Raw genomic sequence first — 57,671 nt, forward strand, 5'->3', positions numbered from 1 at the left:
CGCGTTCGGGCTGCGCCGCCGGGGCGTGAAGTCCGTCAAGAAGCAGGTCGACGACATGCTGGAGCTGGTCCAGCTCGGCCAGTTCGCCCAGCGCAAGCCTCACCAGCTGTCCGGCGGCCAGCAGCAGCGCGTCGCCGTCGGCCGGGCCCTCATCAACCACCCCCAGGTCCTGCTGCTCGACGAGCCGCTCGGCGCACTGGACCTCAAGCTGCGCCGCCAGATGCAGTTGGAGCTCAAGCGCATCCAGACCGAGGTCGGCATCACCTTCGTCCACGTCACGCACGACCAGGAGGAGGCCATGACCATGGCCGACACGGTCGCCGTGATGAACGGCGGCCGCGTCGAGCAGTTGGGCGCCCCCGCCGAGCTCTACGAGAACCCGCGGACCACCTTCGTCGCCAACTTCCTCGGCACCTCCAACCTCATCGAGGCGGACGTGCTGGAGGCGGGCGCCGCGGACGTCACCGTCGGCTCGGCCGGCTCCCGCCTCAAGGTGCCCGCCGCACGATGTTCGACCACGCCCCGCGCGGGCGGAAAGCTCCTGGTCGGCGTACGCCCGGAGAAGATCTCCCTGGTCCACGCGGACGAGGCGCACACCATCGCCGCGGGCCGCAACACCGTCGCCGGCCGCATCGCGCACTCCTCCTTCATCGGCGTCTCCACCCAGTACGTCATCGACAGCCCCGTCTGCCCGGAGCTGGAGGTGTACGCGCAGAACATCGAACGCGACGCCCGCCTGGTCCCCGGCGCCGAGGTCGTCCTGCACTGGAACCCGGAACACACCTTCGGCCTGGACGCCGCTCAGTCCATGCTCGCCGGGACGACGGGCGACGCGGGCGTCGAGACCGTCGAGACCGTCGAGACCGTCGAGGAGAGCGCGTGAGCGCCACGACCGCGCCGCACCGGGCGCCCGCTCCGGCCGCGCCGGAACCGCCCGCGCACAAGCCCGCGCTGCGCAAGCGACTGGTCCCGTACTGGTTGCTGCTCCCCGGCATCCTGTGGCTGCTCGTCTTCTTCGTGCTGCCGATGGTCTACCAGGCCTCCACCTCGGTGCAGACCGGCTCCCTCGAAGAGGGCTTCAAGGTCACCTGGCACTTCAGCACCTACTGGGACGCCTTCACCGAGTACTACCCGCAGTTCCTGCGCTCCCTGCTCTACGCGGGCACCGCGACCGTGCTGTGCCTGCTGCTCGGGTACCCGCTGGCCTACCTGATCGCCTTCAAGGCCGGCCGCTGGCGCGGGCTCCTGCTGGTCCTGGTCATCGCCCCGTTCTTCACCAGCTTCCTGATCCGCACCCTGGCCTGGAAGACGATCCTGGCCGACGGCGGCCCGGTGGTCGCCGCCCTCAACGGCGTCGGCTTCCTCGACGTCACCAGCTGGCTCGGCATGACCGAGGGGGACCGGGTCCTCGCCACCCCGCTCGCGGTGGTCTGCGGTCTGACGTACAACTTCCTGCCGTTCATGATCCTGCCGCTCTACACCTCGCTGGAGCGCATCGACACCCGCCTCCACGAGGCGGCCGGCGACCTGTACGCCCGCCCGTCCACGGTGTTCCGCAAGGTGACCTTCCCGCTGTCGATGCCCGGCGTCGTCTCCGGCACCCTGCTGACCTTCATCCCGGCCAGCGGCGACTACGTGAACGCCGAACTGCTCGGCTCCACGGACACCCGGATGATCGGCAACGTCATCCAGTCGCAGTACCTGCGGATCCTCGACTACCCCACAGCGGCCGCGCTGTCCTTCATCCTCATGGCCATCGTGCTGATCATGGTCACCGTCTACATCCGCCGAGCGGGAACGGAGGACCTGGTCTGATGAACAAGCCCCTGGCCTGGCTGCGCCGTCATCTCGTCGTCATCGCGGGACTGTGCACGCTCTCCTACCTGATCCTGCCGAACCTCGTCGTCACGCTGTTCTCCTTCAACAACCCCACCGGCCGGTTCAACTACTCCTGGCAGGAGTTCTCGCTCGACGCCTGGAAGGACCCCTGCGGGGTCGCCGACCTGTGCGGCTCGCTGTCGCTGTCCCTCCAGATCGCCCTGTGGGCCACCATCGCCGCGACCGTCCTCGGCACCGCCATAGCCTTCGCGCTCGTGCGCTACCGGTTCCGGGCGCGCGGCGCGGTCAACTCGCTGATCTTCCTGCCGATGGCCATGCCGGAGATCGTGATGGCGGCCTCGCTGCTCGCGCTCTTCCTCAACATGGGCATCCGGCTGGGCTTCTGGACCATCCTGATCGCCCACGTCATGTTCTGCCTGAGCTTCGTCGTCGCCGCGGTCAAGGCGCGCGTGCTGTCCATGGACCCGCGCCTGGAGGAAGCCGCACGCGACCTCTACGCGGGCCCGGTGCAGACGTTCCTGCGGGTGACGCTGCCCATCGCGGCGCCCGGCATCGCGGCGGGAGCGCTGCTCTCCTTCGCGCTCTCCTTCGACGACTTCATCATCACCAACTTCAACTCGGGCAACACCGTCACCTTCCCCATGTTCGTCTGGGGATCGGCCCAGCGCGGTACGCCCGTGCAGATCAACGTCATCGGCACGGCGATGTTCGTCATCGCGGTGCTGGTGGTCCTCGCCGGCCAGATGGTCGGCAACCGCCGCAAGAAGGCGCAACCGAAGTAGACCCCTGTAGGGAGTTGGAAGACATGGCCCCAGTCGCCATGCGTAGTGTCGCGAATTCTCTTTCCGAAGCGAAGCCCGTCCCGTACTGGCTCGACGACCCCGGCAAGCCCGCCCCGCAGCCCGCCCTCACCACCGACGAGCGCTGCGACCTGCTCGTCATCGGCGGCGGCTACAGCGGCCTGTGGACCGCGCTGCTCGCCAAGGAGCGCGACCCGGGCCGGGACGTCGTCCTGATCGAGAGCAAGGAGGCGGGCTGGGCCGCCTCCGGGCGCAACGGGGGCTTCTGCGCCGCCTCCCTCACGCACGGCTTCGCCAACGGGCTGGCCCGCTGGCCCGAGGACCTCGCCACGCTGGAGGAGATGGGCGCCCGCAACCTCGACGCCATCGAGGAGGCCGTCGCCCGCTACGGCATCGACTGCGACTTCGAGCGCACCGGCGAGATCGACGTGGCGACCGAACCGCACCAGGTCGAGGAACTGCGCGAGCTGCACGAGGAGGCCCGCCGCCTCGGTTTCGGCGACGGCTCCACCTGGCTGGAAGGCGACGCCCTGCGGGCCGAGGTCGACTCGCCGACCTTCCTCGCCGGCCTCTGGGACCGCGAGGGCGTCGCCATGCTCAACCCGGCGAAGTTGGCCTGGGGCCTGAAGCGGGCCTGCCTGGACCTGGGCGTACGGATCTACGAGAACACCCCCGGCCTGAAGCTGGCCCCGGCCGGCGCCGCGATGACCGTACGCACCCCGTACGGGGTGATCCTCGCGCGCCGGGTCGCGCTCGGCACCAACATCTTCCCGTCGCTGGTCAAGCGGATCCGGCCGTTCACGGTCCCGGTGTACGACTACGCGCTGATGACCGAGCCCCTGACGCCGGAGCAGCTCGACGCCATCGGCTGGCGGAACCGGCAGGGCCTGGGGGACAGCGCCAACCAGTTCCACTACTTCCGGATCACCCCGGACCACCGGATCCTGTGGGGCGGCTACGACGCGATCTACCCCTACCGGGGCAAGCTCGACTCCGAGTACGACCACCGCCCCGAGACCTACCTCAAGCTCGCGGAGCACTTCTTCACGGCCTTCCCCCAGCTCGAAGGGGTGAAATTCAGCCACGCCTGGGGCGGCGCCATCGACACCTGCTCGCGGTTCTCCGCCTTCTTCGGCACCGCGCACTCCGGCAAGGTCGCCTACGCGGCCGGCTACACCGGGCTGGGCGTGGGCGCCACCCGCTTCGGCGCGGACGTGATGCTCGACCTGCTGGACGGCGTCCCCACCGAGCGCACCCGGCTGGAGATGGTGCGCTCCAAGCCGATGCCGTTCCCGCCCGAGCCGTTCGCCTGGACCGGGATCACCCTGACGAAGTGGTCGCTGGCCCGCGCGGACGCCAAGGGCGGTCGCCGCAACCTCTGGCTCAAGGCGATGGACCGGCTGGGACTCGGCTTCGACAGCTGACGCGCGGCGCGCCCGCCCCACCCCGCGCCCCCGGCGCGCCGGCCGTCCGGGTGCGGCGATCGACGGGCGGCGGATGATCAACGGATGAACCGACCGCCGTACGCCGGGCGCACGCACGATCACCGTGTGACCCGCTTCACCACCACGGAGTAACCCAACCCGCGTCATACCCGGGCCCGGCCCCGCTCTCTCCGGTTGAGACCCCCTCACCGCACGAGACGAACGGAGGCCGGGCGATGACGCTCGCGGGCATCAAGACGGCAGTGGAGTGGCTGGTATCGGTGGCGCCGGACCCCGACGCCTGCCGCTGGGAGTGGGAGCGCAACCCCCTCGGGGTCACCCTCCTCCCGGCCGGCCGGAGCTGGGACGTGCTCATCCTCCCGGGGGAGCTGGGGCGGGCCGCCCTGGACGTCCTGCGCCTGTTGTCCGGCCGGCCGGGGCCGGTGTTGGCCGACTTCGGGGACTCCCGGGTCGGCTTCTTCGTACCCCCGGGGACGGCCTCGCGCTGGCTCGGCACCGGCGTACGGGGAGCCGGGCCCGGCAGCTGGATCGTGGTCCCGTACCCCGGCCGGGCGACCGGCGGGGTCCGCTGGCTGGTGGTCCCGGACGGCAGCGGCACCCTCACCGACCCGGCCGTCCTCGAACTCGCCATGCACGAGGCGGCGGCGAACGCGGCGGCCGCCGTCACCGGCGGTCCGCGGGAGGGTGAGGGTCGGAAGCCTTGACAAGCGCATTGGTCTGGACCATCTTGGGCGCCGCTGACCCCCTCCATCCCCCCATGCCCCGGAGGCAGTTGTGCGCAGAGCCTGGTCCATCCTTACGGCCGCCGCCCTGGCGGCGGCCGGCCTCCTCGCCGCGGGCCCGCCGGCCGCGGCGGCCGACGCCGATCTCGTACGCAACGGCGGCTTCGAGGCGGGCTTCGACGGCTGGAGCTGCTCCGGCGGCAGCGGAGCCACCGTCACCACCCCCGTCCACGGCGGAACCTCGGCGCTCCGGGCCACCCCGGCCGGCCAGGACAACGCCCGCTGCTCCCAGACCGTCACCGTCAAGCCCGACTCGGCGTACACGCTCGGCGCCTGGGTCCAGGGCGCCCACGTCTACCTCGGCGCGACCGGGACCGGCACCACCGACCCCGCCGTCTGGACCCAGAGCGCCGGCGCCTGGAAGCAGCTCACCACCAGCTTCCGCACCGGCCCCGCCACCACCTCGGTGACCGTCTGGACCCACGGCTGGTACGGCCAGCCCGCCCACCACACCGACGGCGTCACCCTGATCGGCCCGGACCCCGGCGGCCCGGGCCAACCCCAGCTTCCGGCCGCCCCCACCGGCCTGAGCGCGACCGCCGGCTCCGCCGGATCGGTAACCCTCGGCTGGGCCCCGGTCCCCGGCGCCGCCTCCTACCGGATCCACCGCGCCGGCGTCGCCCCGCAGACCGCCACCGGCACCTCCGCCACGGTCACCGGCCTCGCCCCCGCCACCACGCACACCTTCCGGGTCAGCGCCGTCAACGCGGCCGGCGAATCCCCGCTCAGCGCCCCGGTCTCCGCCACCACGCCCCCCGACGGCGGTGGCCCGGGCGGTCCCGGCCTGCCCGCGCACGCCCTCGTCGGCTACCTCCACAGCAGCTTCGCCAACGGTTCCGGCTATGTACGGATGGCCGACGTCCCCGCCTCCTGGGACGTCATCAACCTCGCCTTCGGCGAACCGACCTCCGTCACCTCGGGCGACATCCGCTTCCAGCTGTGCCCCGTCGCCGAATGCCCGAACGTCGAGTCCCCGGCCGAGTTCAAGGCCGCGATCAAGGCCAAGCAGGCCGCGGGCAAGAAGGTCCTGATCTCCATCGGCGGCCAGAACGGCCAGGTCCAGCTCGCCACCGCCGCCGCCCGCGACGCCTTCGTCACCTCCGTCGGCAAGATCATCGACGAGTACGGGCTCGACGGCCTCGACATCGACTTCGAGGGCCACTCCCTCTCCCTCGCCACCGGCGACACCGACTTCCGCGCCCCGACCACCCCGGTGATCGTCAACCTGATCGCCGCCGTGAAGACCCTCAAGGCCAAGTACGGCCCCGACTTCGTCCTGACGATGGCCCCGGAGACGTTCTTCGTCCAGCTCGGTTACCAGTTCTACGGCTCCGGCCCCTGGGGCGGCCAGGACCCGCGCGCCGGCGCCTACCTCCCCGTCATCCACGCCCTGCGCGACGACCTGACCCTGCTCCACGTCCAGGACTACAACTCCGGACCGATCATGGGCCTGGACAACCAGTACCACTCCATGGGCGGCGCCGACTTCCACATCGCCATGAACGACATGCTGCTCACCGGTTTCCCCGTCGCCGGCAACACCGCCCGCGTCTTCCCGGCCCTGCGTCCCGACCAGATCGCCATCGGCCTCCCGGCGACCACGAACGCCGGCAACGGCCACACCTCCCCGGCCGAGGTGACCAAGGCGCTGGACTGCCTCACGAAGAAGCAGAACTGCGGCACCTACCAGACCCACGGCACCTGGCCGGCCCTGCGGGGCCTGATGACCTGGTCCATCAACTGGGACCGTTTCGGCGGTTGGGAGTTCAGCCGCAACTTCGACACCTACTTCGGCGGCTGACCCACCACATCCCCCACATCGGGCCGCGACCTTCCGGGGTCGCGGCCCCCGGCCGTTCCGGGCGGGGACGCCCGCGACCCGCGCAACGCCCTCAGTCCGGTTTGCGGGCTCCGGGGGAGGGGTGACGGTACGACACCGCCAAGTGGACGCCGGTGAGGAGGGGGGCGCAGAGGAGGAGGCTGGCCAGGACGTCCAGGGGCCAGTGGAAGCCGCGCAGGATCAGGCCCGTCGCGGTCAGGGCGGTCAGGGCGGCGGCGAGGGGCAGGGGGCGGGCACGGCGTGCGTACGGGGCGACGAGCAGGGCCGCGCCCACGTAGGCCGTCAGCGCGGTGGCCGTGTGGCCCGAGGGGAAGTAGCCGGCGGCCCAGGGCTCCAACGGGCCCGGCCGGGCGGTCCACTCCTTGAACGGGATGACGAGCGCCGGCACCAGGGCCATCGCCACGCCGGCCGCGAGCGGCCCGCGGCGGTCCCCGCGGCGCAGGGCGTACGCCATCGCGACCATTAGCACGGGCAGGGCGACGGGCACGTTGCCCAGATCCGCGAGGGCCTCGGTGACCCCGTCGGGGACCGTGCGCACCAGCGCGCGACTCAGGGCCCGATCGGACGTCAACAGCGGCCCGTCCACCAGGACCTGCCAGGTGATCAGGGCGAAGAGGAGGGGGCACAGGCCCACGAGGAGGAGAATGGCCGGCCGTCCCGGAACAGGGGGGATGGTTCCGGGACGGCCGCCCGGATCGGGTTGTCGCGCGCCCCGGGGGGTTTGGGGCGGGCGGTCGTCCGATCGGTGAGGAGTGTGCGCGAACGCATGCCCAGTACGGCGCTGGGGAAGCCCGGTACTGGTGTCGTCCTCGGTTTCCCGCGAACGGTCTGTCTCACTCATCTGCAGAAACCGTACGCCAACGGAAGGGGGGCCGACAGCGGGAACGCGCTCCCGCCATCGGCCCCGCACAGCTTCTTCACAGTGCCCGACCGTTACCGCCGGTAGGGTCGAAATCTTACGACCGGACGTTCCAGTCGTTCGATCAGATGCCCGTGGCCGGTTGGGCCGGGGCCGGCGGCCGGAGTGTGGATCAGGCGTGCTTCACGCGTGGATCACGCGTGGATCAGATGCCCGCGAACGCGGTCTCCAGGATGTCCAGGCCCTCGTTCAGCAGGTCCTCGCCGATGACGATCGGCGGGAGGAAGCGGAGCACGTTGCCGTAGGTGCCGCAGGTGAGGACGAGCAGGCCCTCGGCGTGGCAGGCCTTGGCGAGCGCGCCGGCCGCCTCCGGGTTCGGGGTCTTGGACGCGGGGTCCTTCACCAGCTCGATCGCGATCATGGCGCCGCGACCGCGGATGTCGCCGATGATGTCGTACTTCTCCTGCATGGCCGTCAGGCGGGACTTCATGAGGGACTCGATCTTCTTCGCCGCGGCGTTGAGGTCGAGCTCCTTCATGGTCTCGATGGAGCCGAGCGCACCCGCGCACGCCACCGGGTTGCCGCCGTAGGTGCCGCCCAGACCGCCGCCGTGGACGGAGTCCATCATCTCGGCGCGGCCCGTCACGGCGGCGAGCGGCAGGCCGCCCGCGATGCCCTTGGCGGTGGTGATCAGGTCGGGGACGATGCCCTCGTCCTCGCACGCGAACCACTGGCCGGTGCGGCAGAAGCCGGACTGGATCTCGTCGGCGACGAAGACGATGCCGTTGTCGTTGGCGAACTTCACGATCGCCGGGAGGAAGCCCTTGGCAGGCTCGATGAAGCCGCCCTCGCCGAGGACCGGCTCGATGATGATCGCAGCGACGTTCTCCGCGCCGATCTGCTTGCTGATCTGGTCGATCGCCTGGGCGGCGGCCTCGGGGCCGCAGTTCTCGGCGCCGGTGGGCCAGCGGTAGCCGTAGGCGACCGGGACGCGGTAGACCTCGGGGGCGAACGGACCGAAGCCCTGCTTGTACGGCATGTTCTTCGAGGTCAGCGCCATCGTCAGGTTCGTACGGCCGTGGTAGCCGTGGTCGAAGACGACGACCGCCTGGCGCTTGGTGTACGAACGGGCGATCTTGACGGCGTTCTCGACGGCCTCGGCGCCCGAGTTGAACAGCGCCGACTTCTTCGCGTGGTCACCCGGGGTCAGCTCGGCGAGGGCCTCGCAGACCTCGACGTAGCCCTCGTACGGCGTGACCATGAAACAGGTGTGCGTGAAGTCGGCGAGCTGCGCGGAGGCGCGGCGCACGACGGCCTCGGCGGAGGCACCGACCGAGGTCACGGCGATGCCGGAACCGAAGTCGATCAGGCGGTTGCCGTCGACGTCCTCGATGATCCCGCCGCCCGCGCGGGCCGTGAACACGGGCAGTACGGAGCCCACGCCGCCGGCCACCGTCGAAAGGCGGCGGGCCTGCAGCTCCTGCGACTTGGGGCCGGGGATCGCGGTGACGATGCGGCGCTCCTGCGGGACAGCGGTCATAGGGGGCTCCTGGGGGGTGTTTTCGGACGCACTTGTGTCTTTGTCCGCAGGTTAGGTCCGGGGGAGGGGGTAAGGCATGCGCCGTTCGGGAGTGGTGCCGGTGTGTCCTTGTCCGTGACGGCCATAGGAACGAATGCGGCGGTGTCCGGCGGATGTCTCGTGGATCATGCCCGGCTACGGGCCGAAGGGCGGGGCCGGGCACTAGATTGAGCGCCGCAGCGCAGCGCACGGCACGGGTACGGCACGGGTAGGGGGCAGGGGTTCATGGACACCGACGGTGCGTACGAGGGACGGGCGACCCGCGCGGGGCGGGTGCCGCGGCCGGCGGGGGAGGCGGGCGGGGTGCCGCCGATGCCGACGCGGCCTCCGGGTTCCGTGCGTGGGGCCGGTGCGGCTTCGCCCTTCGCGGACTGGCTCCGCACACCAAGGCCCACGGCGGAGCCGGGGGTGTGGCGGCGGGGCTATCAGCCCCGTGAGGGAGTCCAGGAAGAGCCCGCCGCTGATCGTGCGCTGTTGAGCGGTGCGGTCATTTCGTTCCTGGCGTGCGTGCTGATCTGGTCGCTGCTGAGCAACAACTACATCCCCTACACGGACCTGCCGCTGAAGCTCTTCACTCCCCGCGACTGGTGGGAGCTTCGAGGGGGCCCGGTGGATGGACGCGGCGTCGCCGCCCTGCAGACATACATGACACTGGTGACCGTGCTGCTGGTGGTGTGGTTCAGCCGCCTCGGGTCATGGCACTTGGCCTTCGACCGGTTGGTGGCGAGGCGCGGACGCCGGGCCCGGGTCGCCGGTGCGGCGGCGGGGGCCCTCTTCGTCCTGTTGCTCATCTGGACGAGGACGCTGCCGTTGCTCGGCCTCGTCGCTGATCATCTGCCCTACCAGGACATGAGCGCGGGCACGGTCACCCTGGTGGGCAACTTGTCCTACGTCGTGGTTTCCGCGCCTGTCATCGTGTACTTCCTCCGGCTCGCCCGGAGGTCCACGCCGCTCGGGACGGTCGCATCGGACGTCGCCGCCCCGGCGGCGGTGACCTCTCAGCCCGACCCCGTCGCATGGCCACAAGTTCGGCGGGAAGGGCTTGGGGACGTTGCCGATCGGCTTGAGGGGGAAGTGGTCGGCGGGCGGATGAACGATGTCGACTACGCGCGGATTCGGCGGGCCTGGGAGTCCGTGCGGGTGGATCCGTCGCGGCGGCAGGCGTTCGCCGAGGCCGTGCGGGACAACGGGGCCGGGGCCTGCGTGCACCCGTCCGGGGCGCGGGACCTGCCCGTGCGGGCCGCGCGGCACGACCTGCTGGTGGGGCAGGTGCTGCTCGGGACCGTCGAGGACGGCGAGCGCAACCCCTACGCGCGCCGCGGCACCGCCCTCGCCCTCGATCCCGGGGTGCTCGGGACCTCCCTGCTCGCCGTCGGTCCCTCCGGCAGCGGCAAGACCTCCCGGCTGGTGAGGCCGGTCGTGGAGAGCCTCGCCCTGCAGGCGCTGGCCGGGCAGGTCGCCGTCGTCGCCGTCGGCGCGGCCGGGGCCGAGCTCGGGCCCGACGCGGCGTACGACGTCGTCGTGCGCATCGGGGATCCCGGCTCCCTCTACGACCTCGACCTCTACGGCGGCGCCGCCGACCCCGACGAGGCCGCCACGCTCCTCGCCGAGGCCCTCGTCGGGGACGTTCCCGGTGTCGACGTGCGCCGCGCCGCCACCGCGCTCGCGCAGCTGCTGGGCCCGTTCCACGCCGCCCACGGCCGGTTCCCCGCCGTGCCCGAGCTGCGCGAGCTGCTCGACGGGCTGCCGCCCGCCCTCGCCGCGCTCCGCCGCGCGCTGGAGGACGCCGAGGGCGCCGGGCGGCCCGCCATGCTCCGCGAGCTCGACGCCCGGAGCCGTCAGCACGGCGCCCACGGCGACCCCGGCCCGGCCCTCGCCGACCGGCTCGCCCTGCTCGACCGGCCCGCCTTCGCCGGGTTCTTCGACACCAGTGGCCAGAGCCGGCCCTTCTCCATGCGCGCCCTGGAGCACCCGGTCCGGGTCCGCGTCGACCTGCCCGAACGCGGGCACGCCGATGCCTCGCGAATGCTGTCCCGGCTGCTCCTCGCCCAGTTCAACGCGGCCGCCGCGGCCCGCGCCGACCGCTCGCTCTTCGCCTTCCTCGCCCTCGACGACGCCTCGCACACCCTGACCCCAGAGACCGTGCGCGGCGTCCAGCGGCTGCGGTCCGCGAACGCCGGGGTGCTACTGACGCTGCGCACCCTGGACGACGTACCGGAGGCCCTGCGCACCCCGCTGCTCGGCGCCGTCGGCTGCCGGATGGCCTTCTCCGGGGTGACCACCTGGGACGGCAAGCGCTTCGCCGAGGCCTGGGGCACCGAGTGGGTCGAGACCCGCGACGTGACGCACCGGACGGTCTTCGCCGACCAGCCGCTGACCCGGGCCATCCACGCCTTCCGCAAGCTCGTCACCGGCAAGGCCGTCACCACGGACGCGGTGACCGTGCGCCAGGTGGAGCGCGAACGCTGGTCGGCCTCCGACCTCGCGCACGCCGTACCGCCCGGCTGTGCGGTGCTGTCCTTGACCTCCGTACGCGGGGAACGGGCCGCTCCGTTGCTGCTGCGGTTGGCCGGGAGGGGCTGAGCGGACCCGTACGAGGTGGCAGAATCGAGTGGGGTGCTTCATACGACACGGCGAAAAACCCCGATGCCCGCCCCACCCCGCGGGCCCCGCTCCTCCCCCCGATCCCGCCCCTCCCCCTCCCGCGTAAGGCACCTGGTACCCGATGCCGCTCACCCTCGCCTCGCTCGTCCAGCACTCGGCGCTCAAGCTCAGCGTCCGGGCCGGGGAGACCCGTCTCGACACGCCCGTGCGCTGGGCCCACGTCAGCGAGCTGGCCGACCCCGTCCCCTACATGGAGGGCGGCGAGCTGCTGCTGGTCACCGCCATGAAGCTGGACGCGGACGACCCCGAGGAGATGCGCCGCTACGTACGCCGCCTCGCGGCCGCAGGCGTCGTCGGCATCGGCTTCGCCGTCGGGGTGAACTACGACGCCGTCCCCGACGCGCTCGTCGAGGCCGCCCGGGAAGAGGACCTGCCGCTGCTGGAGGTGCCGCGCCGGACCCCGTTCCTGGCCATCAGCAAGGCCGTCTCCGCCGCCCTCGCCGCCGACCAGTACCGGGCCGTCACCGCCGGCTTCGAGGCGCAGCGCGAACTGACCCGGGCCGCCCTGTCCGCCGACGGGCCCGCCGAACTGTTGACGAAGCTAGCCGCGCACGTCCACGGCTGGGCCGCGCTGTACGACACCTCCGGCGCGGTCGTGGCCGCCGCCCCCGACTGGGCCGCGCGCCGCGCCGCCCGGCTGACCCCCGACGTGGAGCGGCTGCGCGAGCGGCCCGCGCCCGCGAGCGCGGTCGTGGGCGGCTCCGACGATCGGGTGGAACTGCAGTCCCTGGGCACCGGACGCCGGGCCCGGGGCGCGCTCGCCGTCGGTACGGGCGCCCCGCTGGGCACCGCCGAGCGGTACGCGGTGCACTCCGCGGTCGCCCTGCTGACCCTGACCACGGAACGCTCCCGCTCGCTGCACGACGCGGAGTCCCGACTCGGCGCGGCCGTGCTGCGGATGCTGCTGGAGGGGCAGGCCGAGCACGCCCGGGCCGTGGCGGGGGACCTGTACGGGGCGCTGCTGGAAGCGCCGTTCCGGATCGTCACCGCCGAGCCGGCGCTGCCCGGGACCGCCCAGCCCGAGGGGCTCGCGCTGCTCGCCGACGCCGTGGAGTCGGCGGCGGCCCGGACCGGTGAGACGCTGCTCGTCGTTCCGGGGGACGGCCGCCTCGTGGTGCTCGCGGCCGACGGCGGATCCGCCGTACAGGCGTGCGTCGACCACGCGGAGGCGCTGGAGGCCCGGCGCGGCCGGGACACGACCGGCCCCGAGCCGGACGAGCTGGTGGTGGGCCTGTCCGCGCCGGCGGCCGCCACGGGCGTGGCCGCCGCCGTCAAGCAGGCCGACCAAGCCCTCGCCGTGGCCCGTCGCCGGGGACGGCCGATGGTGGAGCACGAGGACCTCGCGGCGGGCTCGGTCCTGCCGCTGCTCGCGGACGACGCCGTACGGGCCTTCGCGGACGGCATGCTGCGGGCCCTGCGGGAGCACGACGCTACCGGTCGCGGCGACCTGGTGGCCTCGCTCCAGGCGTGGCTCTCCCGGCACGGCCAGTGGGACGCCGCCGCGGCCGACCTGGGGGTGCACCGGCACACGCTGCGGTACCGGATGAAGCGGGTCGAGGAGATCCTCGGGCGCTCCCTGGACGACCCGGACGTCCGGATGGAACTCTGGCTCGCCCTGAAGGCGGCCACCCCGGCCGCCTGAGCCCGACCGACCTGCCCGACGACGGATCCCGCGCGCACGGGTCCGTCCGATCCGCGACACTGACAAACCGGCGAAGCCGGACAGGTCGCCGCTCCACGCCGGATAAACAACGAAACCCCGACGGCGTCCTACCGTGGTGGGGACAGGACCCGCCTCCGGCTGCCGCTGCGAGGTACCCCCCGCACAACCGAAGGGCCGGGATTCGCATGACCTCCACCCACGCCTTCTGGCTCGCCGGCCGCGAGGCCTCCGGCGAGGACAGCTTCGACGTCCACAACCCGTGGGACGGCCGGCTCGTCGGTACCGTCAGCGTGCCGACCGACGCCCAGGTCGAAGAGGCCGTGGCCGCGGCGCACGCCGTGACGGCGGAGTTCTCCGCCACCCCCGCCCACGTTCGCGCGGCGGCCCTGGACCACGTGTCGCGCCGGCTCGCCGAGCGCACCGAGGAGATCGCCCAGCTGATCTCCGCCGAGAACGGCAAGCCGGTCAAGTGGGCCCGCGGCGAGGTCGGCCGTGCGGTGTCCGTATTCCGCTTCGCGGCCGAGGAAGCCCGTCGCTTCAACGGCGGAGAGGCCCAGCGCCTGGACACCGACGCCGGTGGCGTCGGCCGGCTGGCCCTGACCCGTCGCTTCGTCAAGGGTCCCGTCCTCGGCATCGCGCCGTTCAACTTCCCGCTGAACCTGTGCGCCCACAAGGTGGCCCCGGCCATCGCCGTCGGCGCGCCGATCATCCTGAAGCCGGCCCCGGCCACCCCGCTCTCCGGTCTGATCCTCGGCGAGCTGCTCGCCGAGACCGACCTGCCGGCCGGCTCCTGGTCGGTCCTGCCGGTCGCCAACGAGAAGATGCCGGCCCTGGTCAAGGACGAGCGGCTGCCCGTCATCTCCTTCACCGGTTCCGACACCGTCGGCTACGCCATCCAGCAGTCGGTGCCGCACAAGCACTGCACCCTGGAGCTCGGCGGCAACGCCGCGGCCGTCGTCCTCGCCGACTGGTCCTCCGAAGCCGACCTCGACTGGGCCGCGACCCGCATCGCGACCTTCTCGAACTACCAGGCCGGCCAGTCCTGCATCTCCGTGCAGCGCGTGATCGCCGACGCCTCCGTCTACGACCGCCTCGCCGAGAAGGTCGTCGCCAAGGTCCGCGAGCAGGTCACCGGTGACCCCTCCGACTCCGCCACCGACGTCGGCCCGCTGGTCTCCGAGGACGCCGCCAAGCGCGTCGAGACCTGGGTCGACGAGGCCGTCGCCGCCGGCGCGAAGCTGCTCACGGGCGGCAAGCGCGACGGCGCCACCGTCGAGCCGACCGTCATCGCGGACGTCCCGGCCGGCGTGAAGCTCGCCACCGAAGAGGTCTTCGGCCCCGTCCTGACCCTGCTGCGCGTCGAGAACACCGACGAGGCCTTCGCCGCCGTCAACGACTCGAAGTTCGGTCTCCAGACCGGCGTCTTCACCCGCGACATCCAGGTCGCCTTCCGCGCCCACCGCGAGCTGGAGGTCGGCGGCGTGATCATCGGCGACGCCCCCTCCTACCGGGCCGACCAGATGCCGTACGGCGGCGTCAAGCAGTCCGGCGTGGGCCGCGAGGGCGTCCGCTACGCGATGGACGACTACACCTACGAGCGCGTCCTGGTCCTCACCGGCCTCGACATCTGATCTCGTACGGTCCCAGACCGACGGCCGGAGCCTACTGTGCGGGGGCTCCGGCCGTCCCCTTTCTCCCGGGCGGCCCGCGCGGACGCCCGGACGGCCCACGCGGCCTTTTCCCCGGGCCCGGAACCGGGTACGACTCACAGGTAGCACCGATCGGTAGTGTCCCGATGCGGCGAGGTGAGTACCCGGATGTCCGCAACACAGCCCGTACAGCCCGTACAACCCGTACAGCCCAAGGTGACCGAGCGCGAGGCGCGGCGGGTCGCGGAAGCGGCCCGAGAGCAGGACTGGCGCAAGCCCAGTTTCGCCAAGGAGCTCTTCCTCGGCCGGTTCCGGATCGACCTGATCCACCCCCATCCGCTCCCCGCCGACGAGGACGTCCGGCGCGGCGAGGCCTTCCTGGCCCGGATGCGGGAGTTCTGCGAGGCGATGCTCGCCGACGGGACCGCCGCCCGCATCGAACGGGAGGCGCGGATCCCCGACGAGACGGTCCGCGGGCTCAAGGAGCTCGGCGCCCTCGGCATGAAGATCGACCCCCAGTACGGCGGCCTCGGCCTCACCCAGGTCTACTACAACAAGGCGCTCGCCCTCGTCGGTTCGGTCAGCCCGGCCATCGGGGCCCTGCTCTCCGCCCACCAGTCGATCGGCGTGCCCCAGCCGCTGAAGATGTTCGGGACGCGGGAGCAGAAGGACGCCTACCTGCCGCGCTGCGCCACCACCGCCATCAGCGCCTTCCTGCTCACCGAGCCCGACGTCGGCTCCGACCCGGCGCGCCTGGCCACCACGGCCGTCCCGGACGGGGAGGACGTGTACGTCCTCGACGGGGTGAAGCTGTGGACCACCAACGGGGTCGTCGCCGACCTGCTCGTGGTGATGGCCCGCGTCCCGAAGAGCGAGAACCACCGCGGCGGGATCACCGCCTTCGTCGTCGAGGCCGACTCGCCGGGCATCACCGTCGAGCACCGCAACGCCTTCATGGGCCTGCGCGGCTTGGAGAACGGCGTCACCCGGTTCCACGGCGTCCGGGTCCCGGCCGCCCAGCGGATCGGCGCCGAGGGCGCCGGCCTCAAGATCGCGCTGACCACCCTGAACACCGGCCGGCTGTCGCTGCCGGCGATGTGCGTCGGCGCCGGCAAGTGGTGCCTGAAGATCGCCCGGGAGTGGTCCGGGGTCCGCGAGCAGTGGGGCCGCCCGGTCGCCCGGCACGAGGCCGTCGGCGCCAAGATCTCCTTCATCGCCGCCACCACCTTCGCCCTCGAAGCGGTCGTCGACCTGGCCTCCCAAATGGCCGACGAGGACCGCAACGACATCCGCATCGAAGCGGCCCTCGCCAAGCTGTACGGATCCGAGATGGCCTGCCTGATGGCCGACGAACTCGTCCAGATCCGCGGCGGCCGCGGCTTCGAGACCGCCGAGTCGCTCGCCGCGCGCGGCGAACGCGCCGTCCCCGCCGAGCAGATGCTCCGCGACCTGCGGATCAACCGGATCTTCGAGGGCTCCACCGAGATCATGCACCTGCTCATCGCCCGTGAGGCCGTCGACGCCCACCTCGCCGTCGCGGGCGACATCATCGACCCCGAGAAGGACCTCGGCGACAAGGCCAGGGCGGGCGCCCGCGCGGCCGGCTTCTACGCCCGCTGGCTGCCCCAGCTGGCCACCGGCGCCGGTCAACTCCCGGGCACCTACCGCGCGTTCCATCCGCCCGGCCATCCCGACCTGGCGACCCACCTGCGGTACGTCGAACGCTGCTCCCGCAAACTCGCCCGCTCCACGTTCTGGGCGATGTCCCGCTGGCAGGGCCGCATGGAGACCAAGCAGAACTTCCTCGGCCGGATCGTCGACATCGGCGCCGAACTCTTCGCGATGAGCGCGGCCTGTGTGCGCGCCGAACACCTCAGGGCGGCCGACGAGCACGGCCGCGAGGCCTACCAGCTCGCCGACGCCTTCTGCCGGCAGTCCCGGATCCGCGTCGAGGAGCTCTTCGGCCGGCTCTGGTCCAACACCGACGACCTCGACCGCAAGGTCGTGGAGGGGGTCCTCGGCGGCGCCTACACCTGGCTGGAGGAGGGCGTCCTCGACCCCTCCGGCGACGGACCCTGGATCGCGGACGCCGCACCGGGCCCGTCGGTGCACGAAAACGTCCACCGCCCCCTACGCTGACCTGCCATCATCGGCAGTAGCCCGGACTGATGTGCGACCCCGGGCGCGGGTACGAGCGCGAGGCGGGCGAGGACGATGCCGACGGCCGAGGAGGACCGGGTCAGCAGACGGCTGGCCTGGTGCGTGGCGCACCTGGTGCGCCACGCACCGCAACAGGTGGTGGGCGAGCTGCTCGACCGGCTCGACGAACCCACGCGCAAGTACCTGTGCCGCGACCAGTGGCTGCCCGCCTCGGCCGTCACCCTGCTGTTGCGCGGGGGAGCCGAGGCGGACCGGCACTACATCGCCCGCAACCCCCACGTCGTCGGCCGCCCGCTGCCCGGTCTGCCCGGACCGGCCCGGTACGCCGCCCGCCCCGGCCCGTCCCCGGAACTGCTCCGGGCGGCAGGGCCGGGCCCCTTCGACTCCGCCGCGCTGATCGCCCTGCTGCGCCGGCACGCCCGCCGGCCCCGGGTCCCGCTCACCCTGCTCGGCATGCCGCACGAGCTCGACCCGGAGCAGCTGCTGCGCGAGCACGCCCGTGCTCCGCTGCCGCCGGGGGCCGTGGAGGCCCTGATGCTGGCGGCCGGGCTGCCCCGGGAGGCCTGCCGGGCGCTGCTCGACGCCCGCGCGGGGGACCCGTACGGGCGCCACTGGTACCGGCCCGCCGTGCGCGCGGTCCGGACCGGGCTGCTGACCTGCGACGAGCTCGTCGCCCATGTGGCCCCCGCCGCCCGGACGCTGCTGCTGGGGCACCTGCCCGTCACGCGCGGGCTGCGCTGGAGCCTGCCCGAGCAGGCCGAGATGCAGTCGGCGGTGCAGCGGGCCCTGCGGCCCGCGCTGGGGGAGGACCCGCGACTGTGGGCCGAACTGCCGCGCCGGGCCCCCGGATACCGCGGCACCCTGCCCGAGCTTGCGGCGGAGCTGGCCGCGAACTCACTGCCCCCGCTGGGCCTCGTACGGCACGACCCCGCGCTGGGCCGGGCCGTGCGCCGGCTCGCCCCCGACACGGCCACGTCCGAGCCGACCGGCGGTTGGGAGCGGGAGCTGGCCCTGGTGAGCCTGGCCGTCCCGATGGAGACCGTCGAGGAGGACGTCCGCTGGGTCCGGGACTGCCTGGACCGCGGCCTGATCACCGGCGCCGACGTGGTCCGGCACAAGGTCCCCGCCTGCTGGGCGCTGGACGAGGACCAGTGGCTCGGCGACATCGGCCACCCCGACCGTCACGACCGGCCCGCCGCCGTCCTCGCCGCCCGGGCGGAGGCCGACCGACTGTTCGACGCCGCGCTCGGAACCGACCCGCGGGCCTGGTGGCGGACGGCCCGGGCGCTCCCCGACTTCGCCGGGACGCTCCCCGAACTCCTCGCCCGCGTCACCGACGGGGACTCCGTGTCCAAGCGCTCCTGAGTTGCGGCCACAATGGGGGGCATGACCGACAGTCCAGCCCCCCTCGCCGACCCGCACCTCCTCTTCGACGCCTCGGCCGGCCGCCGGGACATCGTCATCCTCGGGTCGACCGGGTCCATCGGCACCCAGGCCATCGATCTCGCCCTGCGCCACCCGGACCGCTTCCGCGTCACGGCGCTGTCCGCCGCCGGTGGGCGCGTCGGGCTGCTCGCCGAGCAGGCGCGGCTGCTGCGGGTGCGGACGGTGGCCGTCGCCCGCGAGGACGTCGTACCGGCCCTGAAGGAGGCGCTCGGGGCCCAGTACGGACCGTCCGAGCCGCTGCCCGAAATCCTGGCCGGGCCCGACGCGGCCGCCGAGCTGGCCGCCTCGCCGTGCCACACCGTCCTCAACGGCATCACCGGATCCATCGGCCTCGCGCCCACCCTCGCCGCCCTGCGGGCGGGCCGGACCTTGGCCCTGGCCAACAAGGAGTCGCTGATCGTCGGCGGTCCGCTGGTCAAGGCCCTCGCGAAGCCCGGGCAGATCATCCCGGTGGACTCCGAGCACGCGGCGCTCTTCCAGGCCCTGGCCGGCGGCACCCGCGCCGACGTCCGCAAGCTCGTCGTCACCGCCTCCGGCGGCCCCTTCCGCGGCCGCACCCGCGCGGAACTGGCCGGGGTCACCGTCGAGGACGCGCTCGCGCACCCGACCTGGGCCATGGGCCCGGTGATCACCGTGAACTCGGCGACCCTGGTCAACAAGGGACTGGAGGTCATCGAGGCGCACCTGCTCTACGACATCCCCTTCGAGCGCATCGAGGTCGTCGTCCACCCGCAGTCCTACGTGCACTCCATGGTCGAGTTCACGGACGGCTCCACCCTCGCCCAGGCCACCCCGCCCGACATGCGCGGCCCCATCGCGATCGGCATCGGCTGGCCCGAACGGGTTCCGGACGCGGCCCCCGCCTTCGACTGGACCAAGGCGTCGACCTGGGAGTTCTTCCCCCTGGACACCGAGGCCTTCCCCGCGGTCGGCCTGGCCCGCCACGTGGGCACCCTGGGCGGCACGGCCCCCGCGGTGTTCAATGCGGCGAACGAGGAGTGCGTGGAGGCGTTCTTGGCCGGTCGGCTGCCGTTCACAGCAATCATGGATACGGTCTCTGCCGTGGTCGATGAACACGGCGTGCCGCGAGCGGGAACCTCGCTGAGCGTCGCGGACGTCCTGGAAGCGGAGACCTGGGCCAGGGCCCGGGCACGGGAGATGGCGGCTCGCGCCGCCGTGGAGGCGAGCGCATGACGATACTGCTGACCTTGATCGGTGTGGTCGTCTTCGTGGTCGGCCTGCTCTTCTCGATCGCCTGGCACGAGCTCGGCCACCTCTCCACGGCCAAGCTCTTCGGCATCCGCGTGCCCCAGTACATGGTCGGCTTCGGCCGGACCATCTGGTCGCGCCAGAAGGGCGACACCGAGTACGGGATCAAGGCCATCCCGATGGGCGGCTACATCCGCATGATCGGGATGTTCCCGCCCGGCGAGGACGGCAAGGTCACCGCCCGCTCCACGTCGCCGTTCCGGTCGATGATCGAGGACGCCCGTTCGGCGGCCTACGAGGAGCTCCAGCCCGGCGACGAATCGCGGCTCTTCTACACGCGCAAGCCGTGGAAGCGCGTGATCGTGATGTTCGCGGGCCCCTTCATGAACCTGGTGCTCGCCCTCGCGATCTTCTTCGGCGTCTGGATGACCTTCGGGATCAACCGCACCACCACCCAGGTCGCCACCGTCTCGCCCTGCGTGATCCAGCAGAGCGAGAACCGGGAGGTGTGCAAGGACAGCGACCCGGTCGCGCCGGCCAAGCTGGCCGGCCTCACGGCCGGTGACCGCATCGTCGCCTTCGACGGCCGCGAGGTCGCCGACTGGTCCGCCCTGCAACAGCGGATCCGCGACACCGTCGGACCCGCCACCGTCACCGTCGTGCGCGACGGCCGCGAACTGACCCTGCCGGTCAACCTGATCGAGAACAAGGTCGCCCGGACCGACGGGCACGGCGGCTACGTCAAGGGCGAGTACGTGACGGCGGGCTGGCTCGGCTTCAGCCCGAAGACGGAGGTCGCGGCCCTCGGTTTCGGCGAGTCCGTGGACCACATGGGCGAGATCGTCGAGGGCAGCGTGCAGGGCCTGATCCAGCTCCCCGCCAAGATCCCGGCCCTGTGGGACGCGGCCTTCGGCGGCGCCGAACGCGAGCAGGACTCCCCGATGGGCATCGTCGGAGCGGCCCGCATCAGCGGCGAGATCGCGACCCTGGACATTCCGGGCGAACAGCGCATGTCGATCATGCTGAACGTCCTGGGCATGTTCAACCTCTCGCTCTTCCTGTTCAACATGCTGCCCCTGCTGCCCCTGGACGGCGGGCACATCGCCGGCGCCCTGTGGGAGTCCCTGCGGCGCAACGTGGCACGGCTCCTGCGGCGCGCCGACCCCGGCCCGTTCGACGTGGCACGGCTGATGCCCGCCGCGTACGTGGTCGCCGGGCTCTTCGTCTGCTTCACGCTGCTGGTCCTCGTCGCGGACGTGGTGAACCCCATCAAGATCACCTAGCCGCCGCCGCACTACAGCAGACCGGTCGGAGCCGGGCACGCATCGTGCCCGGCTCCCTACGTTCGGGTGGCACACCCCCTCGGATGCAAGGGGCGCGTGCTGCTTGGCGTAATCTCGAAGACCGGAGCCCGCCGATCTCGGGACCTCGATCCACACCTTGGGGTTGCACAGCAGATGACTGCCATCTCACTCGGAATGCCGGCCGTGCCGACGAAGCTTGCCGACCGCAGGGTCAGCCGCAAGATCCAGGTCGGTTCCGTGGCCGTCGGTGGCGACGCGCCCATCTCGGTGCAGTCGATGACCACCACCCGCACGTCCGACATCGGGGCCACGCTCCAGCAGATCGCCGAGCTGACCGCCTCCGGTTGCAACATCGTCCGCGTGGCCTGCCCGACGCAGGACGACGCCGACGCCCTCGCCGTCATCGCGAAGAAGTCGCAGATCCCGGTCATCGCGGACATCCACTTCCAGCCCAAGTACGTGTTCGCCGCCATCGACGCCGGCTGCGCCGCCGTCCGCGTGAACCCGGGCAACATCAAGCAGTTCGACGACAAGGTCAAGGAGATCGCGCGCGCCGCCAAGGACGCGGGCACCCCGATCCGGATCGGCGTCAACGCGGGCTCCCTGGACGCCCGACTGCTGAAGAAGTACGGCAAGGCCACCCCCGAGGCGCTCGTCGAGTCCGCGCTGTGGGAGGCCTCCCTCTTCGAGGAGCACGGCTTCAGCGACATCAAGATCTCGGTCAAGCACAACGACCCGGTCGTCATGGTCAACGCCTACCGCCAGCTCGCCGCCGCCTGCGACTACCCGCTCCACCTCGGTGTCACCGAGGCCGGACCCGCCTTCCAGGGCACCATCAAGTCCGCCGTCGCCTTCGGCGCGCTCCTCTCCGAGGGCATCGGCGACACCATCCGCGTCTCCCTCTCCGCCCCGCCCGTCGAGGAGATCAAGGTCGGCATCCAGATCCTGGAGTCCCTGAACCTCAAGCCCCGCCGGCTGGAGATCGTCTCCTGCCCCTCCTGCGGTCGCGCCCAGGTCGACGTCTACAAGCTGGCCGAGGAGGTCACGGCGGGCCTGGAGGGGATGGAGGTTCCGCTGCGCGTCGCCGTCATGGGCTGCGTCGTCAACGGCCCCGGCGAGGCCCGCGAGGCCGACCTCGGCGTCGCCTCCGGCAACGGCAAGGGCCAGATCTTCGTCAAGGGCGAGGTCATCAAGACCGTCCCCGAGTCGAAGATCGTCGAGACGCTCATCGAAGAGGCGATGAAGATCGCCGAGCAGATGGAGAAGGACGGCATCCCCTCCGGCGAGCCCACCGTGGCCATCGGCGTGTAGCTCCCGCAGCTCCGGCCCCGGCCCCGTTCCCGCAGCTCGGGGCCGGGGCCGGGGCTCTTTCGTGACCGTGGGAGGCGGCATCCCGAGGCCCCGCCGGGTACAGTGCGGAGATCAGCAGACTTGCATGGTGAGGCCCCAGTGTTGACGCAGACCACCACCAGGGTCCTTGAGCCCAGTGATCTCGACGCCGCCCTCGAAGTCCTCGGGCGCGCGCCGGTCGAGAACGCCTTCGTCGCCTCCCGGGTCCAGGTCGCCGGCCTCGACCCCTGGCGGCTCGGCGGCGAGATGTGGGGCTGGTACACCGACGGCCGGCTGCGCTCCCTGTGCTACGCCGGCGCCAACCTGGTGCCCGTCTGCGCCGAACCCGACGCCGTCCGCGCCTTCGCCGAGCGCGCCCGCCGCACCGGCCGTCGCTGCTCCTCCATCGTCGGCCCCGCCGAAGCCACCCGGCTGCTGTGGCAACTCCTCGAACCCAGCTGGGGCCCCGCCCGCGACGTCCGCCCCCGCCAACCCCTGATGGTCATGGAACAGCCCTCCACCACGGTCACCGCCGATCCGCGCGTCCGCCGGGTCCGCAAGGACGAGATGGACCTGATCATGCCCGCCTGCGTCGCCATGTTCACCGAGGAGGTCGGCATCTCCCCGATGGCCGGGGACGGCGGACTCCTCTACCAGGCCCGCGTCGCCGAACTCGTCGGCACCGGCCGCTCCTTCGCCCGCATCGACGACGGCAAGGTCGTCTTCAAGGCCGAGATCGGCGCCGCCACCGCCCGCGCCTGCCAGATCCAGGGCGTGTGGGTCGACCCCGACCACCGGGGCCGCGGCCACTCCGAAGCCGGCATGGCGGCCGTCGTCGCCTACGCCCTGCGCGACGTCGCGCCCGTCGTCAGCCTCTACGTCAACGACTTCAACACCGCCGCGCGCGCCGCCTACCGCCGGGTCGGCTTCCGCGAGACCGGCGCGTTCATGAGCGTCCTGTTCTGACCCCGCCGGCGCCGCCCCGGCCGTGGCCGCTTCCGCCGCCCGAGCCGTACCGCACCGGCCCCACCCCGAAGTAAGGTCGCCGCATGCTGCCTACCCCCGGGGGCGAAGACCCCGCACGGCCCGCCGGACTCCGCATCGGCCCCCTCGACCTCGCCGAACGCGTGGACGAGGCCCTGCGCGTGCAGGCCGTGGCCTTCGGGCTCAGCGAGGAGGAGGTCGGCATCCGGCGCTACATCGTCCAGCGCCACATGACCAGCCGCGGCGCCCGCGCGCTCGGCGCCTTCACCGACGACGGCGCCCTCGCCGCCTTCGTCTACGGCATGCCCAACGACCGCGGCCACTGGTGGTCCACGATCGTCGAACCGTACCTGCGCGCCGGCGGCGCCGACGGCTGGCTCGACGACGCCTTCGTCATCACCGAACTGCACGTCCACCCCGGCTTCCAGGGCCGCGGCGTCGGCCGCGGCCTCATCACCCGGATCACCGACAGCGCCGAGGAACCCCGCTCGATCCTCTCCGCCATCGACACCGACAGCCCGGCCCGCGGCCTCTACGCCGCCCTCGGCTACCGGGACCTCGCCCGCCGCGTCCAGTTCCCGAGCGCGAGCCTCCCGTACGCCGTCATGGGCGCGCCCCTGCCGCTGCTGCGGCCCGACCCCCGGCCCTGAAACGGGTTGTCGGAGCCCCCGCCGGTCCCGGTAGCCTCCGAACATGTCCACCCCACACGTGCAGCGCATGTCCCGCCTCATGGCCAAGACCCTCCGCGAGGACCCGGCGGACGCCGAGACCCTCAGCCACCGACTCCTGGTCCGCGCCGGCTACGTACGGCGCAGCTCCGCGGGCGTCTGGACCTGGCTGCCGCTCGGCAAGCGGGTCCTGGACAACGTCACGCGCGTCGTCCGCGAGGAGATGGACGCCATCGGCGCCCAGGAGGTGCTGCTCCCCGCGTTGCTGCCGAAGGAACCGTACGAGGTCAGCGGCCGCTGGACGGAGTACGGCGACCTGCTGTTCCGGCTCAAGGACCGCAAGGGCGCCGACTACCTGCTCGGCCCCACCCACGAGGAGATCTTCACCCTCGTCGTGAAGGACCAGTGCACCTCCTACAAGGACCTGCCGGTCATGCTCTACCAGATCCAGACGAAGTACCGCGACGAGGCCCGCCCCCGCTCCGGGGTGCTGCGCGGACGCGAGTTCCAGATGAAGGACTCGTACTCCTTCGACGTCTCCGACGAGGGCCTCGCCGAGTCCTACCGGCTCCACCGCGAGGCGTACGTACGGATCTTCCGGCGGCTCGGGCTCGACCACCGCATCGTGTCGGCGGTGTCCGGGGCCATGGGCGGCTCGGCGTCCGAGGAGTTCCTCGCGCCCGCCGGCGCCGGCGAGGACACCTTCGTCGACTGCCCCTCCTGCGACTACGCGGCCAACACCGAGGCCGTCACCTTCGCCCTCACCGCGGCCGGGGGCGAGCACGGACCCGTCGAGGAACTGGACACCCCCGACACCCCGACCATCGAGTCCCTGGCGGCCTTCCTCGACGTCCCCGCGTCGGCGACCCTGAAGAACCTGCTGGTCAAGGTCGACGGAGAGATCGTGGCCGTCGGCGTCCCCGGCGACCGCGAGGTCGATCTCGGCAAGCTCGGCGAGCACCTGGCGCCCGCCGTCGTGGAACTCGTGACCGCCGAGGACTTCGCCGACCGCCCCGACCTGGTACGCGGCTACGTGGGCCCGCAGGGCCTGGAGAAGGTCCGCTACCTCGCCGACCCCCGCGTGGCGCCCGGCACGTCCTGGGTGACCGGCGCCAACCGGGCGGGCACCCACGCCCGGAACGTGGTCTGCGGCCGCGACTTCGAGGTGGACCGGTACCTCGACGTGGTCGTCGTCGAACCGGGCGACCCCTGCCCCGCCTGCGGCGCCGGCCTGCGGCTGGACCGGGCGATCGAGATCGGGCACATCTTCCAGCTCGGCCGCAAGTACGCGGACGCCTTCGGCCTCGACGTGCTCGGCCGCGAGGGCAAGCCCGTCCGGGTCACCATGGGCTCCTACGGCATCGGGGTCTCCCGCGCCGTCGCCGCCCTCGCGGAGCAGACCGCGGACGACCGCGGCCTGTGCTGGCCCGCCGAGGTGGCCCCGGCCGACGTGCACGTCGTCGCCGCGGGCAAGGCCGTCCCGCTCGCCCTGGCGGAACGTGCGGCCGGCGAACTGGCCGCGGCCGGCCGCCGGGTGCTGCTCGACGACCGGCCCGGACTGTCCCCCGGCGTGAAGCTCACCGACGCCGAACTGATCGGAGTCCCCCACCTCCTGGTGGCGGGCCGCCGCTCGGCCGACGGCGTCGTCGAACTCCAGGACCGCGCCACCGGCACCCGCGAGGAACTCACCCTGGAGGAGGCCCTGACCCGCCTCACGAACGGCTAGGCCGTCCCTTGGGGGCCCCGGTCGCCCGTTCCGTCGGCGTCCTGCGGCCCGGCCTCCGCCCGCGGTGGAGCCGGCGGCGGGGGCGGGGGCTGGGCGGCCGGCGCGGCGCGTTCCAGGAAGCGCAGGAGCTCCACCGGGAACGGCAGCACCAGCGTGGAGTTCTTCTCCGCGGCGACCGCGACCACCGTCTGGAGCAGCCGCAACTGGAGGGCCGCCGGCTGCTCCGACATCACCGCCGCCGCCTCCGCCAGCTTCTTCGACGCCTGCAGCTCCGCGTCCGCGTTGATCACCCGGGCGCGACGCTCGCGGTCCGCCTCCGCCTGACGCGCCATCGACCGCTTCATCGTCTCCGGCAGCGACACGTCCTTGATCTCCACCCGGTCGATCTGCACGCCCCACCCGACGGCCGGGCTGTCGATCATCAGCTCCAGCCCCTGGTTCAGCTGCTCACGGTTCGACAGCAGGTCGTCCAGGTCCGATTTGCCGATGATCGACCGCAGGGAGGTCTGCGCCATCTGGGAGACCGCGAACCGGTAGTCCTCCACCTCCACGATCGCGTCGGCCGCGTTCACGACCTTGAAGTAGACGACCGCGTCCACCCGCACCGTGACGTTGTCCCGGGTGATGCCCTCCTGGGCCGGCACCGGCATCGTCACGATCTGCATGTTCACCTTGCGGAGCCGGTCGACCCCCGGCACCACCAGCGTGAACCCGGGCCCGCGAACGCCCCGGCGCAACCGACCGAAGCGGAACACCACGCCCCGCTCGTACTGCTTCACCACCCGGGCGGCGGTCACCGCGTACGCGACCACCCCGACACCCGCGGCGATCGCCGCAGTCAGCAGTTCCTCGACCATGACGGCCCCCTGCCGGACATACACCTTTACCTACGGTATGCCCTACAACCAGGCCGCGAACTCCAGCAACAGCTCCGCGTCCCGCCGCCGCCCGGCGGCCAGCGCCCGGTGACCGGACTCCACCGCCCGGAACACCGTCCAGCCCCGCAGCCGCTCGCGGTCCACCTCCAACGAATCCGCCAGCTTGTTCACCCGCCGGCGGGCCCCGGAGGCCCCCGTCGAGGAGGCGACCTGGTCCTCCAACCGGTCCCGGACCAGCCGGGCCAGGTCGTACGCCCGCTCGCCGACCAGCGGATCCGGACCCACCGTCAGCCACGGCGCCCGCTCCCCGGCCAGCACCTTGCCCTGCCGGAACGCGCCGTGCAGCAGGAGATCCTCGGCCGGCGCGGCCGTCAGCTCCTCCCGTGCCGCCACCGCCGCGTCCGCGAGCGCCCGCAACTCCGGCGGCGCCGCGCGCAGGGCCTCGCACTGCGGGGCCGTGCGCTCGGCCACCGTCTCGAAGCGGTGCTCCGGCGGCGGCTCCACCCACAGCCGGCGCAGCGTGCCGCAGGCCTCCAGCAGCGCCTTCGCCTCGGGCAGCGACCGCAGCGACACCTCGGGGTGGAGCCGCTCCAGGAGCAGCCCGCCGTCGTCCTCGTGGTGGCGCGAGTCGAGGACCCGTACGGCTCCGAAGCCGCCCCAGTGCGCCAGCGCGGCGAGCTCCCGCTCCGGCCGGGCGGCCGGCGGGGCCAGCTTCAGGGCCGCCGGGGTGCCGTCGGCGTAGTGGACGAGGAGCACCAGACTGCTGCGGCCGCCGGGGGCCTGGACCCGCTGGGCCGACACGCCCCGCCGGGAGAGCGCCTCGTCGGCGAGCCGGGGCAACCGCTCCAGCCAGTCCGTGTCCTGAGCCGTCCCGGGCGTCTCGCCGAGCGCCCGTACAAGCCGCTGCGGCGGTTCGAAAGCCATGCGTGCGTGATCCCTTTCAGCCGTACCGGGCCCCGTCGCGCCTCCTCAGCGCTTTTCCGTGAGCCCAGGGAAGGCTACGCCGACACCGCGCCACCGCGCCGCGCGGACGGCCGAGGCGCTCAGCGCGTCGGCGGCCTCGCGGCGCAACCGGCCGTCCGCCGCCCGCACCAGGTCCGAGTACGCGCCCGCCACCCGGTCCTCGATCTCGGCGGCCAGCCGCTCGGCGTCCGCCGGCGCGCGCAGCTCGAAGGGCAGGGCGTACGCCGCCTCCGACGGCCGGGGCGAGCCGCCCAGCTCCCGCACCGTGCGGGTCAGGGAATCCCGGCGGGCGAGGTGCTCGCCGTACGCCTCGCGGGCCTCGGCGGCCCGGGCGGCCGAGGCGCGGGCGCCGATCACCCCGTAGGCGTACGCCGCCGAGTGCTCGGCGGCCAGCGCGGCCTGGGCCGCCGCCAGCGGACGGCCGGCGGGGGAGGGTTCGGGCTTCACGAAGCGGCTCCCGGGGTGGGGGTGGCGGTCAGCAGGTAGGTGTGGACGGCCCCGCACGCGGCCACCGAGGCCAACAGTCGGGCCACCTCACCGGGCGCGCCGGCCAGCGAGGCCGTGCGGGCCTCGGACAGGTCCCGTTCGGCGTCCGCCAGCGCGGCCAGGGCGTCGACCTCCTTCGGCGGGACCGGGTCGGGGCGCGCCGAGGGCGTTCCCGCGGGGGCGGCGGAGGCGCCGGCGGACAGCGGCTCGGTCGTGGCCGACGGCGTACGGCCGGCCGGGCCCGGCAGGGCCAGGGCCGCGACGTGCGCCGCGACGGCCGTCCGCATCGGCGCGAGGCGGGCGGCGAGGGCCGGATGGGCGGCGGCGGTGGCGTCGTAACGTTCCAGCAGCCGCTCGCTGTCCCGAACGGCGCCCTCCCGGATGCGCCGTTCGAGCGGCACGCCGGTATCGGCGTCCGACGGGTCGCCCCCGCCGGAACACCCGGGGAGCAGCGCGGCCCCGGCCGCGCCGGCGGCTCCGACGAGCAGGCGCCTTCGCGAGGGCCTCAAGGGCAGGGTCCAGGGCACGGGCGTCGTCCTCGGGGTGATGGCGGGACAGGGTGTGATCACGGTACCCGGGGGTCGCGTCCGCAGCGCGGACGGCAACACCCCTCGCGACCGGATACCCTTTGACCTGACACGCGACGGAAAACCACAACAGCACACGCGGCCGAGGAGTCACCCGGATGAGCACCACCCAGAGCGACAGGCTGCGCGGACTGCTGGAGCCGCTCGTCGCCGCCAAGGGCCTGGACCTCGAAGAGATCGAGCTGTCCAAGGCGGGCAAGCGCCGGATGCTGCGGGTCATCGTGGATTCCGACGAGGGTGTGGAACTCGACGCCTGTGCCGAGCTGAGTCGTGAGGTGTCCGACGCGCTCGACGCCTCCGACGCGATGGGCGAGGACGAGTACGTCCTCGAAGTCAGCTCCCCGGGTGCGGACCGCCCGCTCACCGAGCACCGTCACTACGTTCGGGCGACCGGCCGTCTCGTCAAGTTTCAGCTGACCGCCGACGGTGAAAAGGGTGCCGGGGAACTGATCGCCCGCATCCTCGACGTCGACGACGAGGGCATGGACCTCGAAGTTCCGGGTGTGAAGGGCCGCAAGGCGACCACCCGCCGCATCGCGTTCGCCGACATCGCCAGGGCGCGTGTCGAAATCGAGTTCAACCGCAAGGACAAGAAGGAAGAGGAGGCGTAGCCGTGGACATCGACATGAGTGCCCTGCGGGGTCTGGTCCGCGAGAAGGAGATCTCGTTCGACCTGCTCGTCGAAGCGATCGAGTCGGCCCTCCTCATCGCGTACCACCGCACCGAGGGCAGCTTCCGCCGCGCCCGCGTGGTGCTCGACCGCACCAACGGTCACGTGGTCGTGTGGGCGACGGAGGACCCGAGGGACCTCGAAGAGGGCCAGGAGCCCAAGGAGTTCGACGACACGCCGTCGGACTTCGGGCGCATCGCCGCGACGACCGCCAAGCAGGTGATCCTCCAGCGTCTGCGCGACGCCGAGGACGACCTGACCTTCGGCGAGTTCGCCGGCCGCGAGGGCGACGTCATCACCGGCGTCGTCCAGCAGGGCAAGGACCCCAAGAACGTCCTCGTCGACATCGGCAAGCTGGAAGCCATCCTGCCGGTGCAGGAGCAGGTGCCCGGCGAGGAGTACACGCACGGGCTGCGCCTGAAGGCGTACGTCGTGCGGGTGGCGAAGGGTGTCCGCGGTCCGTCCGTGACCCTGTCGCGCACCCACCCCAACCTGGTGAAGAAGCTCTTCTCCCTGGAGGTCCCGGAGATCGCCGACGGCAGCGTCGAGATCTCCGCGATCGCCCGTGAGGCCGGTCACCGCACCAAGATCGCCGTCCGGTCGACCCGCTCCGGCCTGAACCCCAAGGGCGCCTGCATCGGCCCGATGGGCAGCCGTGTGCGCAACGTCATGGCCGAGCTGCACGGCGAGAAGATCGACATCGTCGACTGGTCGGACGACCCGGCGGAGATGGTCGCGAACGCGCTGTCACCCGCCCGGGTGAGCGCGGTCGACGTCGTGGACTGGGACACCCGGTCCGCGCGCGTCACCGTGCCGGACTACCAGCTGTCGCTGGCCATCGGCAAGGAGGGCCAGAACGCCCGCCTCGCCGCGCGCCTCACCGGCTGGCGCATCGACATCCGCCCGGACACCGAGCCGGCCGCCGACGGGGACGACCGCGACCGCGGCTCGGACCGTGACGGCGGGCGCGACGGCCGCGACCAGGGACGCGGCCGGGAATAAACCGGTACCGGTCGGGGGTTCCCCGCCGGTAGACAGGGGACTCCGAAACCTCGGAGTCCCCTGAGAAACAACACGATATCCGTTCGATTTTTCACCTGAAGGGGTGAGGTCGCTACGGGGAGGTAGACTTAGGCGTGTCTGGCCGGACGCAAGCCCGCGCATGCCCCGAACGAACCTGTGTGGGGTGTCGGGAGCGAGCGGCCAAGAGCGATCTGCTGCGCATCGTGGCGATCGGTGACCAATGCGTCGCCGATCCACGCGGTACGCTGCCCGGCCGGGGTGCCTACGTGCACCCCGCCGTGGTCTGTCTCGACCAGGCGGTCCGCCGCCGGGCGTTCCCCCGGGCCCTCCGGTCCGCCGGAGCGCTCGACACGGCGGAACTGCGTACGGCTTTGGCCGTACCGGCCGAGGCGACACCGTAAGAGCAAGAAGAACGGCACGGGTAACCCGTGCGGTCAGGTACCTCGCGAGTTGGAAGTAGGTCGAGATTGCGATGAGCACCACTCGATGAGTACGCGATGAGTACGCCCATGAAGTAGCGACGGTCCGGCGTAACCCGGACCTAAAAGGAGCGAAGTGGCTAAGGTCCGGGTATACGAACTCGCAAAGGAGTTCGGAGTTGAGAGCAAGGTCGTCATGGCCAAGCTCCAGGAACTCGGTGAGTTCGTCCGTTCGGCGTCCTCGACGATCGAGGCGCCGGTTGTACGCAAGTTGACCGACGCACTGCAGGGGCCCGGCGGCAACGCCGGCAAGTCCGCTGCGAAGCCGGGTGCGCCCCGCAGCGCCGCACCCGCCAAGCCCGGGGCTCCCGCCCCGGCGCGTCCCGCTGCCCCCAAGCCCGGCGCACCGGCCCCCAAGCCGGTCGTCGCCGAGGCTCCGGTCGCCCCCGCGGCGCCCGCCCCGGTGACTCCGGCCGCCTCCGGCCCGCGTCCCGGCCCGAAGGCTCCGGCCGCCCCGAAGCCCGCTCCGGCGGCGCCCGTGGCGACCGAGTTCTCCGCGCCCCCGGCGGCTCCGGCCGCCGCCCCGGCGCGCACCGAGCGTCCCGCCGCCGCTCCCGGCCCCCGTCCGGCGCAGCAGCGTCCGGCCCAGGGTCAGGGTGGCCAGGCCGGCGCCCGTCCCGGCGCCCCGCGTCCGGCCGGCAACGCCCCCGGTGGTCAGGGACAGCGTCCCGCCGCCGGTGGTGCCCAGTCCCCGCGCCCCCAGGGCGCCCGTCCGGCCGGTCCCCGTCCGGGCAACAACCCCTTCACCTCCGGTGGCTCGACCGGCATGGCGCGCCCGCAGGCGCCCCGTCCGGCCGGCGCCCCGCGTCCCGGTGCCCCCGGCGCCGGTGGCGGTCAGGGTGCTCCCCGTCCGCAGGGCGGCCCCGGTGGCGCCCCGCGTCCGCAGGGTGGTCCCGGCGGCGCTCGTCCGACCCCGGGCGGCATGCCGCGTCCGCAGGGCGGCGCACGTCCCGGTGGCCCCGGCGGTGCTCCCGGTGGTAACCGTCCCAACCCGGGCATGATGCCGCAGCGTCCCGCTGCCGGTGGTCCCGGTCCCCGTCCCGGCGGCGGCCCCGGTGGCCGTGGTCCCGGTGCGGGCGGTGCCCGTCCCGGTGGCGCCGGTCGTCCCGCGGGCGGCGGCTTCGCCGGTCGTCCGGCCGGTCCGGGCTCGCGTCCGGGTGGCGGCGGCTTCGGCGGCCCGCGTCCGGGTGGCGGCGGCTTCGGCGGCGGCCCGGCCGGTGCCGGTGGCGGCGGTCGTCCCGGCTTCGCCGGGCGTCCCGGTGGTCCCAATGCCCGTGGTGGCACGCAGGGTGCCTTCGGCCGTCCCGGTGGTCCCGCGCGTCGTGGACGCAAGTCCAAGCGTCAGAGGCGCCAGGAGTACGAGGCCATGCAGGCCCCGTCCGTCGGCGGCGTGATGCTGCCGCGCGGTGGCGGCGAGACCGTGCGCCTGTCGCGCGGTGCCTCCCTCACCGACTTCGCGGAGAAGATCAACGCCAACCCGGCGTCGCTCGTCGCCGTGATGATGAACCTCGGCGAGATGGTCACCGCCACGCAGTCCGTCTCCGACGAGACCCTCGAAATGCTGGCCGGCGAGATGAACTACGTCGTTCAGATCGTCAGCCCGGAGGAAGAGGACCGCGAGCTCCTCGAGGGCTTCGACATCGAGTTCGGCGAGGACGAGGGCGGCGAGGAATACCTCATGCCGCGTCCGCCGGTCGTCACCGTCATGGGTCACGTCGACCACGGTAAGACCCGCCTCCTCGACGCCATCCGCAAGACGAACGTCGTCGCGGGCGAAGCCGGTGGCATCACCCAGCACATCGGTGCCTACCAGGTGGGCACCGAGGTCAACGGTGAAGAGCGCAAGATCACCTTCATCGACACCCCCGGTCACGAGGCGTTCACCGCCATGCGTGCCCGTGGTGCCAAGTCGACCGACATCGCGATCCTCGTGGTCGCGGCCAACGACGGCGTCATGCCGCAGACGATCGAGGCGCTCAACCACGCCAAGGCCGCCGGCGTCCCGATCGTCGTCGCGGTCAACAAGATCGACGTCGAGGGTGCCGACCCGGTCAAGGTGCGCGGTCAGCTCACCGAGTTCGGTCTGGTCGCCGAGGAGTACGGCGGCGACACGATGTTCGTCGACATCTCCGCCAAGCAGGGTCTGCACATCGACTCCCTGCTGGAGGCCGTCGTCCTCACCGCCGACGCCTCGCTCGACCTGCGCGCCAACCCGGAGCAGGACGCTCAGGGTATTGCGATCGAGTCCCACCTCGACCGCGGCCGCGGTGCCGTCGCCACCGTCCTCGTCCAGCGCGGTACCCTCCGCGTCGGCGACACGATGGTCGTGGGCGACGCCTACGGCCGAGTGCGCGCCATGCTCGACGACAAGGGCAACAACGTCGAGGAAGCGGGTCCCTCGACCCCCGTCCTGGTCCTGGGTCTCACCAACGTCCCCGGCGCCGGCGACAACTTCCTCGTCGTCGACGAGGACCGCACCGCCCGTCAGATCGCCGAGAAGCGTGCTGCGCGTGAGCGCAACGCCAACTTCGCCAAGCGCGTCCGCCGGGTGTCCCTGGAAGACCTCGACTCGGTCCTCAAGGCCGGTCTGGTCCAGGAACTCAACCTCATCATCAAGGGCGACGCGTCCGGTGCGGTCGAGGCCCTCGAGTCCTCGCTGCTCCAGCTCGACGTCGGCGAAGAGGTCGACATCCGCGTCCTGCACCGCGGTGTGGGTGCGGTCACCGAGTCCGACATCTCGCTGGCGATGGGCTCCGACGCCATCGTCATCGGTTACAACGTCCGTGCGGCCGGTCGCGCCGCGCAGATGGCGGACCGCGAGGGTGTCGACGTCCGCTACTACTCGGTGATCTACCAGGCCATCGAGGAGATCGAGGCGGCCCTCAAGGGTCTGCTCAAGCCGGAGTACGAAGAGGTCGAGCTCGGTACGGCGGAGGTCCGCGAGATCTTCCGCTCGTCCAAGCTGGGCAACATCGCGGGTGTTCTCATCCGCTCCGGCGAGGTCAAGCGCAACACGAAGGCGCGGCTCCTGCGCGACGGCAAGGTCGTCGCCGAGAACCTCACCATCTCGGGTCTGCGCCGATTCAAGGACGACGTCACCGAGATCCGCGAAGGCTTCGAGGGTGGTATCAACCTCGGTTCCTTCAACGACATCAAGATCGACGACGTCATCGCGACGTACGAGATGCGCGAGAAGCCCCGCGCGTAAGCGCGAGGCACATCGCACACGCTCGTAGCTCGTAGCACCGGGGCCGGTCGGCGGAATATCCGTCGATCGGCCCCGGCCGTTGCGTGTACGGTTCTGATGACCCAGCCGGGCGTGCGGTGATCCTGCCGTGCCACGGCCGGGTGAACCGCCGGGCGAGGCCCGGCGGCACCTGTCGGACGACGGCCCGGCAGGCCATCGAACCCGAACCGGCGGGACATCCGGAACTGCATGTACGTGGGGACTCTGTCCTTCGATCTGCTCCTCGGCGACGTCCACTCGCTGAAGGAGAAACGCTCCGTCGTACGGCCCATCGTCGCCGAGCTCCAACGCAAGTTCTCCGTGAGCGCGGCCGAGGTCGGCGACCAGGACCTGCACCGCAGGGCCCGTATCGGGGTGGCCCTGGTGAGCGGCGACGTGGGATTCGTGTCGGACGTACTGGACCGCTGCGAGCGGCTGGTCGCGGCGCGCCCCGAGGTGGAGCTGCTGTCGGTACGACGGCGTCTCCACGGTGATGAAGACTGAATTCATAGCTTGTCTGCACGACAGAAGAAGGAGACGGACCAGTGGCCGACAATGCGCGGGCGAAGAAGCTGGCGGACCTCATCCGGGAGGTGGTGGCCGAGAAGCTGCTGCGCGGCGTCAAGGACCCCCGCCTCGGTACGCACGTGACCATCACGGACACCAGGGTCACCGGCGACCTGCGGGAGGCCACGGTCTTCTACACGGTCTACGGTGACGACGAGGACCGGGCCAGTGCGGCAGCGGGACTGGAGAGCGCCAAGGGCGTGCTGCGTTCCGCGGTCGGCCGGGCGGCGGGGACCAAGTTCACGCCCACCCTGACCTTCGTGGCGGACGCCCTCCCCGAGAACGCGAAGACCATCGAGGACCTCCTCGACAAGGCGCGCTCCTCCGACGCCCAGGTGCGCGAGGTGTCCTCCGGCGCCCAGTACGCCGGCGAAGCCGACCCGTACAAGAAGCCGGGCGACGAGGACGACGAGGACGCAGCCGCGGAATGAGCACCGAAGCAGGACAGAAGACGCCGGACGGCCTGGTCATCGTCGACAAGCCGTCCGGCTTCACTTCGCACGACGTGGTCGCCAAGATGCGCGGGATCGCCAAGACCCGCCGCGTCGGCCACGCGGGCACCCTCGACCCGATGGCGACGGGCGTCCTCGTCCTCGGTGTCGAGAAGGCGACCAAGCTCCTCGGTCACCTCGCGCTGACGGAGAAGGAGTACCTCGGGACGATCCGTCTCGGGCAGGACACCCTCACGGACGACGCCGAGGGCGAGATCATCTCGTCCACCGATGCCTCCGCCGTCACCCGCGAGGGCGTGGACGCGGGCATCGCCAAGCTGAGCGGCGAGATCATGCAGGTCCCGTCGAAGGTCAGCGCGATCAAGATCAAGGGCGTGCGCTCGTACAAGCGCGCCCGCGACGGTGAGGACTTCGAGATCCCGGCCCGCCCGGTGACCATCTCGTCGTTCCACGTGTACGACATGCGGGAGGCGGAGGCCGAGGACGGCACGAAGGTCGTCGACCTGGTCGTCTCCGTCGTCTGCTCCAGCGGTACGTACATCCGGGCGCTCGCCCGTGACCTCGGTGCGGACCTGGGCGTGGGTGGACACCTGACGGCGCTGCGGCGCACGCGGGTCGGCCCGTACAAGCTCGACAAGGCCCGCACCCTGGACCAGCTCCAGGAGGAGCTGACCGTCATGCCGATCGGCGAGGCCGCGGCCGCCGCGTTCCCGCGCTGGGACCTGGACTCCCGCCGGGCGTCGCTGCTCGGCAACGGGGTGCGGATCGAGATGCCGGACGAGTACCGGGACGGCCGCACGGTCGCCGTGTACGGGCCGCAGGGCCAGCTGCTCGGGCTCGTGGAGAGCAAGGGCGGCAAGGCGAAGTCGCTGGCGGTCTTCGTCTGACGGATCGTGTGCCGGTGGTCTCGGCCGGGGTCGTGTGGACTTGGCCGGGCCGGATCGGGCCGGAGCGGGCCGGATGGGGTTGGGTGTTGACGTGGAGCGGTGAGCGCACGAGGTCTGCTGCTCACCGCTCCACGACCCCCCTCGGGTAAGTCTCTATCCACCCGGAGCCCCTTGTTCACCCGTCCGAGCAGGCGCTCGGAGTGAATGGAGGGAGCGTATGGGGGCGCGTTCGCCCTGCGTTCTTTTGGTGCTGATCTTCACTTGCCTACCGTCATGAGCACGGAGCTCGCGGCGGGGGAGTGGTGCGGCGATGACGGACGAGGTCACGGCGGGCGTGGGGGCGGCGTTCGGCGCCGCCGCGAGGAGCCCGGTTCCCCCGGTTCCCCCGGTTCCCCCGGGGACGGCGCGGGGTGGGGCACCCGGGGGGGTGTCGGGGGTCGAGGGGCTCGTCAGGATCTGTGATCCGGGCGGGCGGCCGCTCGGTACGGGGTTCCTGGCCGACGATCGCGGCACGGTGATCACCAGCCACGAGGCCGTCGACGGACCGGGCCGGATCGTGGTGCACGCACCCGGCGGGCGGACCTGGCTCGCGGAACCGGCCGACGTGACGCCGCTGCCCGAGGTGGCGTTGGCCCTGGTGCGGACCGATGGCCTCGGGCTACGGCCGCTGCCGGTGGCGATGCGGGAGGAGCTTCCCGTGGGGACGTCCGTACGGCTCCTCGCCCGGGGCTGGCGACAGGCGCGGGTGCTCGGGGCGGGTGCGGGGGTCACGTACAGCGCGGCGGGGTGGTCCCGCGTGCTGCCCGTCACGGTCGAGCTCGCGATCGGCACCGCCGGTCGGGACGCCCTCGGACCGGGCGGTGGGGCCGGCGGGGGGCCGGTCCTGGACGCGGCGACGGGAGCGGTGCTCGCGGTACTGGGCACCGCTCTGGAAGCGGAGCACCGCTCCGGGGTGTTCGCCCTGCCGTTGCGGGCCGCCGCCGCAGCCGCTCCCGGCGGTCCCCTCGCGCTCCTGCTGGAACGTAACTCCGAGACCGTTCCCGGGTACGGAGCCGACTTGAACCTCGCGGGCGCCCTGGCGCTGTCGGCGGCCACCGTCGGCGCGGCCTTCCCGGTCGGGCCGACGCCGGCCGCCCCGGGGCCCGAACCCGAACCCGAGCCGGTGGCCCGGCCCGTGCTCGCCGCCGCGCTGGCGGCCTTCACCGTAGGGGACCGGTGCGTCCTCGGCATGGTCGGAAACCCCGGTACCGGGCGCACCACGGCACTCGCCACCCTGACCACCGCACGGGCGCGCGGCCCCCGCCCCGCCCCGACCGTGTGGCTCCGGGGCGCGGACCTGCGCGCCGACGACGGCTCCTTGGCCGACGCGATCTCCCGAGTCCTGGGCGGCGCCCGGGGGTTGGCCGGAGTGGCGGCGGGTCCCGGGTCGGGATCCGGGCCAGGACCCGGGTTCGGATTCGACGCGGGGGCGCGGGCTTGGGCGGCGGCCGCCGGTTGGGGTGCGGGGACGGAGACCTGGGTCGGGCCGGAGGTGGGGGTCGGGGTCGGGTCGGGGGCTTGGGCGGATCCGCGGGTGGCGGTGGGGCCGGGGGCGGGGTGGGACGCCACGGAGGGTGGCTGGGCCGGGCCGGACGCGGGGGTGGGTGCGGCAGCGGGTACGGCAGCTGCACCGGGGGCGGAAGCGGGACCGGCGCCGGGAACGAGTACGGCGACGGGCTCGGGGACGCGGGTCGGGGCGGGTGCGTGGGCGGGGCTGGATGCCTGGTCGGGACGCAGGTCAGGGGTGTCGGCCGGGTTCGGGGCCGGGGAATTTCCCGAGGGTGCCGGGTCGGGGGCGGTGTGGAAGTCCGGATTCGGCGTAGCGGTGGGGGGAACCGGGGTTCGGACGGACAGGGGGTCCGTGGCGGCTGCGCGGGGCGGTGCTACCGGTGCGGGTGAGGCGGGTGGCGTGGACCGGCCGGGAGGTGCGGGGCAGGGGGGAGGGCCTGACGGTCCGGCGGGTTGCGCAGGCGAGAGCTTCCCGGCCACCGTCCCGACGGCCAGGACCGGCGGGGCCACCCCGACCAACCGCCCCACCGTGGCGCACGGACGTCCCGAGGCCTCACCGCCCGCCGAGGCCCCTCCCTTCGCCGGAGCCCCTTCCTTCGCCGGGGCCCCTTCACCCCCCGGGGCCCCTTCACCCCCCGGAGCCTCCTCGCCCCCCGGAGCCCCTTCGTTCTCCGGAGCCTCCTCAGCGCCCGAACCCCGCCCACGCGCCGGAGCCCGACCCGCCACCGCCTTCGGCGGGGAGGGCGTGGCCGGGAGCGTGGCCCGGGTGGCGGCACGGGCCGGGCGGCCGCTGCTGGTGGTGCTGGACACGCCCGAGGAGATGCCGCCGCAGCTCTCACACCGCCTCGCGGCCTGGACCGGAGCCACCGCCACCTGGCTGCGTGCGACCGGCGTCCGACTCGTCGTGGCCACCCGGCCCGAGTATTGGGAGCGGGCCGGCGCCCTGTACCCGGCCGGGGCGCTGCACACCCCGGCCCGCCCGGTCCGGCGACTGCCGGCCGCGCTTGCCGTCGGCGACCTGGAGCCGGACGAGGCCGAGTGCGCCCGCGCCCGCTACGGGATCCCCGCCGACGGCGTCCAGGAGGCCGATGCGCGGCACCCGCTCACCCTGCGCCTGCTCGCCGCGATCCGTGCCGCCGGAGTGAGCGCCGGGTGCCCCGGCCGGGACGAGGTGTTCGCCGCGCACCTGGACCTGGTGGCCCTGCGGGTGGCGGTCCGCGTCGCCACCTCGGGCGCGTTCCCGCCGTCGGGCGGCCCCCCGGGCGCCCCGCTCGCGTCCGGGGCCCCCCGTACCGGTTCGGCCGACCCTGCCGGGGACCGCCCCATCGTCCTCATCGGGGCCCGTGGTGCTTCGGCTCCGTCCGGACCGGCGGGCGCCGCCTGGGCCGTCGACCGCGCGGGAACCGCCGGCCCGGGCGTCCACGGCTCGGGCTCCGACGTCGCCGAGAACTCGGGGCCCGGGGTACGGCGGCTCGCGGCGCGGGTGGCCGGGCGGGTGCACGAGGCGGCCCGGCGGTGCGTGGGGCAGGGGCGGCTGGACCGGGCCGACTTCGACGAGCTGTTCCCCCGCCGCACCGGCTGGGCCCGCGCCGTCCTCGCCGAGGGGCTGTTCGTCCCGGCCGGTCCCGACGGCTACCGCTTCGCGCACGAGGAGCTGTCCGACTGGATCCAGGCCGGCCACCTCGACGTGCCGACCGCCCTGGACGCCCTGGTGCACTCGGGCCCCGCCGAGCCCGGCCCGCCGGTGCCCCGGCATAGGATCGGGCCCGTCCTGGAGGCGTTGCGCCGGGTGCCCGCGCCCGAGATCCGGGTCCGGCTGACCCGGCTGGTCGGCGCGCTCAACGCCTTCGCGGAGGAAACCCCGGACGTCGACCCCGAGCGGGTCTGGTGGGCCGGCCGGCTGCTGCGCGAGTCCTTGTTGCGCGCCGCCGACGCCACCGCGCACCTGCCCGTCCTGCACGCCCTCGCCGAGCACGTGGCGCGGGCCGGCTCCGAGGAGTTCGGCGGCTGGTTCTGGAACCGGCTCCGGCTGCCCGAGTCCGACCGGCTCGACCTGCTCCGCCGTCTGTTGCCCGCCGACCACCGCTACCTCGACGCCGCCGCACGCCGCCTCCTGTCGGCCCCGCGGCAGGTCCAGCCCCTGCTCTGCGCCTGGTTCACCGACGAACGCCGGCTGCGCGACCGTCCGGGAGCCACCGTCGCCACCGCGGCCCAGGCCCTCCTGCACACCCACCGGGGCGCCGCCGTCGACGACCTCGCGGAGGCCCTGGTGAGCGCGGCGCACCCGCGCGCCGACGAGCTGCTCGCCGCCCTCGCCGAGGACGAGCCCTCCGCCCTGTGCCGGGCCGTCGACCGCTGGGCCCACGACGAACGGCCCGGGCGCCGCGTCGCCGCCGCCGCGTACGGGCTCGCCACCGCCCCGCACGTGCGGACCCCGGCCGACAGGGAGCTGCTGCGCCGCGCCGCCCGGGCGCTGCTCGCCCGGCCCACCGACGGCGCCCTGCACGGAAGCGCCCTCGGGATCCTGCTCCGCGATCCCCGGGTCCGGGCCCGCTACCTCCCCGACGCCCTGGCCTGCTTCCGCGACCCCGGGTGCGGTACCCGGCTGCCGGCGTCCGCGCTGGTCGCGGCGCTGCCGGTGCTGCCCGACCCGGACGAGGTGTTCGCCGCGCTGCGCGTTCGGGCCGACGGGGAGGTGCTCCGCGCCCTCGCCGCGCTGACCACGCCCGGGCTGGCCCGCCGCGCGGGTGACCTCGTACGGGACCACCTGACGTGCCGGCCCGAGGACGCCCCGCACGCCGCCGCCTTCGTGGACCGGCGGCTGGAGCAGGGGCCGGCGGCGGCGTCCGTGGTGCGGCCCCTCGTACTGGACCTGCTGCGGACCGGGCCGGCGTCCGTACGGGCCGAGGTGGCGCGGGTGCTGGGCGCGCCCGGCTCGGCGCCCCCGTACGGGCTCCGGGGCGAGCTGGCCGACACGCTGCTGCGCGAGGAGGGCGATCCGGCGGTGTTGGGGGCCTTCCTCGAAGCCCTTGCCGCCGGCACCCGCGCCCGTCCCGAGGAACGCACCCGTGAGCTGCTCCGACGGGCCGGGCGGCAGCTGCTCAGGATTCCGGGCGGCCCCACCGTGTTCGAGCACCGCACGGTGGAGCTGGCCCGGACCGACCCGGCCTTCGGCGCGCTCGTCGCGCGCTGGCTCGCCCAGGCCGGGGCGGAGGCCGCCGCGCTGCTCGGACCGGGCGCGCGGCGCACGGTGGAGACGCTCAGCAGAAATGCCCCGGACATCACGTGAGGCGGCAGCGGGCCGACGCCGACGCCGATGCGGGGCCCCGGCCACCGGCATGGCAGTCTTAGACCTGCAATCGGCAATCGGTACAAGGACTACACGGGTTCGGGCGAGGAGCGGTCACAGTGCAGCGCTGGCGTGGCTTGGAGGACATCCCCCAGGACTGGGGACGCAGCGTCGTCACCATCGGCTCCTACGACGGTGTGCACCGGGGACATCAGCTGATCATCGGACGGGCCGTCGCGAGGGCCCGCGAGCTCGGCGTCCCGTCGGTCGTCGTCACGTTCAGCCCGCACCCGAGCGAGGTCGTACGGCCGGGCAGTCACCCGCCGATCCTGGCCTCGTACGACCGCCGGGCCGAACTGATGGCCGGCCTCGGGGTCGACGCGCTGTTGATCCTGCCTTTCACGGCGGAGTTCTCGCAGCTGTCCCCGGCCGACTTCATCGTCAAGGTGCTGGCCGACAAGCTGCACGCGAAGGCCGTCATCGAGGGCCCGAACTTCCGCTTCGGCCACCGGGCCGCCGGCAACGTCGACTTCCTGCGCGAGCTGGGCGCCACGTACGACTACGAGGTCGAGGTCGTGGACCTGGTCGTGCGCGGCGAGGCGGGCGGCGGCGTGCCGTTCTCGTCCACGCTGGCCCGCCGGTTGGTCTCCGAGGGCGACGTCGAGGGCGCCGGCGAGATCCTGGGCCGCCCGCACCGCGTCGAGGGCGTCGTCGTGCGCGGCGCGCAGCGCGGGCGCGAGCTGGGCTACCCGACGGCGAACGTCGAGACGCAGCCGCACACCGCGATCCCGGCCGACGGCGTGTACGCGGGCTGGCTGACGGCGGACGGCGAGCGGATGCCGGCGGCGATCTCGGTCGGTACGAACGTGCAGTTCGACGCCACCGAGCGGACCGTCGAGGCGTACGCGATCGACCGGATCGGCCTGGACCTGTACGGGATGCACGTCGCCGTGGACTTCCTCGCGTACGTGCGGGGCATGGCGAAGTTCGAGTCGCTGGACGGGCTGTTGGAGGCCATCGCGGACGATGTGAAGCGCTCCCGGGTGCTCACCGAGGCGTACGACGGCGAGCGCGCCGGGCGCTGAGCCCGCCCCACCCCGAACGTGCCGGAGGGCCCGTTCCGTCCCGGGTTGTCCGGGACGGAACGGGCCCTCCGTGCGTCTGCGTTCGCGTGTGCGTACGGGGACCTCAGCCGAGGCGCGGGTCGCGCGGGGGCTGACCGGGCTGCTGGGGCTGCTGCCAGGGTTGGCCGGGCTGCGGGTACGGCTGACCGTACGGCTGTTGCTGCGGCTGCTGGTACGGATCCGGCTGTTGGGGCGCCTGGGGCTGCTGGGGGTGCGGCGGCTGGGCGTGCTGGGCGTGCTGTCCGGGCTGGGGTGCGCCCCAGTGGGCCTGCGCCGCCTGCTGCTGCGCCCGGGTGAAGTCCTCGGCGACCAGCGCGGAGAGGGTGAAGTACGCCTCCCGGGTCTTGGGCCGCATCAGGTCGAGGTCCACCTCGGCGCCGGCCGCGAGGTGCTCGTCGAACGGCACCACGACGACGCCGCGGCAGCGGGTCTCGAAGTGCTGCACGATGTCCTCGACCTTGATCATCTTGGCGGTCTCGCGGACCCCGGAGATGACGGTGAGGGAGCGTGCGACGAGGTCGGCGTAGCCGTGCGCGGAGAGCCAGTCGAGGGTGGTGCTGGCGCTGCTCGCGCCGTCCACGGACGGGGTCGAGATGATGATCAGCTGATCGGCCAGGTCCAGGACGCCGCGCATGGCGGAGTAGAGGAGACCGGTGCCCGAGTCGGTGAGGATGATCGGGTACTGCCGGCCGACGGTCTCGATGACGCGGCGGTAGTCCTCGTCGTTGAAGGTCGTCGAGACGGCCGGGTCCACGTCGTTCGCGATGATCTCCAGGCCGGAGGGGGCCTGCGAGGTGAAGCGTCGGATGTCCATGTACGAGTGCAGGTACGGGATCGCCTGCACGAGGTCGCGGATCGTCGCCCCGGTCTCGCGGCGCACGCGGCGGCCGAGGGTGCCGGCGTCCGGGTTCGCGTCGATGGCCAGGATCTTGTCCTGCCGCTCGGTGGCGAGGGTGGCGCCGAGGGCGGTGGTGGTCGTGGTCTTGCCGACGCCGCCCTTGAGGCTGATGACGGCGATGCGGTAGCAGGACATCACCGGCGTGCGGATCAGCTCCAGCTTCCGCTGACGGTCCGCCTCCGCGGCCTTGCCGCCGAAGCGGAAGCCGGAACGGCCGGTCTTCGGCTTCTGCTTGGCGCGCAGCAGCCGGTCCGACGACAGCTCGACGGCCGCGGTGTAGCCGAGCGGCGCGCCGTGGCCCTGGCCGGGCTGCTGGTACGGAGCGGCGTGCTGCGGGTGCGGCTGCTGGGCCTGAGGGGGCACGGGCGGGAAGCCGTAGCCCTGCGGGGGCTGCGGCTGTGCTTGCGCCTGGCCCGGCGGGAACCCGTAACCCTGCGGCGGCTGTTGCTGACTGGCGGGCGGGAACCCGTAGCCCTGTGGTGCGCCGGGGGACTCGAACGGGGGCTGCGGGGCCGGCGGTTCGGCTGCGGGTCCCCCGAACGGGGCTTCTGCGGCGAAGTGTCGGCCCTCCGCAGGGGTGACGGGCTGTGCGTACGGGCCCTGTTCGGCGGGAGCGGTCGACCACCCGGCGCCGGGCGGCGTCGGAAGCCCCGGAACCGGCGCGGGGGGCGCGTCCGCGACGGGTGCTCCCGCCTCACCTGCGGCAGCCGCAGGCGGGTACGGGGCGTGCGGTGCGGTCGGCGCCTGCGCGGCGGGGTGACCGGAAGCTCCGGCCGGCGGGACCGGCTGCGCGTAGGGGGAAGGCGGAACCTCCGCGAACGGCGCCCCACCCGCCCCCGCAGCGTCGGGCGCCGCCTGCGCCCAGGGCGCGGCGGGAGCGGCGGCGGCGGGGGCTCCGGCGTGGGGTGCGTCGGGGGGCGTGGCCGGGGCGGCGCCGGGGGTCTCGCTGCGGTGCTCCTCCGCGGCGGGTGCCGTCGGGTGGACGGGCGGGACCTCGGCGCGGGGCGCGGCGGGGTGGGCAGGCGGGGTGTCCGCGAGGGGGGCGTCGGTCCGGAGGGCTTCGGCAGGCGCGCCCGGGATCGGGTACCCCTGCGGGTCCTCGGCGACCGGGTCCCCGGGGCGCGGTGCGTCGACGGGCGCCTCGGTGGGCGTGGCCGGGTACGGGGGCGGGGCGTCCGCGATGCGGGTTTCGGCGCGGGGCGCGCCCGTGACGGGCGCGGCGGGGTAGGCGGGCGGCGCCTCGGCGACGGGGGCCTCGGCGCGGTGTGCCTCGGGGCCGGGTGCGGCCGGGTACGGGGGCGGGGTGTCGGCGACTCGATCCTCGGCGCGCGGTGCGTCGAGGGGCATGGCCGGGTACGGGGGCGGGGCGTCCGCGAGGCGGGTTTCGGCGCGGGGGGCGTCGGCGAAGGGGGCGTTGGGGTACCCCGGCGCTACGGGCGGCGCCTCCGTGACGGGGGCCTCGCCGCGGTGTGTCCCCGGGGCGGTTGCTGCCGGGTACGCGGGCGGGGCGTCCGTGACGGGGGCTTCGGCGTACGGCGCCGCTGTGATGGGCGGGGCGGGGTACGCGGGAGCTGCGGGCGGGGCGTCCACGACGCCCGCTTCGGGGCGCGGTGCCTCGTTGGGTGCGGTCGGGTACGCGGGCGGGGCGACGGGAGCCTCGGCGCGGGGCGCCTCCGCAGGGGGTGTTGCCGGGAACGCCGGTGCGGGCGCCGGGTGGGGCGCGGGCGGCGCGTCCTCGACGCGGGGCTCCGTACGGGGTGCCTCGGGTGTCGGGGGCACGACCGGGGGATTCGGCACGGCCGGGGCTTCGGTAGGCGCCGGGACGTGGAGGGCGGCCGGCGCCACCGGGACACCAGCGGGAACCGGGACGTCGGACGCGGCGGGGGCATGGGCGGTGTCCGCGAAGTTGCCCACACCGGGGATGTTCGCTGCGGCCGGGCGCTCGCCGGGCGCAGCGCCCCCACCCGTGACGGGACCTTCGCCCTCGACCGGAGCGTTCGCGCTGCCCGCGCTGCCCGCGCTGCCCGCGCTGCCCGCGCTGCCCGCGCTGCCCGCGCTGCCCGCGCTGCCCGCGCTGCCCGCGCTGCCCGGCGGGAACGGCGCGACCTGCGGGTTCGGGATGCCCGGCGGGAACGGCGGGACCGACGCGCCGGGCGGGACCGACGCGCCGGGCGGGTTCGGCGCGCCCGGCGGGTTCGGCGCGCCCGGCGGGACCGCCGCGCCCGGCGGGCTCGGGATGCCCGCCGCGCCCGGCGCGGCCGGGGTGTGCGGCGGGGTCGGGGCGTGGGTCGGGGCCGCCGGGAACACCGGGGCCGTGAAGGGCGGCGGGATCTCGACCGGCGTCGGGTCGAACTCCACGGGCTGCGCGCCCGCCACGCCCGCCACGCCCGCTACGCCCGCCAGAGGCTCCCCGGGCCTCCCGGCCTCCGCACCCTTCACCCCGTCCCCCTCCTCCGGCGCCTGCGGCTGTCGGGGGATCGCCGACGGCGCGATCCGCATCGTCGGGGGTGACGCCACGTCCGACGGGCGGTGCGGTTCGAAGCCGCTGCCCTCGGGGAGGTCGGGGACGTCATGCGCGGGCGCGCCCTGGGTGTACCAGGCCGGCGGGGTGTAGTCGATGGTGAACTCGCCCGTTCCCTCGGGCTCCGCGTCGGACTGATCGTCCGTCGGGACGTCCCACGTCCCGCCGCGCCTCTCGTTCCGATCGCCGGTCACTGGTCCTCCTGGTCTGTCCAACACGGTCGGGGCGGCGCCCGACTCGACGCTCGACACTCGACGCCGCGCCCCGCACCCAGCCTAATCGCGGCCCGCCCGCGATATCCCGCGAGGTGGCGCCCCCGTACTCCTGCCTACAGGCCCCCCGGCCCCTGAGCAACCGTCACCGGCCGCCGGAGGCTCGGGGCGGGTCAGTCGACGCGCCGGGCCGCCCCGAACAGGGCCGTCTCCTCCTCCGTTCCACGGGTCAGGACGAACTTCCGGTCCCGGGGCGTGCACCACAGCGTCACCCCGTCCCCCAGCGTGGGCAGCGCCTCCTCCGCCGATCGCGGCAGCCGCATCAGATCGCCGATCCGCGTCGCCTCGTCCGGAGACACCCGCTGCACGCCCACCAGCGCGGAACTGCGCAGCAGCCGGGGCGCCGTCGGGCTCAGGTACGGCAGCAGGGTCAGCACGCATTGCCAGGGGCCCGCCACCACCCGCCCCCGCGGCGGCCGCATCCCGCAGTCGCGGACCACCAGGACGGGACCGCCCGCCGACCCGGCCTGCGGCGGTACGCGGCCCACCTCGTGCACCGTGACGCACTGCTGCCCGGCGCCCGCCTCCCGGGCCAGGTCCGCCCACGCCGGCCCGCGTCCGCTCTCCACCACGACCCGGGCCCCCGTGGCGGCCGTGCGCAGCGCCAGCACCTGCGCCGTCCACAGGCCGCCGATCAGCGTGATCTCGTACGGGGAGGGGCGGTTGACGCCCAGCACCGCCGGACGGCCCTCGGCGTCCACGCCGATGACGACCCCGTCGTCCCCGACGGGCACCGCCAGCCGGTCCAGCTCCGCCGCCGTGACGACGTGCCGTCCCCGGCGCGGGCCGAGCAGCCCGGAGCCGCCCCGCGACGTTTCCCCGAACAGTCCCGATCCGCGCCTCACCGCGCCCCACCCAGCGGCAGCGAGGCGAGCAGCCCCGGCACCTGCTCGCGGTCAAGCCGCACCACCCCGGCCCGTACACCGCGCGCGTTCCGCTCCAACTCGCGGCACGCCGCGACCAGTTCAGCGCCGTTGCGGCCCGTCACCCGGACGTGCCCGGTCAGCGCCACGCCGCGGCGCCCGGCCGGAGCCATCGTGAGGCTGAAGTTGACGGCGAGGGCGGGGAGCGCGGTCAGCAGCGCGACGAACTGCGGCAACTGCGCTCCCGAGCCGCCCAGTCGGGGCCAACGTCGGATCCAGTACGTGGTGTGCTGCCGGTCGTCACAGCGCCAGGCGCGGGAGGTTTCCTCCGTGCGAAGGCCCGTGCCCGCCCGGCGGTCGATCCGGGCGGGCGTCAGCGGGTGCGCGCCGGCGGAGGTGGCCAGCGCGGACGTCAACTCCTGTTCCGTCAGGACCGTGGCCCGGAAGCCGCAGCCGTCCAACCGGCTCGCCAACTGGTCGGCCACCCGTACCAGGCAGCGCCGCGCCCCCTCGGAACCGCCGCCGCGCGCGGCGACCGCCTCGGGGCACAGTTCCGGGTCGAGCTTGAGGGCGATCCAGGTCAGCCGTACGGCAGGGGTGCCCGCCAGGGCCTGGAGCGGGGCGTAGGAGCGGGCCGCCACCGACTCGGCCGGCAGGTGCGGCGCCGGGGCCGGCTGGGTGTACAGCACCAACTGCGCCGATTCCAACCGGATCCCGTCCACTTCGAGGACGTCCCGTACGACGGACAGCGGCAGCGGGTGCGCCGCCCGGTCCGGCCGCAGCGCGGCGGCGTCCGCGTCCACCCGCAGCACCGCCGTCAGGAAGGTGCCGTCGCCGACCATGCCGACGGGCCGCCGGTCGCGACCGCCGCACGTCAGCGTCCGCAGCGTCGGATCGGCCGCCCGCAGCGGCGCCGCCCCAGGGTCGGCGCGGGCCCGGCGTTGCCGGCCCCGTAGCGCGAGGGCGCTGCCGAGCCACTCGGCGAGGGGGAGTCGGTGGCGGCGTACGACCGCGAGGGCCACCAGAACCACGGCCACACCGCCGGCGGGCACCAGCAGCAGCGGCTCCAGGGCCCACGCCGCGAGCGGGACCGCGCCCGCCAGCTGGAGGAGTGCGAGCTGTTGCAATCGGAACGGACCGCGCGCGCCGGGCCCCGGTGCCGGACGCGGTGTCACCCCTTCGTGCGAGGGCGCGGCCACGTCCTCACGCGGTTCCCTCACCTCGGAGTCCACGCGCGTACCTCCCCCTCCGCGACGGATGGAACAGGCAACTTCCGGTGGGGCGCGGCCCCGGCCGCTCCACCCGCCCCTGCACCGATCCACCCTGACAGCAGCCGACTTGGCCGGCCGGAGGGACGCCGCGACGGTCGTCGCGGCCAGGTCGCCTCCCCGGCAAGGGGCATAGTAGGGGCCCGGTCCGGAAAGCGGGACCCGGGCCGGACGCGCGGACCGGGTGGTGCGGGGGAAGCAGGCGGTCTTGGCATCACGACGCGATGAGCTCAATGCGTACACGTTTGCGAAGCGGCGTACGGTGGCCGCGTTCCTCCAACCCTCCGCCACCGGCAGCGAGGAGGGCGCCCCCAGGCCGCTGCGCGCGATCCTTCCCACGCTGATCGTCGGCGTTCTCGTCCTCGTCGGCTCCGGCGCCTGGGGCATGTTCAGACCGCAGGCGCCCAAGGGCTGGAACGAGCCCGGCGCCCGGGTCATCGTCGGGAGCCGGTCGACCACGCGCTACGTGATCCTCTCCACGGAGGAGGCCGGCTCGCACCGGAGCCGACTGCACCCGGTGCTGAACCTGGCCTCGGCCCGACTCCTCCTCGATCCGCGGAAGTTCAAGGTCGTCCACGTCAAGGACGAGGTGCTGGACGCGGGCCGCCCGCCGCGCGGGCCCATCATCGGCATCCCCTACGCCCCCGACCGGCTGCCCGAGCCGAAGGACGCGGGGAAGCCCAAACGGTGGGCCGTCTGCCAGCGGCCCGGCGGCAACGGCCTCGGCGTGCAGAGCGCCGTCTTCGTCCTCGCCGACCGCGAGGCCGGCCCGCTCGACGGCACGCTCCGCACCACCGACCGACAGGTGCTGTACGTCCGTAGCACCGGCGCCGGGCGGCAGCGGTACCTGGTCGACGCGACGGGCACCAAGTACGCGTTCCCCGACGGCGGGCCGGCGGCCGGCACCCTCACCACCGCCCTGGTCGGCGCCGACGCCACCCCGCAACCCGTCACCGAGCAGTGGCTGGCCACCCTCGACCCCGGCGACGACCTCGCCTTCCCGCGCCTGCCCGGCTCCCCCGGCGCGCACGCCGGCGTCCGGGGCCTGGCCGCCGCGGACAACCGGGTCGGCACGGTCCTGAGCGCCCAGACCGGCGCGGGCACCCAGTACTACGTCGTGTTGCCGGGCCGGGTCGCGCCCGTCACCGAGTTCATGGCCCGGTTGCTGATCGCCGCGCCCACCGCCGACGCCCTCGACCTGCACGGCAGGGCCCGTGAGGTCGACCTCCAGTCGCTGGGCCAGGACGTCCCGCCCTTCGGCGCGGACGTCAAGTGGCCGCGCCGGCGCGGCGTCCGGATCAACGGGGTCGGCGCCGCCGGCGGGGAGCCTGCGGGCACGCGGCGCGACACCGTCTGCAACGTCCTGCGCGCCGTCGACGCCGCCGGCGTCCCGACCCTGAGCACCTGGGCCGGCTCCGGTTTCCCCGTCGACATCACCGCGAGCGGCGCCGGCTCCTACGTCACCCCCGGCTCCGGCCTCCTCTACACCCAGGTCCAGGGCCGCCAGACCGCCGCCGGCGGCTCCCTGTTCCTGGTCACCGACACGGGCCTGCGCTACGCCGTCCCGGCGGACGGGAGCGGGAGCGACGGTGGGGGCGGCGGCGGGCGGGGCCGGCCCGGGGTCGGCGAGGCGCAGACGCGGTTGGGCTACGCCGACGTGGTTCCGCCCCCGGTGCCCATCGCCTGGTCGGAGTTCCTCTCCAAGGGGCCGCGTCTGGACACCGAATCCGCCCGCCGAACCCAGGGCTCATGAGCACGCCGCCCCGGAACCAGTGCGGTCTGTCTGCCTTCCCGTCGCGCGCCGCCCGGCTGGTGGCCGCCGCCGGCCTCCTCGCGGCCTGCGGGACGGCGGGAGCGCCCGCGCCGCAGTTCCCGTACGCCCGTGCCCCCGGGCACGGGTTCGCCTCCGGGCTCGGGCACGCCTCCGGGCTCGGGCACGCCTCCGGGCTCGCGCTCGGGTTCGCCTCCGGGCTCGGGCTCGGGTTCGACGGGACGGGCGAGTGCGCCTTCCCCATGAAGCGGCAGATCGCCGAGCGGCCCTGGGCCCTCCAACGGCTCCTCCTCGACGAACTGTGGGCCGGTACGAAGGGCAAGGGCGTGCGCGTCGCCGTCATCGACTCCGGGGTGGACCGCGCCAATCCGCAACTCGCCGGCGCCCTCGACACCGCCGCCGGGCGGGACTTCGTCGACCCGAAGGGCGGCGACGGCACGAACGACACCGTCGGGCACGGCACCAAGGTCGCCGGCATCATCGCGGCCCGCCCGCAGGCGGGCACCGGCTTCGTCGGCCTCGCCCCCGAGGCCACCCTCATCCCCATCCGGCACAACGACGGACAGGGCAGTGGCCTGGCCGCCCCCCTCGCCCGGGCCGTCGACCACGCCGTGGCCGCGGGCGCCCACGTCATCAACATCTCCCAGGACACCGACGCCCCGCTCGGCCCCGACTCCGACCTGGCCCGGGCCGTCCGACGGGCCCTGGCCCAGGATGTCGTCGTCGTCGCCTCGGCGGGCAACGACGGCCGGGCCGGACACCACCGCCGGACCTACCCGGCCGCCTTCCCCGGCGTCCTCGCGGTGGCCGCGTCCGACCGCAACAACGAACGCGCCGTGTTCTCCCAACCCGGCGACTTCATCGGGGTGGCCGCCCCCGGCGTCGACGTGGTCTCCACCGTCCCCGGCTTCGGGCAGTGCGTCGACAGCGGCACCAGCTTCTCCGCGCCCCACGTCGCCGGCGTCGCCGCCCTGCTGCGCGCGGAGCACCCCGGATGGAGCGCCCACGACGTGGTCCGGCAGATCCAGCACACGGCCGAACGCGGCATCAACGGCCGTGACGACCAGCTCGGTTGGGGAGTCGTCGACCCGGTGCGCGCCGTTACCCGGGACCTCGCGCCACCCGGACCCCCCGTCCCCGACCCGGGCCCGCCGCCGGCCATCGCCCCGCGAGCGGCCCCGCTGCACCTGTCCGAGACGGCGCAGGAACGCGAGGTACGGCTCGGTACGTACGCGCTCGGCGCGGGCGGGCTGCTCGTCGCCGTCATCGCCGGGACGGCGAACGTGCTGCGCGCGGCCCGCACCCGCCGAAACCCTTCGCGGTGAACCACACGAACGAGAACCGGACCGAGAACCGAACCGGAACCGAACCGGAACCGAACCGGGAACCGGACCGAGAACCGAACCAGGAACCGAACCGAGAAGCGAGGAGCTTCGGATGACGAACACCTTCGGACTTGCCGACGATCCGGTCGTCAGGGCTGCCCACAAGATCTCCGAGACGGCGAACGCCGTGACCACCCAGGCCCGGGAACTGGCCGACATCCTCGCCACCGCCGGCGCGGGCTGGACCGGCGCGGGCGCCGAGGGCTTCAAGAAGGCGCAGGCCGACCTGAACATCGACCACGACGAGATCCGCCGCCTGCTCGGCGTCCTGCACCACGCCGTCTCGCAGACCAAGAACCTCAGCAACGCGCAGGACGAGGAGGTCCGTTCGGCGTTCCGCACGATCACCCCGGGCCCGTCCGGCCTCGACGGCGTCTGACCCGAAGCCCTTTGCCCCCGCCCCACCCCCACCGCTGAAGGAGAACACCATGTCCGGCACCGACGGCTACACCCGCGTCCGGTACGAGAGCGTCCAGCAGATGGCCGACCGCATCCGGACCGTCTCCAACAACATCGTCAAGGACCTCGCCGAGATGGAGCAGGCCGTCAAGGTGGTCACCGACACCTGGGACGGCGAGGCGCACCTGGAGTACGTCGGCCTCCAGACGAAGTACCACCGCAGGGCCGACCACATGCGCCGACAGTTGGAGTCCGTCGCCCGGCTCATCGAACAGGGCAAGGGCGACTACCGCGCCACCGACATGAAGGCCTCGCGCCTGTTCACCGAGGCCTACTGAACCCCGTACGCGGCGCGGCGAAGGGGCGCGCCCGCATCGGGCACGCCCCTTCGTGAGCACCCGGGACGCGCGGGTCCCCGCGGACGTCCGGTCCGGACCGGGCCTCAGGTGAGGTCGAACTCCCCGTCCCTCGCGCCGAGTACGAAGGCCTCCCACTCGGCGGCCGTGTACCGCAGCACGGTCTCCCGGTCCAGCGAGGACCGCATGGCCACCGCGCCCTCGGGCAGCTTGGCGATCTCGACCCGCTCCTCGTCGGGGCTGGTCCCGGGCGGGCCCTGCCACTCGACGCCGCTGATGTCGAGCGCGTACAGCTCGTCCTTCTCCTGCTGATTGCCCATGTGCGGCCTTTCCCTCGGTTCCCTCGGTGGTGCGGGTGCTGCTCGGCCCTTCGCTGCCGATTATCGGCGGAACGCGGCTCCGGGGTGCGGTTTTCCGGGTGATGCCCGCTACACCCTCCGCGTCCACCCCGTCACACCGCCCGCGTCCACCCCGTCACACCCTCCGCGTCCGCTCCGCCGCGCCCACCGCCCCCGCCCCGTCACCCCTGCGGCATCCGTCCCAACTGCACCAACGAGGTGCCGCGCCGGCGCGAGACGAAGTGGCCGCGACCGGGGGGCATCGGGCGGGGGCGGACCGTGCCGAGCAGGTCCCCCTCGGACGGGTCGCCGGACAGCACCACGCCCTGCGCGCCCAGCTCCTTGATCCGCTGCATGAACGGCTCGTACAGCGCCCGCGAGGCGCCCGCCGAACTGCGCGCGATGACGAACCGGACGCCGGTGTCCCGGGCGAACGGCAGGAACTCGGTGAGCGCCGCCAGCGGATTGCCCTGGCCGGTGGCCACCAGGTCGTAGTCGTCGACGATGACGAACACGTCCGGGCCCGTCCACCAACTGCGGTCCCGCAACTGCTGCGGGGTGACGTCCGCCGGCGGTTGGCGCCGCGAGAACACCCCGACCAGCGCCTCCATGTGCAGGTGCAGCGAGTTCGCCGTCGGCGCGTACTCCAGCAGGTGCTCCTCCGGGAGGGCTCCGAGCAGCCCCCGTCGGTAGTCGCCGACGACCAGCTTCGCCTCGTCCGGGGTCCAGCGCCGGGCGATCTGGTGGGCGATGAGCCGCAGCAGGTTCGTCCGGCCCGACTCGCTCTCGCCGAACACCAGGAAGAACGGGTCCGCCGCGAAGTCGACGAACACCGGTTCCAGATCCGTCTCGGCGATGCCGAACGCGATCCCGCGTTCCGGGAACTCCCCGCCCTTCGGCAGCCGGTCCGCGTGCAGCGACCTCGGCAGCAGGCGTACGCCGGGCGCCGGCGGCCCCGTCCAACCCGACCGCACCGCCGCCACGAAGGCCGTCGTCGCCGCCCCCAGGTCGTCCGTGCCGTGGCCCCCGTCGACGCGCGGCAGCGCCCCCAGGAAGTGCAGTTTCTCAGGCACCTGACCGCGACCCGGCACGCCCGCCGGTACGTTCGCCGCGACCCGCCGGTCGAACTCGGAGTCCATGACGTCGCCGAGCCGCAGTTCCAGTCGACCCGGCATCTGGTCCTTCAGCGCCGACCGGACCTCCATGTACCGGGACGCGGTGACCACCACGTGGATGCCGTATCCCAACCCCCGGGACGCGATGTCCGTGACCACCGGCTCCAGGCCCTCGTACTCGCCTCGGAAGCCGCCCCAGCCGTCGATCACGAGGAACACGTCGCCCCAGGCCTCGCCGGGCAGCTCGCCCGCCGCCCGCCGCCGCCGGTACCCGTCCACGGAGTCGACGCCGTTCGCCCGGAAGAACTCCTCGCGCCGGCCGAGGACGCCCGCCACCTCCGCGACCGTGCGCCGCACCCGTTCCGGGTCCAGCCGCGAGGCGATCCCGCCGACGTGCGGCAGCTCCGCCACCGACGCCAGGGCGCCACCGCCGAAGTCCAGCCCGTAGAACTGCACCTCGCGCGGGGTGTGCGTGAGCGCGAACGCGGAGATCAGCGTCCGCAACAGCGTCGACTTGCCCGACCGCGGACCGCCCACCACCAACAGGTGACCCGCCGCCCCCGAGAAGTCCCGGAGCAGCACCTCGCGCCGCTGCTCGAACGGCTTGTCGACCAACCCCAGCGGCACCACCAGGGCGCCGAGCCGCTCGTACGCGGACGCGTGCAGCCCCCGCTCGTCGTCCACCACCAGGGCGGGCAGCAGCCGGTCCAGCGGGGGAGCCTCGTCCAGCGGCGGCAACCACACCTGGTGCGCGGGCACCCCCTGCCCCTCCAACCGCCCCACGATCACGTCCAGCACCGTGTCGGCGAGCGCGTCGTCCCGGACCGGACGCGCGGGGTCCGCCCGGTCCACCGCGTCGGCGACCTCGGCCTCCGCGACCTGCGCCTCCGGGTGCGCCACCGCCACCGGCGCCGCCGTGAACAGCGCGGGCCGCCGCCGCGCCGGGCCCGGCCCGGCCACCGGTTCCGGGCCGCCCTCGCGGTGGGCGCCCGAGACGTACGCCGCCTTGAAGCGGGTCATCGCGTCCGTACCGGACTTCAGGTACCCCGAACCGGGCAGCGACGGCAGGTGGTAGGCGTCCGGCACGCCGATCGCCGTCCGGGACTCCGCCGCCGAGAAGGTCCGCAGCCCGATCCGGTACGACAGGTACGTGTCCAGCCCGCGCAACCGGCCCTCCTCCAGCCGCTGCGAGGCCAACAGCAGGTGCACGCCCAACGAACGCCCGATGCGGCCGATCCGGACGAACATGTCGATGAAGTCGGGCTTCGCCGTGAGCAGTTCGGAGAACTCGTCGATCACCAGGACCAGCGAGGCCAGCGGCTCCAACGGCGCACCGGCCGCGCGGGCCCGCTCGTAGTCGTGCAGGTTCGCGTAGTTGCCCGCCGCCCGCAGCAGCTCCTGCCGGCGCTGGAGCTCACCGCCGATCGAGTCACCCATCCGGTCGACCAGCGTCAGATCGTCCGCCAGGTTCGTGATCACGGCCGCGACGTGTGGCAGACGCCCCATCCCGGTGAACGTGGCGCCACCCTTGAAGTCCGCCAGGACGAAGTTCAACGTCCGCGAGTCGTGCGTCACCGCCAGCCCCAGCACCAGCGTGCGCAGCAGCTCCGACTTGCCCGAACCCGTCGCCCCCACGCACAACCCGTGCGGGCCCATGCCCTCCTGCGCGGCCTCCTTCAGGTCCAGCATCACCGGGCCACCGTCCTCACCCACCCCGATCGGCACCCGCAGCCGCTCCCCGGCCGACCGGGGCCGCCAGGTCCGCGCCACGTCCACGGCGGCCGCGTCGCCCAGGTCCAGCAGATCGGTGAAGTCCAGGTTCGCCAGCAGTGGCTCGTCGTCGTCCCCGCCGCCCGTGCGCAGCGGCGCCAACTGGCGGGCCAGCGCCTCGGCCGCCGGCAGCGACAGGAGGTCCGGGACGCCCTCGTACGCGTCCCCCGGCCCCGCCTCCAGCCGCATCAGCCCGGGCCGCACCACGATCGACAACCCGCCGCGCGGCTCTGCCGCCCCGCCCGCGACCACCTCCACGACGGTCACCCCCTGCAAGCCCTCCGGCGCCGCGAACACCGACTCCGGGGCCACCGTCGCCCCGTCGAGCACCAACACCAGGTGCGGCCGGTCCAGCAGCGGCGCCGCGTCCCGGCCGAACCGCGGCCGCCCCTCCAGCCGGGACGCCAACAACCCCTCCAACTCACCCAACTCGTCGCCGAACAGCCGCCGCGTACCGGCCCCGTCGAAGTGCCCCGGCAGCTGCGCGTGCGGCAGCCACTTCATCCAGTCCCACGCCGGCGCCGCATCCGGCCCGACCGCCACCGCCACCATCAAGTCCTCGGGGGAGTGCAGCGTCACCAGCTGCGCCAGGAGCGCCCGTACCGCGCCCCGCGCCGACGCCGCCTCGCCCGACACCGTCAGGTGGTAGAACGCCCGCACTGACACCGCCACCGGCAACCCGTCCAGGCAGGAGTGCACCTGGAGGAAGCGCTGCATCGCGCCCGCCGCCAACGGCTCCAGGTTCTCCACCGGCGCCGTCGGCGGCGCCACCGGCGCGGACGCGAGGCGCTGCGGACCCAGCCCCAACCGGGCCTGCCCGAAGTCCGTGTCACCGGAGCGCCGTTCCCACAGCCGGGACGGGTCCGCCGCCACCGCCCACAACTGCTCCGGCGCCGGATGCAGGTACCACTGCGCGTCGCGCTGCGCCCGCGCGGCGCGCCGCACCCGACGGCGCGTCCGCGCCAGATACGCCAGGTAGTCCCGGCGCACGTCCGCCATCTGCCCCTGCGTGCCCCGCCGGTGGCGGACCAGCTGCGCGACGACCATCGCCACCGTGGACATCAGCATCAGCACGCCCATGACGCGCATGAACGGGTGCGCCCCGGCCGACGGCAGGAAGAAGAACGCGGCCGACGACCCCATGCCGAGCATCGGCAGCAACTGCATCAGGACGCCCTCCTGCTGCCCCCGCGGCAGGGCCGGTGGCGGCTCCAACCGCACCTCTTCCGAGGGAACTTCCGGCGGCAGCGACCGGGGCGGGCGTTTGACGACGATCTGGCTCACCGGAGCACCAGTCCCTAGACGACGGCCGGGCCGCCACGGCCGGCGCCCCCAACTCCCGCGCACGGAAGGGGAAAAACCGTCGCGGGCCGGTGATCCTAGTGGCCGACCGGCCGCCCCCCGGCCCGGCTACGGTGACGCCCCGCAGCCCGCGCGCGACCGAACCGGAGGCCGCCGCGGGGCGCCGACAAGGAGGTCACACAGGTGAACACGGCCGGATCGACGGGATTTCGCAGGGTCACCGTCGTGGCCCCCGACAGCCGCGTCGACGTCGCCCTTCCGGAGGACCTCGCCGTCGCCGACGTGTACCCCGAACTGCTGCGCCTGACCCGCCCGCCGCAGCCCGTCGGCGCCCCCGCCGGCTTCCACCTCGTACGCCGCACCGGCGCCGTCCTCGACGGCGCCCGCACCCTGGCCGCCCAGCAGGTCCTCGACGGCGAGGTGCTCAACCTGCGGCCCTTCGCCGAGTCCCTGCCGCCCGCCGTGTTCGACGACGTCTGCGACGCCGTCGCCTCCGCCGTCGTCCGCGACCGCCGCCGCTGGGACGACGGCATGCTGCGCGGCGCGGGCCTGGCGGGCGCCGCCCTCCTCCTCGCCCTGCTCGCCGTCGTGCTGTGGTGCGCCGACCCGGTCCGCCACGACGTGCACGGCCTGCCCGGCGTCGTCGCCGCCGCTCTCGGCCTCGCCCTGACCGCCGCCGCCGGGGCGCGCGCCCGCGTCCACCACGACCGGGCCTGCGCCGCCGCCCTCGGCCTCGGCGCCCTCCCGCTCCTGATGATCGCGGGCGCCGGCCTCGTCGCCCCCGCACCCGGCGCCGGACCGGGCCGCCTCCAGTTCCTCCTCGGCAGCGTCTGCGTCCTCGTCGCCTCCGTCGCCCTGATCGCCCTCAGCCCGCAGGGCGACGCCCCCTTCGTCGCCGCCGCCCTCCTCGCCTGCGCCGGCGCCCTCGCCGGCTTCGCCGCCCTCACCACCGGAGCCTCCGCGACCGGAGTCGCCGCCGTCTGCGCCCCCGTCGCCATCGGGCTGGTCGCCTTCCTCCCCGGCCTCGCGGCCCGCGGCGCCCGGCTGCCCATCGGCTACGCGGCCCCCCGCGACGCGACCGAGGACGCCGAGGCCGCCGCGTACGCCACCACCCCCGACCCCGATCCGTACGGTGACGGCCCCGACCCCGGCCCGGCCCGCCCCCTCGACGCCGACCTCATCGCCGCCCGGGCCCGCCGGGGCCACGAACTGCTCCTCGGCCTGCTGGGCGGCTGCGCGGCCGTCGCCGTCGGCTCCGCCGCCGTCCTCGGCGCCTCGGACGACCCGT

At 73.8% G+C, this 57,671-nt stretch carries 42 protein-coding genes (2 of these 42 cut by a window edge); 31 read left to right on the forward strand and 11 right to left on the reverse strand.

Features of this window, described 5'->3' with window-relative positions:
* From AB0D46_RS05375 to AB0D46_RS05400, 6 genes are all read left to right on the forward strand, one after another.
* Window positions 1-883, forward strand: partial view of an ABC transporter ATP-binding protein gene (locus AB0D46_RS05375; RefSeq protein ID WP_362875931.1) — the 3' portion only. Its footprint begins 305 nt before the window's first position; 883 of the gene's 1,188 nt are visible here — the last part of the coding sequence; the start codon falls outside the window, past its left edge; its stop codon occupies window positions 881-883.
* Window positions 880-1,815 (forward strand): ABC transporter permease, encoded by a 936-nt coding sequence (locus AB0D46_RS05380; RefSeq protein ID WP_362875932.1) that lies wholly within the window; start codon window positions 880-882, stop codon window positions 1,813-1,815. The genes AB0D46_RS05375 and AB0D46_RS05380 overlap by 4 nt, the downstream gene beginning before the upstream one ends.
* Complete coding sequence (locus AB0D46_RS05385) at window positions 1,815-2,621, forward strand: ABC transporter permease (protein ID WP_362875933.1); 807 nt, start codon at window positions 1,815-1,817, stop codon at window positions 2,619-2,621. Before AB0D46_RS05380 ends, AB0D46_RS05385 begins: the two co-directional genes overlap by 1 nt.
* A gap of 23 nt (window positions 2,622-2,644) precedes the next feature.
* A complete protein-coding gene (locus AB0D46_RS05390) occupies window positions 2,645-4,063 on the forward strand; it encodes an FAD-binding oxidoreductase (protein WP_362875934.1) in 1,419 nt (472 codons plus the stop codon).
* A 236-nt stretch (window positions 4,064-4,299) separates the two neighbouring features.
* On the forward strand, window positions 4,300-4,788 hold the full coding sequence (locus tag AB0D46_RS05395; RefSeq protein ID WP_362875935.1) for a hypothetical protein: 489 nt from the start codon (window positions 4,300-4,302) through the stop codon (window positions 4,786-4,788).
* A 70-nt stretch (window positions 4,789-4,858) separates the two neighbouring features.
* Window positions 4,859-6,667, forward strand: a complete 1,809-nt coding sequence (locus AB0D46_RS05400) for a glycoside hydrolase family 18 protein (RefSeq protein WP_362875936.1) — start codon at window positions 4,859-4,861, stop codon at window positions 6,665-6,667.
* Window positions 6,668-6,758: 91 nt separating this feature from the next.
* On the opposite strand, the gene AB0D46_RS05405 is transcribed toward AB0D46_RS05400, so the two are convergent.
* Window positions 6,759-7,340, reverse strand: a complete 582-nt coding sequence (locus AB0D46_RS05405; RefSeq protein WP_362875937.1) for a phosphatase PAP2 family protein — start codon at window positions 7,338-7,340, stop codon at window positions 6,759-6,761.
* A gap of 430 nt (window positions 7,341-7,770) precedes the next feature.
* Window positions 7,771-9,105: a 4-aminobutyrate--2-oxoglutarate transaminase gene (gene gabT, locus AB0D46_RS05410; RefSeq protein ID WP_362875938.1), complete on the reverse strand. Its 1,335-nt coding sequence runs from the start codon at window positions 9,103-9,105 to the stop codon at window positions 7,771-7,773.
* A 264-nt stretch (window positions 9,106-9,369) separates the two neighbouring features.
* Here gabT and AB0D46_RS05415 point away from each other — a divergent pair, with 264 nt between their 5' ends.
* The 11 genes from AB0D46_RS05415 (at window position 9,370) to AB0D46_RS05465 (ending at window position 25,946) form a co-directional block, all read left to right on the forward strand.
* The gene (locus AB0D46_RS05415) at window positions 9,370-11,727 is read left to right on the forward strand and encodes an ATP/GTP-binding protein (protein WP_362875939.1); all 2,358 of its coding nucleotides are present in this window, start codon (window positions 9,370-9,372) and stop codon (window positions 11,725-11,727) included.
* Window positions 11,728-11,869: 142 nt separating this feature from the next.
* Window positions 11,870-13,450: a PucR family transcriptional regulator gene (locus tag AB0D46_RS05420; RefSeq protein WP_362875940.1), complete on the forward strand. Its 1,581-nt coding sequence runs from the start codon at window positions 11,870-11,872 to the stop codon at window positions 13,448-13,450.
* A 206-nt stretch (window positions 13,451-13,656) separates the two neighbouring features.
* A complete protein-coding gene (locus AB0D46_RS05425; RefSeq protein WP_362875941.1) occupies window positions 13,657-15,102 on the forward strand; it encodes an aldehyde dehydrogenase family protein in 1,446 nt (481 codons plus the stop codon).
* A 186-nt stretch (window positions 15,103-15,288) separates the two neighbouring features.
* Window positions 15,289-17,259, forward strand: coding sequence for an acyl-CoA dehydrogenase family protein (locus tag AB0D46_RS05430; protein WP_362875942.1), 1,971 nt, complete (start codon window positions 15,289-15,291; stop codon window positions 17,257-17,259).
* A gap of 75 nt (window positions 17,260-17,334) precedes the next feature.
* Window positions 17,335-18,645, forward strand: a complete 1,311-nt coding sequence (locus AB0D46_RS05435) for a hypothetical protein (RefSeq protein ID WP_362875943.1) — start codon at window positions 17,335-17,337, stop codon at window positions 18,643-18,645.
* A gap of 12 nt (window positions 18,646-18,657) precedes the next feature.
* Window positions 18,658-19,920 (forward strand): 1-deoxy-D-xylulose-5-phosphate reductoisomerase, encoded by a 1,263-nt coding sequence (gene dxr, locus AB0D46_RS05440; protein ID WP_362875944.1) that lies wholly within the window; start codon window positions 18,658-18,660, stop codon window positions 19,918-19,920.
* The gene (locus tag AB0D46_RS05445; protein ID WP_362875945.1) at window positions 19,917-21,218 is read left to right on the forward strand and encodes a site-2 protease family protein; all 1,302 of its coding nucleotides are present in this window, start codon (window positions 19,917-19,919) and stop codon (window positions 21,216-21,218) included. The genes dxr and AB0D46_RS05445 overlap by 4 nt, the downstream gene beginning before the upstream one ends.
* A gap of 174 nt (window positions 21,219-21,392) precedes the next feature.
* Window positions 21,393-22,550: a flavodoxin-dependent (E)-4-hydroxy-3-methylbut-2-enyl-diphosphate synthase gene (gene ispG, locus AB0D46_RS05450; protein ID WP_362875946.1), complete on the forward strand. Its 1,158-nt coding sequence runs from the start codon at window positions 21,393-21,395 to the stop codon at window positions 22,548-22,550.
* A 138-nt stretch (window positions 22,551-22,688) separates the two neighbouring features.
* Window positions 22,689-23,534 carry a GNAT family N-acetyltransferase gene (locus tag AB0D46_RS05455; RefSeq protein WP_362875947.1) on the forward strand — a complete coding sequence of 282 codons (846 nt, stop codon included), beginning with the start codon at window positions 22,689-22,691 and terminating at the stop codon, window positions 23,532-23,534.
* An 83-nt stretch (window positions 23,535-23,617) separates the two neighbouring features.
* Entirely contained in the window at window positions 23,618-24,202 is a 585-nt protein-coding gene (locus AB0D46_RS05460; RefSeq protein ID WP_362875948.1) for a GNAT family N-acetyltransferase, read from the forward strand.
* Window positions 24,203-24,245: 43 nt separating this feature from the next.
* Complete coding sequence (locus AB0D46_RS05465; RefSeq protein ID WP_362875949.1) at window positions 24,246-25,946, forward strand: proline--tRNA ligase; 1,701 nt, start codon at window positions 24,246-24,248, stop codon at window positions 25,944-25,946.
* On the opposite strand, the gene AB0D46_RS05470 is transcribed toward AB0D46_RS05465, so the two are convergent.
* From AB0D46_RS05470 to AB0D46_RS05485, 4 genes are read right to left on the reverse strand one after another with little or no spacing between them, the layout of a single operon-like run.
* Window positions 25,943-26,803 (reverse strand): slipin family protein, encoded by an 861-nt coding sequence (locus AB0D46_RS05470; protein WP_362875984.1) that lies wholly within the window; start codon window positions 26,801-26,803, stop codon window positions 25,943-25,945. The genes AB0D46_RS05465 and AB0D46_RS05470 overlap by 4 nt on opposite strands.
* Window positions 26,804-26,845: 42 nt before the next feature.
* Window positions 26,846-27,748: an aminoglycoside phosphotransferase family protein gene (locus AB0D46_RS05475; RefSeq protein WP_362875950.1), complete on the reverse strand. Its 903-nt coding sequence runs from the start codon at window positions 27,746-27,748 to the stop codon at window positions 26,846-26,848.
* Between the two features lie 45 nt (window positions 27,749-27,793).
* Window positions 27,794-28,234: a ferritin-like domain-containing protein gene (locus tag AB0D46_RS05480; protein WP_362875951.1), complete on the reverse strand. Its 441-nt coding sequence runs from the start codon at window positions 28,232-28,234 to the stop codon at window positions 27,794-27,796.
* Window positions 28,231-28,800 carry a hypothetical protein gene (locus tag AB0D46_RS05485; protein ID WP_362875952.1) on the reverse strand — a complete coding sequence of 190 codons (570 nt, stop codon included), beginning with the start codon at window positions 28,798-28,800 and terminating at the stop codon, window positions 28,231-28,233. Before AB0D46_RS05485 ends, AB0D46_RS05480 begins: the two co-directional genes overlap by 4 nt.
* Window positions 28,801-28,958: 158 nt before the next feature.
* Here AB0D46_RS05485 and rimP point away from each other — a divergent pair, with 158 nt between their 5' ends.
* The 9 genes from rimP to AB0D46_RS05530 all read left to right on the forward strand — a co-directional run bounded on the left by rimP (window position 28,959) and on the right by AB0D46_RS05530 (window position 42,086).
* The gene (rimP, locus tag AB0D46_RS05490) at window positions 28,959-29,471 is read left to right on the forward strand and encodes a ribosome maturation factor RimP (protein WP_362875953.1); all 513 of its coding nucleotides are present in this window, start codon (window positions 28,959-28,961) and stop codon (window positions 29,469-29,471) included.
* Window positions 29,472-29,473: 2 nt separating this feature from the next.
* Window positions 29,474-30,532, forward strand: a complete 1,059-nt coding sequence (gene nusA / locus AB0D46_RS05495; RefSeq protein ID WP_362875954.1) for a transcription termination factor NusA — start codon at window positions 29,474-29,476, stop codon at window positions 30,530-30,532.
* Window positions 30,533-30,666: 134 nt separating this feature from the next.
* Window positions 30,667-30,954 carry a YlxR family protein gene (locus tag AB0D46_RS05500; protein WP_281209765.1) on the forward strand — a complete coding sequence of 96 codons (288 nt, stop codon included), beginning with the start codon at window positions 30,667-30,669 and terminating at the stop codon, window positions 30,952-30,954.
* A gap of 154 nt (window positions 30,955-31,108) precedes the next feature.
* Window positions 31,109-34,240: a translation initiation factor IF-2 gene (gene infB, locus AB0D46_RS05505; RefSeq protein ID WP_362875955.1), complete on the forward strand. Its 3,132-nt coding sequence runs from the start codon at window positions 31,109-31,111 to the stop codon at window positions 34,238-34,240.
* A gap of 228 nt (window positions 34,241-34,468) precedes the next feature.
* The gene (locus tag AB0D46_RS05510) at window positions 34,469-34,762 is read left to right on the forward strand and encodes a DUF503 domain-containing protein (protein ID WP_362875956.1); all 294 of its coding nucleotides are present in this window, start codon (window positions 34,469-34,471) and stop codon (window positions 34,760-34,762) included.
* Between the two features lie 41 nt (window positions 34,763-34,803).
* A complete protein-coding gene (rbfA, locus tag AB0D46_RS05515; RefSeq protein ID WP_266842698.1) occupies window positions 34,804-35,256 on the forward strand; it encodes a 30S ribosome-binding factor RbfA in 453 nt (150 codons plus the stop codon).
* The gene (gene truB / locus AB0D46_RS05520) at window positions 35,253-36,164 is read left to right on the forward strand and encodes a tRNA pseudouridine(55) synthase TruB (RefSeq protein WP_362875957.1); all 912 of its coding nucleotides are present in this window, start codon (window positions 35,253-35,255) and stop codon (window positions 36,162-36,164) included. The genes rbfA and truB overlap by 4 nt, the downstream gene beginning before the upstream one ends.
* 514 nt (window positions 36,165-36,678) lie before the next feature.
* Window positions 36,679-41,001 (forward strand): hypothetical protein, encoded by a 4,323-nt coding sequence (locus tag AB0D46_RS05525; protein ID WP_362875958.1) that lies wholly within the window; start codon window positions 36,679-36,681, stop codon window positions 40,999-41,001.
* 119 nt (window positions 41,002-41,120) lie between these two features.
* Window positions 41,121-42,086: a bifunctional riboflavin kinase/FAD synthetase gene (locus tag AB0D46_RS05530; protein ID WP_362875959.1), complete on the forward strand. Its 966-nt coding sequence runs from the start codon at window positions 41,121-41,123 to the stop codon at window positions 42,084-42,086.
* Window positions 42,087-42,189: 103 nt separating this feature from the next.
* On the opposite strand, the gene AB0D46_RS05535 is transcribed toward AB0D46_RS05530, so the two are convergent.
* The 3 genes from AB0D46_RS05535 to eccE all read right to left on the reverse strand — a co-directional run bounded on the left by AB0D46_RS05535 (window position 42,190) and on the right by eccE (window position 47,878).
* The gene (locus tag AB0D46_RS05535; RefSeq protein ID WP_362875960.1) at window positions 42,190-45,738 is read right to left on the reverse strand and encodes an SCO5717 family growth-regulating ATPase; all 3,549 of its coding nucleotides are present in this window, start codon (window positions 45,736-45,738) and stop codon (window positions 42,190-42,192) included.
* A gap of 191 nt (window positions 45,739-45,929) precedes the next feature.
* Window positions 45,930-46,661, reverse strand: a complete 732-nt coding sequence (locus tag AB0D46_RS05540) for a hypothetical protein (protein ID WP_362875961.1) — start codon at window positions 46,659-46,661, stop codon at window positions 45,930-45,932.
* The gene (gene eccE, locus AB0D46_RS05545; RefSeq protein WP_362875985.1) at window positions 46,658-47,878 is read right to left on the reverse strand and encodes a type VII secretion protein EccE; all 1,221 of its coding nucleotides are present in this window, start codon (window positions 47,876-47,878) and stop codon (window positions 46,658-46,660) included. Before eccE ends, AB0D46_RS05540 begins: the two co-directional genes overlap by 4 nt.
* Window positions 47,879-48,155: 277 nt before the next feature.
* Between eccE and eccB the strand changes: the two genes are divergently transcribed.
* The 4 genes from eccB (at window position 48,156) to AB0D46_RS05565 (ending at window position 51,840) form a co-directional block, all read left to right on the forward strand.
* Complete coding sequence (eccB, locus tag AB0D46_RS05550; RefSeq protein WP_362875962.1) at window positions 48,156-49,700, forward strand: type VII secretion protein EccB; 1,545 nt, start codon at window positions 48,156-48,158, stop codon at window positions 49,698-49,700.
* Window positions 49,701-49,960: 260 nt separating this feature from the next.
* Window positions 49,961-51,043, forward strand: a complete 1,083-nt coding sequence (gene mycP, locus AB0D46_RS05555; protein WP_362875986.1) for a type VII secretion-associated serine protease mycosin — start codon at window positions 49,961-49,963, stop codon at window positions 51,041-51,043.
* Between the two features lie 112 nt (window positions 51,044-51,155).
* On the forward strand, window positions 51,156-51,482 hold the full coding sequence (locus AB0D46_RS05560; protein WP_362875963.1) for a WXG100 family type VII secretion target: 327 nt from the start codon (window positions 51,156-51,158) through the stop codon (window positions 51,480-51,482).
* A gap of 49 nt (window positions 51,483-51,531) precedes the next feature.
* Window positions 51,532-51,840: a WXG100 family type VII secretion target gene (locus tag AB0D46_RS05565; RefSeq protein ID WP_362875964.1), complete on the forward strand. Its 309-nt coding sequence runs from the start codon at window positions 51,532-51,534 to the stop codon at window positions 51,838-51,840.
* Between the two features lie 104 nt (window positions 51,841-51,944).
* Here the strand turns inward: AB0D46_RS05565 and AB0D46_RS05570 are convergent, their stop codons facing one another.
* Both AB0D46_RS05570 and eccCa read right to left on the reverse strand, forming a co-directional pair.
* On the reverse strand, window positions 51,945-52,178 hold the full coding sequence (locus AB0D46_RS05570; protein ID WP_362875965.1) for a DUF397 domain-containing protein: 234 nt from the start codon (window positions 52,176-52,178) through the stop codon (window positions 51,945-51,947).
* 200 nt (window positions 52,179-52,378) lie between these two features.
* The gene (gene eccCa, locus AB0D46_RS05575) at window positions 52,379-56,365 is read right to left on the reverse strand and encodes a type VII secretion protein EccCa (protein WP_362875966.1); all 3,987 of its coding nucleotides are present in this window, start codon (window positions 56,363-56,365) and stop codon (window positions 52,379-52,381) included.
* Window positions 56,366-56,566: 201 nt separating this feature from the next.
* Here eccCa and eccD point away from each other — a divergent pair, with 201 nt between their 5' ends.
* On the forward strand, window positions 56,567-57,671 hold the 5' portion of the coding sequence (gene eccD, locus AB0D46_RS05580; RefSeq protein ID WP_362875967.1) for a type VII secretion integral membrane protein EccD. Its footprint extends 371 nt past the window's final position; 1,105 of the gene's 1,476 nt are visible here — the first part of the coding sequence; the start codon lies at window positions 56,567-56,569; its stop codon lies off the right edge, out of view.

Origin of the sequence: Streptomyces sp. NPDC048383, assembly GCF_040651775.1 — a bacterium.
Taxonomy (GTDB): Bacteria; Actinomycetota; Actinomycetes; order Streptomycetales; family Streptomycetaceae; genus Streptomyces.

What these genes read in the sequence shown, in the direction of transcription:
- AB0D46_RS05385 (WP_362875933.1), top strand. Translation starts at nt 1,815, where the DNA reads ATGAACAAGCCCCTGGCCTGGCTGCGCCGTCATCTCGTCGTCATCGCG.
- AB0D46_RS05390 (WP_362875934.1), top strand. Translation starts at nt 2,645, where the DNA reads ATGGCCCCAGTCGCCATGCGTAGTGTCGCGAATTCTCTTTCCGAAGCG.
- AB0D46_RS05395 (WP_362875935.1), top strand. Translation starts at nt 4,300, where the DNA reads ATGACGCTCGCGGGCATCAAGACGGCAGTGGAGTGGCTGGTATCGGTG.
- gabT (WP_362875938.1), bottom strand. Translation starts at nt 9,105, where the DNA reads ATGACCGCTGTCCCGCAGGAGCGCCGCATCGTCACCGCGATCCCCGGC.
- AB0D46_RS05415 (WP_362875939.1), top strand. Translation starts at nt 9,370, where the DNA reads ATGGACACCGACGGTGCGTACGAGGGACGGGCGACCCGCGCGGGGCGG.
- AB0D46_RS05420 (WP_362875940.1), top strand. Translation starts at nt 11,870, where the DNA reads ATGCCGCTCACCCTCGCCTCGCTCGTCCAGCACTCGGCGCTCAAGCTC.
- AB0D46_RS05425 (WP_362875941.1), top strand. Translation starts at nt 13,657, where the DNA reads ATGACCTCCACCCACGCCTTCTGGCTCGCCGGCCGCGAGGCCTCCGGC.
- AB0D46_RS05430 (WP_362875942.1), top strand. Translation starts at nt 15,289, where the DNA reads ATGTCCGCAACACAGCCCGTACAGCCCGTACAACCCGTACAGCCCAAG.
- AB0D46_RS05435 (WP_362875943.1), top strand. Translation starts at nt 17,335, where the DNA reads ATGCCGACGGCCGAGGAGGACCGGGTCAGCAGACGGCTGGCCTGGTGC.
- dxr (WP_362875944.1), top strand. Translation starts at nt 18,658, where the DNA reads ATGGGGGGCATGACCGACAGTCCAGCCCCCCTCGCCGACCCGCACCTC.
- AB0D46_RS05445 (WP_362875945.1), top strand. Translation starts at nt 19,917, where the DNA reads ATGACGATACTGCTGACCTTGATCGGTGTGGTCGTCTTCGTGGTCGGC.
- ispG (WP_362875946.1), top strand. Translation starts at nt 21,393, where the DNA reads ATGACTGCCATCTCACTCGGAATGCCGGCCGTGCCGACGAAGCTTGCC.
- AB0D46_RS05460 (WP_362875948.1), top strand. Translation starts at nt 23,618, where the DNA reads ATGCTGCCTACCCCCGGGGGCGAAGACCCCGCACGGCCCGCCGGACTC.
- AB0D46_RS05465 (WP_362875949.1), top strand. Translation starts at nt 24,246, where the DNA reads ATGTCCACCCCACACGTGCAGCGCATGTCCCGCCTCATGGCCAAGACC.
- AB0D46_RS05470 (WP_362875984.1), bottom strand. Translation starts at nt 26,803, where the DNA reads ATGGTCGAGGAACTGCTGACTGCGGCGATCGCCGCGGGTGTCGGGGTG.
- AB0D46_RS05475 (WP_362875950.1), bottom strand. Translation starts at nt 27,748, where the DNA reads ATGGCTTTCGAACCGCCGCAGCGGCTTGTACGGGCGCTCGGCGAGACG.
- rimP (WP_362875953.1), top strand. Translation starts at nt 28,959, where the DNA reads ATGAGCACCACCCAGAGCGACAGGCTGCGCGGACTGCTGGAGCCGCTC.
- AB0D46_RS05510 (WP_362875956.1), top strand. Translation starts at nt 34,469, where the DNA reads ATGTACGTGGGGACTCTGTCCTTCGATCTGCTCCTCGGCGACGTCCAC.
- truB (WP_362875957.1), top strand. Translation starts at nt 35,253, where the DNA reads ATGAGCACCGAAGCAGGACAGAAGACGCCGGACGGCCTGGTCATCGTC.
- mycP (WP_362875986.1), top strand. Translation starts at nt 49,961, where the DNA reads ATGAAGCGGCAGATCGCCGAGCGGCCCTGGGCCCTCCAACGGCTCCTC.
- AB0D46_RS05560 (WP_362875963.1), top strand. Translation starts at nt 51,156, where the DNA reads ATGACGAACACCTTCGGACTTGCCGACGATCCGGTCGTCAGGGCTGCC.
- AB0D46_RS05565 (WP_362875964.1), top strand. Translation starts at nt 51,532, where the DNA reads ATGTCCGGCACCGACGGCTACACCCGCGTCCGGTACGAGAGCGTCCAG.
- AB0D46_RS05570 (WP_362875965.1), bottom strand. Translation starts at nt 52,178, where the DNA reads ATGGGCAATCAGCAGGAGAAGGACGAGCTGTACGCGCTCGACATCAGC.